Consider the following 57,671-nt stretch of genomic DNA (forward strand, 5'->3'; position numbering starts at 1 on the left):
ACCTGGGGTAATGTCAGCGGTATTGATCGTGAGCGCGGGTTGGTGGTAATTAAGCCCTCTGGTGTTGAATACGAGGCCATGAGTGTGAATGACATGGTGGTGGTGGATTTGGCAAGCGGTAAGGTGGTGGAGGGAAATAAAAAACCGTCTTCCGATACCGATACCCATCTGGTGCTATACCGGGCCTTTCCCGAAATAGGTGGTATTGTCCACACCCATTCTCGCCATGCCACCATTTGGGCGCAGGCGGGTAAGTCGCTCTCAGCATTAGGCACCACTCATGCTGATTATTTCTATGGCCCCATCCCATGCACCCGCCTTATGACTGATGCCGAAATTGCTGGCGACTATGAGTATGAAACCGGCAATGTCATTGTCGAAACCTTTGCCCATCAGGCGTTAAGTGCGGGGGAAATACCGGCGGTTTTGGTCAATGGTCATGGCCCGTTTGCCTGGGGTAGCAATGCGGCCAGTGCGGTGCATAACGCGGTAGTGCTGGAAGAAATTGCTTATATGAACCTGTTTACTCATCAACTTCGGCCTGCGGTGGCTAATATGCAGCAAACATTGTTGGATAAACACTATCTGCGCAAGCATGGCGCAAAAGCCTATTACGGTCAGTAAGGTGAATGGCAGCTTAGTGGCGTAGAGCAAGTCTGCGCCATCAGTTACTCTGCATCGACATTGGAGATGACCTGTTCTACATCATCCAGCGTCCCGATTTTTACCTCTCCCGTTCGGCACATTTTACTTTTGTCGATCAGTAAGATGGATTGGGTGGCCCGTTTTAACAGCATGGTCTTGAATTCGGCATTAAACGGGTTTGAATCCCATAAGGTGCCGTCGGCATCAATGCCTTCGCACGAGAAAATAAACAGATCAATTTCGATGGTTTTTAGCAGTGAAAAGAGTGCGGGGTTAACGTAGCAGGCATATTTACGCTGTAAGCGGCCACCGGCACTGATCAACTCAATATTTTGGTGTTTCACCAATTCCTGGCAAATCCGCACACTATTGGTAAACACCGTTATATCGATATCAGGCAGCTTTTTGGCTAAATACCAGCAGGTGGAACTGGCATCCAATGCGATCACCATGCCACTGTCAATCAGTGACAGGGCATGGTCGGCAATGCTGGCTTTGCTGGATAGGTGACTTTTTAGCCGGGTGGTGAAAGGATCGCCGCTGTCTTTGGTGGCACGCTTAATGCTTTTGGCGCGCCCGTGCTGGCGGATGATCAGCCCTTGCGCCTGTAACTCGTTCAAGTCACGGCGAATGGTCTCTTGGCTGACCTCAAGTAACTGAGCCAGATCTGCGGTTGTCAGCGTTTCATGCTGTTTGATATGTTGCAGGATTTTCTGGTGACGAGATGCTTTCATGATCCTCTCCGTCAGCAAAGCCATGTATACATTGATTGATATTAATATATTGGTTAATACCAACACATCGGTTAATACCAACAAAGAGTACATGGCTAAAGGGATGAGGTTACGTGATCACGGGTTTAAAAAACAGGCGTCACCCCCTTCTTTAATAGAATATTACCGTATTTGGCGGTCTCTCCGGTGATGACGATGGCATAGGCTTGCTGAGCGCGCTGATAAAACGCAAAACGATCAATACGTTCCACTGGCAACGCTTCCTGGCTACCAAACAGGGCATGTAAATAGCGTTTTTCAACCGCGGCATCAAGGGTGTCGCCTGCCACCGCGGCCATCATTACCAATGGTGGCGCGTAGCTGTCCAGTTCAAATAACGGAATAGTGGCCGCTAGCAATGTGCTAACAGATAAACCATCGGCATGAATCACCAACGGGCCACCGTTTTTTCCAATCGCGTGCGCTGGGAAATGGGCATCCGAAAAGATTATTTCATCACCGTGCCCCATCTCTGCCAGCGTTTTTAGCAGTTGTGGTGACAGTAATGGCGAAATGGTTTTAAGCATGAATGGCTCCTTCAGTAATGGGATATGGGCTGTCGCTCAGTGCCTGATAAAGCGGTTGTTGCTCGCCTGGCTGATAGTATTGATAGCGGTAATTGACCTGCTCCCGCGCTTGTTCAGCACTGCGGTAATAGCCAGTGGCACTCCAGACAAACAACGCCGCCCCCAGAACCGTGGTTTCAGCTTCATCAATTACTTTGATGGGCAGATTGAGCACATCGGCTTTGATCTGGTTCCACAAGGTATTACGGCTACCACCACCAACCAGCAGCAGTTCGCGGGTACGGAATTCACCAATCTCTTCGAGTAATGACAGATTGCTTTTTAACTGCCAGGTAAGGCTTTCCAACGCAGAACGGTAAAAATGCCCGCGCCGCGCCGCCAGCGAGACCCCTTGCCAGCCGCCCGATTGATGATGCTGAGCACTGCCCAGTAGGTTGCAATTCATACGTATGCCGTTTGCCCCGGGTACGATAGCCTCAGCTTCACTAATCATTTGCTGGTAGACCTCGGCACTGGCTTCGTTATGCCAATACAACTGCCGCACCCATTCCAGTACCCCTGAAGCTAGCCATTGCAAACCTGGGTTAAACAACCTTGGGCAGCTATCAAGTTCACAAGTGGAACCGGCAAATTGTGGCAATAGTGTCGTATTCACTTTTGGGGTCCGAACCATCAGGATTTCCCAGGTACCGGATGACAGTACCGGTTGATCCAAATCAGCACCCGAACCAAATAGTGCAAACTGAGTATCGTGACCGGCTGATATCACCGACAAACCCGCGGGTAACCCTAACTCAGCGGCGATATCTGGCAGTAGCTGACCAATGATTTCACCGGCGGCCACCATCGGTGGGAATAAATCAGCGTGAATACCGATCTTTTGTAAAATCGTGCTGCTGAATTGCTCACGTTTGACATCCAACAGTTGGCTGGTGCCAGCCATGGTGCGGTCGGTGGTAAATTCCCCGGTGAGGCGATGGTTGATTAAAGATGAAATAAACAGCCAGGCATGGGCTTGTTCAACTAAATCGGGTCGATTTTCCTGTAGCCAAATCAACTTGTATAAGGTGTTAAAACTGAACTGACCGATACCGGATATTTGTTGTAACTTTTCTGCAGACATATAGCGGGAGATACTCTCCATCACCGCCACGGTACGTGGGCATTTCCAACTGATAATGGGGTACAGCATTTTGCCGTTGGCATCCACCAATGCACCGTCTACGCCGAAGGTAGTAACAGTCATGCCATGGATCTTATCCTGATGAATCTGTGGCAGTAATTGGCGGCAACACTGAGCGAAACTGTGCAAGATGCCATCGAGCGGCCACAACTGCCATTGCGGATTAGCCGGATCGGGTTGGCTGTGGTTCGGCATCACAGCTTTCGCCACCACCACACCTTGAGGATCGACTGCGATCGCCCGGATATTAGTTGCGCCGCAATCTAAAACAATGACCACATCGCGCTTCATAAATGCTCCTGTTACTGCTGTTAGGCAGAAAATGTCTTGCCACGGGGGCGGATAACGCGGAACGAAGGGAATATGGGGCGTCGAGGCGGTAACGACGTGAGCCGCTAAATCCTCGGGGCACGATAAACCCTTCGTTCACCTTGCTGACAGCAAGGGTTGTTTTATGACTCAGGTAAGGAGTGCTCCACACCTGAGACCCTGCTCAAACATCACATTATCTTTTGTATAGTGGGCCGTAATTTTGGCAGGCACGGTAATCCTGCCCTTCGATATCCATACCGTGCGCGCCCCACGCAGTTGGCCGGTAAACACTCTCTTCTTCGACGTTATGCATGCATACCGGGATGCGTAACATCGAGGCGAGTGTAATCAGGTCCGCCCCGACATGGCCGATGGTCAGCACGCCATGGTTAGCTCCCCAGTTCGCCATTACCGAATAAACATCGCTGAATGGCCCTTTGCCGGTCAGGCGTGGAGCAAACCAGGTGGTTGGCCAACTTGAATCGGTTCGCTTGTCCAGGGTGTCGTGAACGGATTTCGGTAATTCGACACTCCAGCCCTCGGCAATTTGCAAGACCGGCCCGACGCCTTTAATCAGATTGATACGGCTCATGGTGAAGGGCACCCCACCACGGGTCAGGAAACGCGAAGAGAAGCCACCGCCACGGAAGTATTCATGGATAGCAGGGCACCATTCGGTTGCCGCCAGACAAGCATCGGCTTCTTGCTGGCTTACTTGCCAGTGCGGTTTGATGGTCGGTTTACCTTGCGCATCGTTTTGGCGGCAAGTGCCGTCCAACGCGGCAGAGCCGGAGTTAATCAGATGGATAATGCCGTGTTCGGCAACCCCCTCCAGTTGGTGGCCGGTAACCCGCTGTACCGCTTCCGGTGACCAGTAGGTACGGACATCCGCAAAGATCTGCGCGGTGCCGGTCAGGGTATGGCCAAATAGCATCGCCACGCCGTTCAAACTGTCGTTTTCGGTGGCGACAACCATCGGTTCGCGCACGCCGTTCCAGTCGAACGAACTATTCAGCAAGGCTTCAGCGGTATCGCCATTTGGATATTGATCGGTCCAGTGGCGCTGACCCTGGAAACCGGCAGCAATAGCGTTATAGCCTAAGGCTTCTTCACCAAAACCTTTCGTTGCCAGTGTTGGATTACCTTGCATCATGTCGCGGATACATAACGCCATTTGCAGGCTTTCACGCAGTACCGCGCGGCTGCTTTCCGGTGAACGGCGGTATTGTTCTGCGTTTTTATCCGGTCCGTATTTGAAGTTTTTATCTGCCCATGACAACGCCAGTTCTAGCTCTTGCTCGTCATAGATTTTTTGATCAATGCGGCGGCGCAACTCTGTCATATCGACCGCTTGCACTTTCATTCCTAACCAGGATTCAAAGAAGTTATGGTCAACAATGGAGCCGGCAATCCCCATGGATACCCCACCGAGAGAGAGGTAACTTTTGCCCTTTAAGCTGGCAACGGCTAAACCTGCGCGAGTAAAGCGCAGCAGTTTTTCCTGCACATCGGCAGGGATGCGGGTGTCATTAGCATCCTGCACGTCATGGCCGTAAATGGAGAAGGCTGGCAATCCTTTTTGATTGTGCGCCGCCAGTGCTGCTGCCAGATAGACCGCGCCAGGGCGTTCGGTACCATTAAAGCCCCAAATAGCTTTCGGGCGGAACGGGTCCATATCAATGGTTTCGCTGCCGTAGCACCAACAAGGTGTCACCGTGATGGTTAGGCCAATATTCTGTGCGCTGAATTTATCGTCACAGGCGGCGGATTCTGCCATTCCGGCAATGCAGGTATCAGCAATGACACATTCAACGGGCGTGCCGCAAGGATGGCGTACCACCTCTTGCAGAAACTCTGCGGTGGCACGGGCCATTTTCATGGTTTGCTCTTCCAACGATTCACGCACACCCATTCTGCGTCCATCAATGACTGGGCGAATGCCAATTTTAGGTAATTGAATTGTCTTTTTCATTATTAGTCCTTGTGTTCAGTAGCAAAAATTTAATGTTAATTTGTCCGTTACCCGTATTATTAATTAACAGGAACTGTTTTGTACTTGGCGAAAATAAATATAATGGCAAAACATAAAGCAGGAATAATTTCAGCCGTAGGTATATTCCCTGCCGCATCGCTAACTAATCCCATGATCGGGGTGACGATACCACCACCGACAATGGTCATAACAATAATAGATGCGCCATATTTAGTGTCTTGATTTAGATTCTTAATGCCTAATGAGAATATGGTTGGGTATTGGATTGACATAAACATACTGCACAGGGTAAGTGCTAATAATCCAATGTGTCCGCCGAAGGCCGCAGAGATAATACATAACAACATAGAGATAAATGCATAAGCCGCTAAAACTTTCTCTGGTGCGAAACGAGTAATTAACCAGGTTCCACTGAATCGACCGATAAAGAAACATACCATAGTGGCCGTTAAATAATTAGCCGCATATCCCGGTGTGATATTCGGTAACTCTTCAATGGCATAACGAATTAAATAGCTCCAACATGCGGTTTGTGCGCCGACATAACAGAACTGTGCTAATACCGCCCAGCGCCAATGTGTTATCTTTAATAACCGTGGTAGTGATGCAAAGAAAGAACCGTTATGCGAATCATCCGATTCACTTTTTATTGCCGGGAAACGAGTGATTAAAATTAATAGCGCAACAAAAATAACCACCGCAACAATAATCAGATAGGGTAATTGAACAGCTTTTACTAAACTATGATGATAGCTATTCAAATCCTCAGCAGACAATTTATCCAGCACTTCCTGTGTTTGGTGGGGCACATTGGAGAGTATTAAACTTTGGCCGAACACTACCGCAATAATGGCCCCGAAAGAGTTAAAGGTCTGTGCCAAGTTAATACGGAAGTGACCGGTTTTTTCTGGCCCCAATACAGTGACAAAAGGATTGGCAGCCGTTTCAAGGCAACCTAAACCGGCAGCGATAATAAATAATCCGATTAAAAACAAGGTGTAATTCATCGTTTCGGCCGCAGGCCAGAACAATGCCGCCCCGAAGGCATAGAACAGTAATCCAGTAATAATCCCCGCCTTATAGCTAAACCTTTTCATCAATATCCCGGCAGGTATTGGGATTAAGAAGTAGCCAAAATAGAAGGAGGATTGAATCAGCCCTGCTTGAAAGTTGGTCAGGGTGAAAGCCTGTTGAAATTGAGGTAATAAAATATCATTTAGGTTGTTTGCTACTGCCCAAAGGAAGAACAGTGAACACAGTAATGCGAAAGGAATCAGATACCTTTTTTTATTTTCTGCCTCGTCACTTACCGAGGCGGAAATTTTAGTGCTATCTGTTTGTATTAAAATATTTCCCATGATGCCCTCGTCAGATACTTCACTAGTCCGAAAGTTTGTAATGTTCGACGGAATTATTTTTGTTTAATGAGTGATACTTTCTCTGGCGAGCCACAACTGCCTGAGTGACAAATTTAAATATCCTCATTGCGATAAGTCCCGTTCTTTATAAGGTAAAAATCGCTAAAAAGTATGAGCTGAATCACATTGGTAACTCAATGCTGATATTTTGTGATGATAGTCACTTTAAATAAAAACATTTCATGACCGTTTGAAATGAATTGTGTTTCAAACACACATAGGTAATGACCGATTTTTCTATTTCTGTCACAAACGGTCAGTTATCGAGAAATATCCCGGCATTTAATCATTCAGCGTCACTTGACCGTTTGCCCATATTGTTTTTTCAAACGGACATTTAATGAAAATAAATAAGATCTAAATTACGATGAAGTCATGAATAGTCATGACATGGCTCACATTTTGGTGTGCTTTATTTTTCAGTTGAATTAAATGAGCGAAAGATATATCCACAGTTGTTAACGCTTATTCGCCTACATCCATTATTCAATGCATTTTTATATTTAGGTATTTGCATCTTAAGAGAGGAACAAATGAAGAGAGAAGCACTGGCGCGCGATATTATCAATACTTGCCTGGAAATGACCCGTTTAGGGTTGAATCAAGGGACTGCTGGCAATGTTAGTGTGCGTTACCAGGATGGATTTTTGATTACGCCCTCCGGTATTGCCTACGACAAACTGACGGAGTCGCATATTGTTTATATCGATGCCAGCGGCCACCATGAGCCTGGCAAAGTCCCTTCCAGTGAGTGGCGTTTTCATCAGGCGGTTTATCATACTCGGGCAGACGCCAATGCGGTGGTACACAACCACTCAGTCCATTGCACCGCAGTATCGATTCTTAACCGCCCGATCCCGGCGATTCATTACATGATTGCCGCTGCCGGTGGCGATGATATCCCCTGTGCGCCCTACGCCACTTTTGGTACCAAAGCGCTGTCTGAACATGTCGCCGTGGCGATGAAGCACCGCAAGGCCACGCTGTTGCAGCACCATGGCCTGATTGCTTGTGAGGAGAATTTGGCCAAAGCGTTGTGGCTTGCTCATGAAGTTGAGGTGTTGGCAACACTGCTGCTGGCTATCTTGCCGATTGTCGATGAGGTGCCGGTGTTATCCAAAGAAGAGATCAGCGTGGTACTGGAGAAATTCAAAACCTACGGTTTACGGGTTGAAGATTAGCGTGCGGGTTAAAATACCGAGAGGAATCAGTCATGAACAGAATGATTTTAAACGAAATGGCGTGGTTTGGGCGCGGTTCACTGGATGCGCTCACCGATGAAGTGACACGGCGGGGATATAAAAAGGCGTTAGTGGTCACCGACAAAATACTGATGGAGTGCGGTGTTGCGGCTTGCCTAATCAGCCGCTTGCAACAGGCCGGTCTGGATTTTGCTGTCTTTGATGCGGTAACGCCCAACCCGACAATCGCCATCGTACAACAAGGTGTGGCTGTTTTTCGCCAAAGCGAGGCGGATTATCTCATCGCGCTGGGCGGCGGTTCGCCACAAGATACCAGCAAGGCCATCGGCATTATTATCAATAATCCTGAGTTTGCTGATGTGCGCAGTTTGGAAGGGGTGGCTGACACCCGCAACGTTTGTGTACCTATTCTGGCCATTCCAACCACCGCCGGTACTGCGGCAGAAGTGACCATTAACTATGTAATTACTGATGAAGAGCGGCGGCGCAAATTTGTTTGCGTCGATCCTCATGCTATTCCGGCAGTGGCATTTATTGATGCTGACATGATGGACAGTATGCCAGCGGCCCTGAAAGCCGCGACCGGAGTTGATGCGTTGACCCACGCCATCGAAGGTTATCTGACTAAAGGGGCTTGGGAACTGACGGATGCTTTGCATCTTAAAGCCATTGAAGTCATCAGTCGTTCATTGCGGGCTTCCGTGCAAGGTGATGCCGCCGCCACCGAAGATATGGCTCTTGGGCAGTATATCGCTGGAATGGGGTTCTCAAACGTAGGGCTGGGGTTGGTTCATGGTATGGCACACCCTCTGGGGGCGTTTTACAACATGCCACACGGTGTCGCCAACGCCATTTTACTGCCTTATATCATGCGTTATAACGCCGCTTATACCGGTGAACGCTTGCGTCAAATCGCGATGGCGATGGGCCTCGACAATGCCCTGAGTGGGTCATTGGCACAGGTTCGTGAGCAAACCATTCAGGCAGTAATTGAATTGAACCGTGATATTGGCATTCCGTCATCCCTGAGTGCGGTGGGTTTGCTGGCTGATGATATTCCCGCGCTGGCAGCAGCAGCCTTCGCGGATGTATGTACCGGCGGGAACCCGCGTGAAGCGTCGATTGATGAAATTATGGCGCTGTATCATCAGGCTTGTTAAACCGAACGGTTATTTGTCACAGATTCATCATAAAGCAGTGAGGAGAAGGCAATCCCCACTGCTTTATTGATACCAGACAACACCCGCACTCCCCATAAGAGGTAGGCTCATAACTGCGGGGAGAACTGTTTATCATCCTAACTATAATAACTGCTGTAGCTGGGCCACTGCGCTCTCATTCATGACACAACCTCTCCCGCAGAATTACTCATTTTTTTGAATTAATCGGATTTCATCTATCACGGATGTTGTCCATTTTCTGGAATGCAACCAAGTGGGAATCTTATGAAAGAGACCAACGAATCCCGGCTATTAACGGCAGAAGTCACGCGCCGAAAACTGGTCCAAACGACGCTTATCGGCAGTCTTGCCATGGCAACCGGGGCCTTTTCGCTCCCGTTCTCCCGCGCCGCCCGTGCGGTGCAATCGGCAATAAATCCGCTCAATGATGACAAAGTGATCTGGAGTGCTTGTACTGTCAACTGCGGTAGCCGCTGCCCGCTACGTATGCATGTCGTTGATGGCGAAATCAAATATGTCGAAACCGACAACACTGGCAATGATGATTTTGATGGCTTGCATCAGGTGCGTGCCTGTTTGCGTGGCCGCTCCATGCGCCGCCGGGTATACAACCCTGACCGTCTGAAATACCCAATGAAGCGTATTGGCGCGCGTGGGGAAGGCAAATTCAAGCGCATCTCATGGGAAGAGGCATTCGACACCCTTGCGGGCAGCATGCAAAGTATCATTAAGGAATATGGTAACGAAGCTATCTATCTGAATTACGGCACCGGCACCTTAGGTGGCACCATGACCCGCTCATGGCCACCGGGATCGACGCTATTGGCGCGGCTGATGAATTGCTGTGGTGGCTACCTTAATCATTATGGTGACTACAGTACTGCGCAAATCGCTGCTGGCCTGAATTACACTTATGGTGGCTGGGCTGATGGTAACAGCCCGTCCGATATCGAAAACAGCAAGCTGGTGGTGCTGTTTGGTAACAATCCGGCTGAAACGCGCATGAGTGGTGGTGGGGTCACCTACTATCTGGAGCAAGCGCGGGAGAAATCCGATGCCAAGATGATAGTGATTGATCCACGCTATACCGATACCGCAGCAGGTCGGGAAGATGAATGGATCCCGCTGCGGCCCGGTACCGATGCGGCACTGGCATCGGCCTTGGCCTATGTGATGATTAGCGAGAATCTGGTCGATCAGCCGTTCCTCGATAAATATTGTGTCGGTTATGATGAGAAAACCTTGCCGGCAGATGCGCCAAAAAATAGCCACTACAAAGCCTATATTTTAGGGCAGGGTGCAGATGAAACCGCCAAAACACCACAATGGGCGCAAGCCATCACCGGTGTTCCAGCCGCAAGAATCATTAAACTGGGGCGTGAAATAGGGTCGGTGAAACCGGCTTATATTGCGCAAGGGTGGGGGCCGCAGCGCCATTCCAACGGCGAAAATACCAGTCGGGCCATTGCCATGTTGGCTATCCTGACGGGGAACGTTGGCATTAATGGCGGTAATTCAGGTGCCCGCGAAGGCTCTTACGGTTTGCCGTTTGTCCGCATGCCAACACTGGAAAACCCAGTTAAAACCAGTATCTCGATGTTCCTGTGGACTGACGCGATTGAGCGCGGGCCAGAAATGACCGCTACCCGTGATGGTGTGCGCGGTAAAGATAAGCTGGATGTACCGATCAAGTTTATCTGGAATTACGCCAGTAACTGTTTGATTAATCAGCATTCAGAAATCAACCGTACCCACGACATTCTGCAAGATGATAAAAAATGTGAAATGGTGGTGGTTATCGATAATCACATGACCTCGTCAGCCAAATACGCCGATATCATCCTGCCTGACTGTACCGCCTCTGAGCAGATGGACTTCTGCCTTGACGCTTCCAGCGGCAATATGGCGTATGTGATTTTTGCCGATCAAGTCATCAAACCGCGTTTTGAATGCAAAAATATCTATGAAATGACCACTGAACTGGCAAAACGCATGGGGGTGGAGCAGCAATTTACCGAAGGGCGCACGCAAGAAGAGTGGTTGCGTCATCTCTACCAACAATCGCAACAGGCCATTCCTGAACTGCCTTCTTTTGAGGCGTTCCGCGAACAGGGTATCTTTAAAAAACGCGATCCGGCGGGGCATCATGTTGCCTATAAAGCGTTCCGCGCAGACCCTATTGCCAATCCGTTAACCACACCATCGGGAAAAATTGAGATTTACTCTGCCGAACTGGCACAAATTGCCGCCACGTGGGAACTGCAACAAGACGATGTTATCGATCCGCTGCCGGTCTATGCCGCAGGTTTTGAAAGCTACGATGACCCGCTCAATCAGCAGTATCCATTACAGTTAACGGGTTTCCACTACAAAGCCAGAACCCACTCCACCTACGGCAACGTCGATGTTTTAAAAGCGTCCTGCCGTCAGGAGATGTGGATTAACCCAATGGATGCCCGCGAGCGTGAGATCAAAAATGGCGATATGGTGCGTATTTTCAATGGCCGAGGCGAAGTTCAGATTAACGCCAAAGTCACGCCGCGCATGATGCCGGGGGTTGTGGCACTGGGTGAGGGGGCATGGTATAGCCCAGATGAGAAACGCATTGATCGCGCGGGCAGTATTAACGTATTGACCACTCAGCGGCCTTCTCCGTTGGCGAAAGGGAATCCATCCCATACCAACCTCGTTCAAGTTACCAAGGCATAAGGAGCTGACTGATGACAACGCAATATGGTTTTTACATCGACTCCAGCCGTTGCACTGGGTGCAAAACTTGCGAGTTGGCTTGCAAGGATTTCAAAAACTTGTCTACCGATGTCAGCTTCCGGCGTATCTACGAATATGCCGGTGGGGATTGGCAGCAAGATAACGGCGCATGGCACCAAAATGTGTTCGCTTACTATCTCTCTATCGCCTGTAATCACTGTAGTGATCCCGCCTGTACCAAAGTATGTCCGAGTGGCGCAATGCATAAGCGTGATGATGGTTTCGTTGTGGTAAACGAAGACATTTGCATCGGTTGCCGCTATTGCCATATGGCATGCCCATACGGTGCGCCGCAATATGACGAAGCAAAAGGGCATATGACCAAGTGTGACGGCTGCTATGAAAGAGTCGCTGCCGGTAAGAAACCGATTTGTGTCGATTCTTGCCCACTGCGCGCACTGGATATGGCCCCTATTGATGAATTACGCGAGAAATACGGTGATTTGGCCGAAGTCGCACCATTGCCAGCAGCCCATTTCACGCTGCCGAATATCGTAGTGAAACCTAATGCCAACAGCCGTCCGGTCAGAGATACCACCGGTCATCTGGCAAATCCGAAGGAGGTATAATATGGGCATGGGATTGCATGAATGGCCACTAATGGTCTTTACGGTACTGGGGCAGTGCGTGGTCGGCGGCTTTATAGTGCTGGGGCTGGCGCTGATATTCGGTGGTTTGAGTCACGGGCAGCAACAGCGAATTCACCGCAGCATGTTGGTACTGTGGGTGCTGATGGCACTGGCTTTTATCGCCTCGACACTGCATTTAGGCTCGCCAATGCGAGCATTCAATTCATTAAGCCGCATTGGCGAGTCGGCGCTCAGTAATGAAATAGCCGCCGGTTCACTGTTCTTTGCGGTGGCAGGTTTTTACTGGTTGTTGGCCGTATTGGGTAAAATGCCAGCGGTACTCGGCAAAGTCTGGCTAGTGGTCGCCATGGTGCTGGGCGTGGTATTTGTCTATGCCATGTGTCGAGTCTATTCCATTGATACTGTTCCTACTTGGGACAACCTCTATACTCCGCTAGGTTTTGTTCTTACCACCTTGATTGGCGGCCCGATGTTGGGTTATTTGTTGTTACAACTGGCCGGGATTAATGGGCGAATGATGCTGCAACTACCGATGATCAGTGTATTGGCACTGATTATCAGTATTGCCAGTGTCATTATGCAGGCGGCCAGTTTGTCGACGATTTACAGCTCGGTACAGCAAGCTTCAGAGCTTATTCCCCACTATGGCACACTGATGGTATGGCGTTTGGTGCTACTGGTTCTGGGGCTGGGTTGCTGGATTTGTCCGTTAATCAGAGGCCGCACACCGACGACGCTCGGCATGGTCTTCGCTATGCTGCTTATCTTTGCGGGTGAGCTAATTGGCCGTGGCGTGTTTTACGGGTTGCATATGACAGTCGGAATGGCAATCGGCGGTTAAATATAGCCTGATGGCGACTGAGCAAAGCCCATGCTGGGTTTACGCCCAACGTGGCTTTGTTCGCAATGCTTCACCCGTTTGATGGCGAATTGATCGCGCTCCTGAGGTAACAAAATGGTTGAAAACAATATGACTTATCAACAAATTGCGCTGACTGGCCACGTATTGGGTGCGCTGTTTTATTGTGAACCGGACAGTCCGGCGTGCGGTGATATTGTGGCGCAACTCAGCAGCGATGAGTGGGTAGCCCAGTGGCCTTATGGCCTGGAAACTCAACTAATGCCCATTGCCGCTTTATTGGCGCAAGACAAGTCAGATGAAACCCTGGAAGAGGCTTGGCAGCGGCTGTTTATTGGCCCATATGCACTGCCCGCTCCCCCGTGGGGATCGGTTTATCTGGATAAAGAAAATGTCCTGTTTGGCGACTCGACGCTCAAACTGCGTGATTGGATGGCGCAGCAGCAAGTGGAGGTGACACTGGAGCAGCAAGAGCCAGAGGATCATTTCGGCTTATTGCTGATGATGGCCGCCTGGCTGGCAGAACATCAACCAGCGGATTTACCGGTTTTACTGGCAGAGCACCTGTTGCCGTGGGGGTATCGTTACCTCGCCTTGCTGCAATCTGATGCCGGACACCCGTTTTATCAGGGGCTAGCTGAGTTAACGACCCTGACATTGACCCACTGGCAACACGAATTACAGGTGACGCCTGCGGTGATTGAGTTATATCGCTGAGTATTAAGAAAATATAGCCTTGTTATTAATATAGATATTATTTTCAGTATATTAACACTGGCTTTCTTTGGTCCAGTCTTCTATTAGGAGGGCTGTAGCCATTGAAAAAGCTTTGTCGTTTGTCACCAAAATGGCTCCAAGGCTGAGTGCATGGGCTGCAATTAATTGATCTAGAGCTCCCATGATATGTCCCTTTTTTTCCATTTTTGCACGTAGTTTGCCATAGCATTCTGCAGCTTCGCTATCCCACGCTTGCAGGGTTACCGAGTCCAGAAAGGCTGCTACCATCGTTTTTAGCGCTTTGTTTTGACGTTTTGCTACTCCGTAGAGCAATTCAGCTTCTGTAATACTGGAAATACAGACATCAGAAGGTTTCACGTGCTGTATGCTGAGCAAAACATTAGGATGACGTCGAAATAAATGGCTCACTGTATTGGTATCAAGCATATACATGGCGCTACTTTATCCCGTCGAATGGGTCACGGTTTGCTGTACCTTGCTGACGTTCATTGATACTCAAGAAATCAGCAGGTACGCGTGTTTTATTGATTAACTGAAGCAGTTGGCTCCAGTCATCCGGTTTAGCTGGTTGCTTCGATAAGATTATATTTCCATTTTCGTCACGGCGAATATAGACTTGATCAGTATCAAACTCGAACTCAACGGGTAACCTAACTGCCTGATTTCTACCATTTTTAAATAACTTCGCAACTCTATCCATCATTTACTCCTTGTTTCTTGGCCTATGCCTTAGCATATGCTCGTTTTTGTTCTGTGCCAAGGGCTAAATTGCTTTTCCCTAATATGTAATTTCTCACTTATCTTTTAACTCTCTTTTTGACTAATTTGTGACCGGCTTCTACTTTCCTTGCACTCACATTGGACAAGCTGCGGGGCGTTTGTATTATTACATTGAATATAAATTTAATGGTGAATATATATTCAATGCGGAGAAAAATAATGAAAAATACCCTACTGAAATCCTGTCTTACCGCAGCATTGATCTCAATGGCGGGTGTTGCTGGTGCCGCCAGTAACGGCCTGATCGCCATTATCACCCCATCCCACGATAACCCGTTCTTTAAAGCGGAGGCAGAAGGTGCTAAAGCCAAAGCGACGGAACTGGGATACACCGTACTGGTGGCTTCCCATGATGATGATGTGAACAAACAAAACCAACTGCTGGAAACTGCCATCGCTCGTAAGGCTAAAGCGATCATTCTGGATAACGCCGGATCAGATGCCACTATCGGGCCATTGAAAAAAGCCAAAGCGGCCGGTATTCCGACTTTCCTGATTGACCGTGAAATCAATGAAACCGGAATCGCAGTATCGCAAATTGTGTCGAACAATTATCAGGGTGCGCAACTCGGCGCTGAGAAATTCGTTACGTTGATGGGTGGCAAAGGCAAATATGTTGAATTGCTCGGCCGTGAGTCCGATACCAACGCTCATGTTCGTTCACAGGGTTATCACGACGTGATTGACGAACATAGCGACATGAAGATGGTTGCCCAACAGACTGCAAACTGGAGCCAGACTGAAGCGTTCAACCGTATGGAGTCCATTTTGCAGGCTAACCCAGATATCACTGGGGTAATTTCCGGTAACGACACCATGGCACTTGGTGCAGAAGCTGCATTAAAAGCAGCAGGCCGCAATGATGTCATCGTCGTCGGCTTTGACGGCAGTGACTATGTTCGCGACTCCATCATCAACAAAGGCAATATCAAAGCCACTGTATTACAGCCGGGTTGGGCACAAGCTCAGATGGCGGTGGTGCAGGCTGATAAATATCTGAAAACCGGCAAAACCGGGTTGGAAGAAAAGCAACTGATGGATTGCGTATTGATTGATGAAAACAATGCCAAGAATCTGAATGTCTTTGCACTGAAACAATAATCGCGACTGAAACACCCATCTTATAATCACCGGTTATTAAAACCATGGTTTAAGAATGAGGGGCGTAATCGCCCCTCCTGACAGGAGGCAGTATGTGGTTCAGTGCCTTATCGAAAGCAGGCGGTTTGTTGGTTATCAGTACGGTGCTGGTGGCTTGTACCGTGGTTGATTTGGATGAAAACGGTAAACCGATTCTGCCAGTCGATCCTAACGCGGTGGTCAGTGACTATAACCAGCCACCGGACAAAGTCGCCTCCACCATTTGGGTGAGTAAAGTTATGCCGTTTGCCAATAGCAATGCGCTCAGTTGGCAGCAGGTAAAGCAGCAACAAAGTCAGCCAGCAGCAGGGAAAAATAGCCAAAGTCGTTTTGTTCGTTTTAACGGCAAAGTGATGGCGGTAGACACAGAAGGGCGGGAAGGGTTGATTCGTTTGGCCATTGACGGTGATGAACAAGTGCTGCAAGTGGGGCCAATCGTCAAAGGTAATGCCATTCGTGATGCATCAACGTTTATCCGCTTCGAAGATTTTAAAAATCAGGTGCAATACGCCCAGCTCTCTAAAGCATTAAGCAAGCGTGCTTTGCAGGATGTGGCAAAACCCGATGCCAGTTGGGTCGGGCAGCAAGTCGAGGTATTGGCAGCGGTGACACTCACCCCTACCGGTCTGAGCAATGGTGTGCCGCTCAGTTTGAATAAGGAGAGCCACTAATGGATCACAGACCTGACATCGTCATGCGTGCTGAGGACATTTCAATGCGTTTTCCTGGCACATTGGCGCTAGATGCCGTCAGTTATAACGTTTATCGCGGCAAAGTGAATGTGATTATCGGCGAAAATGGCGCCGGAAAATCTACCTTAATGAAGATCTTGGCTGGGGTACAGCAACAAACATCCGGCCAAATCTACCTGAATGGTAATGCGGTGAGTATTGCCAATACTCGTGAGGCTGCGGCGCTGGGTATTGGCATGGTTCATCAGGAGCTGAACCTGTCGGAAAACCTCAATGTTGCGGAAAACATCTTTCTGGGGCGTGAGATTCAGCAAGGCTTGAAACCCATTAATCAGGCAGCGCAGGAGCTGATTGCTGAACAGTTAATGGTGCGTCTTGATCAGGTTATTTCGCCGAAAGAAATGGTATCAAACCTGAAAGTAGGCCAACAGCAATTGATTGAAATCGCCAAAGCACTGGCAGAACAGGCGGATATTCTGATTCTGGATGAGCCGACGTCGGCGTTGAGTAAAACCGAAGTTGATATCCTGTTTCGGGTTATTCGCGAACTGACGCGACAGGGTGTTTCCATCGTCTACATCTCACATCGTTTGGAAGAGTTGATGGCGATTGGTGACTACATCACTATTTTGCGTGATGGCCGTTTTCAGGCTGAAGCTGCGGTAAAAGATATTGATGTACCGTGGATTGTCCGTGAAATGCTGGGCAGTGACCCGGTTTCCAGTTTTCTTCACCCGGACCGTACATTTGGTGCGCCGATGATGGAGGTTGATAACGTCACGTTAATCAATGAATCCGGCAACACGGTAGTGAATCAGGTCTCATTGCAAGTGCGGGCGGGTGAAATTGTCGGCATCTATGGGTTGATGGGGGCAGGTCGTACCGAATTGTTTGAATGTCTGCTGGGCACGCAGCAGAGCTACCTTGGCACTATCCGGCTCAATGGCACGTCGATTAATGCCAAGACCTCAACCGCAGAGCGCATTCGTCTGGGAATGAGTCTGGTACCGGAAGACCGTAAAAAAACCGGTATTTTCCCTGTGTCATCGGTGGCCAATAACCTGACCATTTCCAGCTTATGGCGTCGGTTAAAACACAGCTTCACTATCTGGCAAGAGAGTGAGTCACAAGTGGTGGCATCGGTTATCGGGGATTTGTCGATCAAAGTCTCTTCACCGGAAGTAGAGATTCAGGCTCTCAGTGGCGGTAATCAGCAAAAGGTGGTGATAGGGCGCTCATTACTGACCAGTCCAAACATTTTGCTGTTGGATGAGCCAACGCGAGGCATTGATGTCGGTGCGAAAGCTGATGTGTTTGAAATGATGGTGAAACTCTCTGAGCAGGGGATTGGTATTTTGTTCTCAACCTCTGATCTGAAAGAGATCATGGCGGTATCTGACCGCATACTGGTGATGTCGAATGGCAAGCTGACCGCGAACTTATCCCGTCAGTCGGCCAGTGAATCGGCATTGGTTACGGCAAGTGCACAAGGGTTCGAATGATGAAAGCAACAACTGGCACTGCGTTGGCGAGTCACCGGCCCGGTGGCGCGTCGTGGTCACGGGAAAATATGCTGCTGCTTCTGCTCAAGATGCGCACCTTTATTGCCCTGTTTTTGATTCTTGGTTTCTTCTCCGTGATGGTACCGGGCTTTCTGGCGACAGGCAGCTTGATAATTATGGTGAAGCATATCGCGATCAATGCCTTCCTCGCACTGGGCATCACGTTTGTCATTATCACCGCAGGGATTGACCTCTCTATCGGGGCCACCTTGGGGTTGTGCGGCATGATTGCGGGCTGGATGATCACCCAAGGTATTGTATTACCGATGTTTGGTATTGCCATTTTCCCCAGTGTTTGGGTGGTGGTCCCGGTGGTATTGGTCATCGGTGCACTGATTGGCGCGGTCAATGGTTGGATTATAACCCGCTATAACGTCGCGCCGTTTATCTGCACCCTCGGTACCATGTATGTGGTTCGTGGTGCGGCGATGCTGATTTCTGGCGGTGAAACCTTCCCAGGCTTACAGGGCAATCCACAACTTGGAAACACCGGTTTTGATCTGCTCGGGTCCGGCACGTTACTGGGTTTGCCGATCGCTATCTGGATCATGTTCATTTTGGCTCTGGTGATTGCCTATGTAGCGCGTCGCCTACCTTTTGGTCGCCATGTCTACGCTATCGGTGATAACGAGAGAGCAGCCGAACTGTCTGGTGTCAAAGTCCGGCAGGTCAAAGTTTGGGTTTACACCATTTCCGGTTTCTGTGCGGCAATTGCCGGGATCATTGTTTCCGCTCAATTGGTGGCCAGCCACCCTGCGAACGGCAGCGGCTTTGAGATGAATGCGATAGCGGCCGTGGTATTGGGGGGAACTTCTCTGGCCGGTGGCCGTGGCACCATCCTCGGCACACTGATCGGCGCATTTGTTATCGGTATTTTGGCTGACGGGCTGGTGATGATGGGGGTCAGTGAATTCTGGCAAATGGTTATTAAAGGTATCGTAATTATTGTGGCTGTGATTATCGACCAGATGCAAAACCGTATGCAGCATAAAGCAGCAATTGTGTCGCAAAAAGCCAACGTAGTTGCGCAAGTGGGCAAAAGCGAGCAGGCATAAAGAACCCATAACGGCTAATGGGCTGATGGGGTAACACCTTGCCCTAAGCCGCAGAACACTGAAGAGGTAACGCCGGAGGAGGCTTTCCGGTCAGGCTTGATGAAAGCTATTTTTTAGCACCATCAAGAATAAATATTCGCCAATGAGTAAAAATTCAATGGCGAAGGAAAATATAAGAGAGGTAATGTCATGAATCCGTATTCACTGTCAATCGATGAGCTGGTGAGAAAGGCGCGGGCTATCCGCCGCCGGATCGTCCTGCTTAATGCGAACAGCCCCGCAGGGGGGCATACCGGTGCTGATCTTTCGCAGGTAGAGATTCTGACCGCACTCTATTTCCGCATCCTTAATTGCGCACCTGACCGGTTAACTGATCCTGAGCGCGATATCTATGTGCAATCTAAGGGCCATGCCGTTGGCGGCTATTACTGTTGTCTGGCGGAAGCGGGTTATTTCCCAGAGGAATGGTTGGCAACTTATCAACACGCTAACTCTCATCTGCCGGGCCATCCGGTAAAACACAAAACGCCGGGGATCGAATTAAATACCGGCGCGCTAGGACATGGTTTGCCGGTCGCAGTCGGGATCGCATTAGCGGCAAAACGCGCCAACAGCAAACGCCGAGTGTTTGTTCTGACCGGCGACGGTGAATTAGCCGAAGGCAGTAACTGGGAAGCGGCATTAGTGGCTGCTCACTATCAGTTAGACAATCTGATAATCATTAACGATAAAAACAAACTCCAACTGGCGGGCACCACCAAGTCAATTATGAATACCGACCCGTTGGCGGATAAATGGCGTGCATTTGGTTTAGAAGTAACGGAATGCCAGGGTAATAACATGCAATCGGTGGTGGAAACACTGGAGGCATTACAACCCAAGGGTAAACCCAATGTGGTGATTGCCAACACCGAAAAAGGTGCCGGTATCTCCTTTATTCAAGGGCGCGTGGAGTGGCACCACCGGGTGCCGAAAGGTGCTGAAATTGATCTGGCACTGGAGGAATTGAGCGATGAGTAATGCAGAACATTTGGCCTCAGTGATGGTTGAGCAGTTTATCAAAGCCGTGGATAACGGTGTTGATCTGGTTCCGGTGGTGGCTGATTCCACTTCGACGGCGAAAATCGGGCCGTTTACTGCTCGCTTCCCTGATCGCGTGGTTAACGTAGGTATTGCCGAACAAGCGATGGTCGGCACCGCCGTGGGCTTATCCATGGGCGGGAAAGTTGCAGTAACCTGTAATGCCGCGCCATTCCTGATTTCACGCTCCAATGAGCAGCTAAAAATCGATGTTTGCTACAACAATAGCAATGTTAAGTTGTTCGGTCTCAATTCTGGCGCCAGTTACGGGCCGCTGGCCAGTACTCATCACTGTATCGATGATATTTCTATCTTACGTGGTTTTGGCAATATCGAAATTTATGCTCCCTCTGACCCACAAGAGTGCCGTCAAATAATTGATTATGCTATCGCCCATCAGGGACCGGTCTATATTCGTCTGGATGGCAAATCCTTGCCACAACTCCATGATGAGCACTACCACTTTGTACCGGGGCAGATTGATGTCTTGCAGGATGGTCAGGATATTGCTCTGGTAGCGATGGGTTCTACAGTGCATGAGGCTGTAAGCGCTGCCGCGATACTGGCGGATAACAACGTTTCTGCTGCGGTGGTCAACGTTTCTTCTATTCGTCCGTGTGATACTCAGCAACTGTTAGCCATTCTCCAGAAGAGTCAGCGGGTGATTACCATCGAAGAGCACAACATTAATGGTGGTGTGGGCAGTTTGGTGGCTGAAGTGTTGGCCGAAGCGGGCAGTGGGATCCCATTGGTGAGATTAGGTATTCCTGATGGCGGCTATGCGATTGCTGCCGACAGGGCAGATATGCGTGCCTATCATGGTTTTGATGCGGCAGGCATTGTAGCGCATGCTCTGCGGTTTTGCCGAGGAGAGTAATCATGTCAACGCCGATTATTCTGGCTATTGATGAAGGCACCACCAATGCCAAAGCCATTGCAGTGGACACTGCCGGGCAGATTCTGGCGAAGGCTTCAGTGCCTCTTCTGTTGAATCACCCAAGGCCTGGTTGGGCAGAGCAGGACCCGCTGGCTATCTGGCAGGCGGTCTCTTTGGCAATCGAAGGCTGTCTGAACCAGTTGGCAGGTGCGCGGGTGGCCGGTGTTGCCATCAGTAACCAGCGTGAGTCGGTGCTGATTTGGGAGCGGGAGACCGGCACACCACTGACGCCAGTGGTGAGTTGGCAATGTCGGCGCTCAGAGCTTTTCTGTCAAACGCTGAGCCAGTTACCGGAGGCGGCAATGATTGCCGAACGCACTGGATTGCCGATTGATCCGCTGTTTCCGGCCGCCAAGGTTCACGGCATGCTGGCAGAAATCCCACGTGGTGTGGAGCGTGCGGCTCACGGTGAACTGTGCGTCGGAACCATCGACTGTTGGTTAACCTGGCAGCTCAGTGGCGGCCAAAGTTTCTCGACCGATTTCTCCAATGCAGCCCGTACCCAACTGTTTAATATTCATTCCGGCCAATGGGATCCTGACCTGCTGGCGCTATTTGGTATTCCCAGTCTTTGTCTGCCTGCGGTATTACCCTCGGCGGCTATCCACGGACATACCGGTAATACCGGTATTATTGGCTTGCCACAGGGGATACCGATTGTGGCACAAATCGGCGACTCCCACGCTGCACTCTATGGGCAGGGCGGTGACCGTGCGGGCGAAATCAAAGCGACCTATGGTACCGGCTCTTCCCTGATGACTACCGTGAAGCAGGCGGTAACACAGAGCAATGGCCTGAGTACCACCATTGCCTGGCATGACGGTGAACTACGTTACGCCCTCGAAGGCAATATCACGCATACCGGTTCGGGGGTGGCGTGGGTTTCACGCATGCTAGGTATCACGGATTTAGCGCACTTGACCGAGATGGCGCAAAGTCAGTCAGGTAATCAGGGCGTCTATTTTGTTCCAGCCCTCTCGGGATTAGGGGCGCCTTATTGGGATAGCCAGGCTCGTGGTCTGTTCTGCGGCTTGACCGATGCTACCACCCCTGCGGTATTAGCCCGCGCCGGGTTAGAGTCGGTCGCCTACCAAATAGCCGACGTCTTTTTTGCTATGGAGCGGGCTGGCAACCATCGTCTTGAACGGCTGCGGGTAGATGGTGGAGCGACCAGCAACCGCTGGTTGATGCAATTTCAAGCCGACCTGTTGCAGCGCACGTTGATACGCAACCATACCGCCGAAGTATCGGCACTGGGGGCGGCATATTTAGGCGGGAAAACCCTTGGCTGGTGGCAGGATAACCAGCAATTAGCCACACTTCCCCGTGAAGTGGAATACATCGAACCGCGCGCTCAAAGTGCGGAGATGCAAGATAACTATAGCCTCTGGCAAACGGCCATCGCGCGTGCGCGTTTTCAGCCGAAATAACCCACACTAGGAGTAAGCATATGTCAGCAATACCTCGTAAGTTAACTTTCGCGGTGATTATCGGCAACCGGGGGTTTTTCCCAAGCTATCTGGTGGCTGACGCGCGCCGTGATGCTCAGGCGCTGTTTGATAGACTGGGCATCAACATCATTATGCTCAATGAAGAGCAAACCCCCTTGGGGGGGGTTGAAAACTGGCGTGATGCCAACGTGTGTGCCGAGTTATTCCGTAAGCACAGCGAAGAGATCCATGGTGTAGTGGTGATTCTGCCCAACTTTGGTGATGAAAAAAGTGTCTCAGATACTATTCGCCTTTCGGGCCTTAAAGTACCGGTATTAGTACAGGCTGAAGAAGATGCGCTGGATAAAATGGGGCTAGCGACGCGTCGCGACAGCTTCTGCGGCAAAATCTCGTTATGTAACAATCTGCGCCAATATGGCATTCCATTCACATTGACCAAGCAGCATGTTTGTAGTCTAAACAGCGAAATATTTAGCCACGACGTCGAACAATTTGTACAACTGTGCCGTGTGGTGCATGCCATGAAACGGGTGCGTGTCGGGGCTATTGGTGCTCGTCCAACTAACTTTAATACTGTGCGCTACAGCGAGAAGTTATTGGAGAATTTGGGCATTACTGTTGAAACGCTCGATTTATCCGAAGTGTTCTTCCGCGTCGCTAATCTCAGTGATAACGATATTCGTGTTGGTGAAAAACTGGCGCTGTTAAAAGCCAACGGTGACACCAGTGCCATCCCACAAGATAAGTTACACAAAATGGCGAAACTGTTTGTGGTTATCAGTGAATGGATTATCGCCAACGATATCGATACCACCGCCATGCAGTGCTGGACCTCGCTGCAACAGAATTTGGGTATCAACGTCTGTTCCATTATGAGCGTGATGTCCGGGCAACTGATGCCAAGTGCCTGTGAAGTGGATGTAATGGGGGCACTATCGATGTATGCACTGGCGAGTTGCTCACTGGCGCCGGCCTCAATTGCTGACTGGAATAATAACTTTGGCGCAGAACGTGATAAATGTGTGTTATTCCACTGTGGCAACTTTGCCAGTGAAAGTCTGGAAAGCTCAACCATGGGCACCGCTGATATTATCGGAACAACTGTAGGTTGCGAGAATACCTGTGGTGCTGTCCATGGCCGCATGAAATCCGGGCCATTGACCTATTTCCGCCTCTCTTCTGATGATTTTACCGGTCGGGTTCGGGCTTATGTCGGTGAAGGCCGTTCTGTCAGTGACGAGTTAGATACCGTGGGTTGCCGTGCGGTAGTGGAAGTGCCACAGCTGGAAAGCTTACTTACGCATATCTGTAATAATGGTTTCGAACACCATGTGGCAATGAACCATTCAGCTACGGCTCAGGTATTGCAAGAAGCATTCAGTAAGTATCTGGGAGTTGATTGTTACTGGCATGGGAAGTCGCCGCTTTAGTTTCAATGACATTATCAAATGCCGCACCAGGGAGGGCGCGGTGAATCATTATGGTGATTATTAACCGAGCACAGTCGCTTTAAAGTAAGGTTTCGGCGGTTAACCTGTCGGTAATCAATACATCAACATAGTTACCCGTCAGTGCACCACGAATGGCAGCACTTTTCCCTACCCCTCCTGCCAGCGCTACCACTCGGGGGCAGGCACGCAGTTGTGGTAGCGACATACCAATCACTGGATCTTCTTCATCGCTAAGTACCGCATCGCCAGCAGCATCAAAATAATGCAGACATAAATCACCCACGGCCCCACGCTCTGCCAGTAACTTGAGCATCTCTTCGTGATAATAGTTACCGGAGTTTCTCAATAGCTGTGATGGCTCCAGATCACCAATTCCCACCAATGCCAGATCAACTTCGGCAAATTTATTCACTACATCGGCAACTTCACCACTGGATATCAAGCGTGCGCGGTCTTCTGTCGAACGTTCAATACTTTGAGCGGGCAGCAAGTAAGCCGGACAATTTAAAATATTGGCTAATGCTTGAGTTAACAAGGTGGCTTGCACATTACCATTGGGGCCAACCCCTCCCAGTAATTGGATAACCCCGCTGGTTTTGATGTTAAGCGGATGAAGATTATCAACCATCGCCCGGATAGTGCTACTCCACGAAGAGATCCCCACCATATCGTTTGGGCGAATACTGGTTTGCATGTAATGGGCAGCAGCAGAACCAATAGCTTGCTTTATTTGGACTGGGTTGGCGTCATCAGCAATATCCACCACAATGGCCTGATCGATTCCATAGTGTTTTTGAATCCGTGATTCGATACCAATAAACATATTGGCAGGCTGAATCACGCTGATTTTCACCACTCCTTCTTTAACGCAGCGGGTGATCGCTCGGGAGACAAAAGATTGAGATAAATGCAGGCTGTCAGCAATTTCAGATTGCTTCATACCTTCGCTGTAATACAGCGTGGCTATTTTCACCAGCAACCGTTGCTCATCTTGTCTCGACATGGTTCCGTCCCGCTAATTATCTGATGCTGGTATTTTTATTCAAAGCTGAATAAATAACAAGCTGTACCGAATTTTAACGTCAGAGAGGCTGTACAAACAAACTGATACCCCGAGTTACGGGGCGTTAGGTGTGTCTGTTGCAGACGATTCCTCTGTTTTTTCTACTTCTTCTTGTTGGTCAGGAGGCGGCATAACATCGTGGATCATTTGCTCGTCAAAGCTAGGGTTCAGCGCTGGTGACAGTGGGGAACTGACCAGGCTGTCCGGTATTGCCATGTGTGGAACCGGGGCATCGTTAACGAATTCGTCCTGATCTTGTTTCACCGTTCTGCTCAGTGTTATCAGGCTCACACCACACAGTACGAAGAATGCATATAGAATATTGCCACCCAATGGCTGAATCAGGGCACCTACAGCGAGCGGCCCAATACTGGCGCCAACGCCAAATGACATCAGTAAGCATGCCGCCAGTGACACTCGCCGCTCTGGTGCAATCAGGTCATTAGCCAGAGCGACCACCAGTGGGTAGAGGGTGAACTGCAACATGCTGACGACAAACCCCAGACCCAGTAAAAAATGGAACGAGATATGGGGCACCAGGGCCAGCGGCAGTGCAGTTAATGCCAGTAATAATGCGTTAATACGGATCAGTAGCGTGCGGTTATAGCGATCGGACAACCAACTGAGAGGAAGTTGGGCCACTAAACCGGCAAAGATAGATAATGCCATAAACAGGCCGGTCTCCTGCGTTGATAGCGATTGCAGGCTGGCATAGACCGGTGCCAGACCATAGAAGGAGCCGACAATCATGCCAATTACCAAAGTTGATGCCAGTATTTTGGGAATTGAACTGATAAAGAATTTCAGCTCCATAGGGGCTGGGGACATTTGTTGGGCATTACTGCGCGTTGTTAGGGCTACAGGCACCAGGCAAAGGGCAAAAAATAGCGCAATAATCATCAGGGTGCTCAGACCCAACTCAGGTTGGAGCATTAATACCACCTGACCTAACGCCATACCGGCATAGGTTGCAGCCATATAAACACCAAACACGATACCGCGTTGATTAGAGGCTGCCTGATCATTGAGCCAACTTTCCAGCACCATAAACTGACACATCATACAGAGGCCAATAATCAAGCGCAGAACTACCCATGCGGGGATGTATTCAGTAAGTCCATGGCTTAACACGGCTGCCGTGATAATACCGGCACAGGCGACATAAGCGCGAATATGGCCTACGCGGGCAATCAGGAAATGGCCAACCTTGCCACCGATCACCAGACCAATATAATTTGCGGCAATAATTGCCCCAATTAATGCACCTGAGACATGGATGGCGGTCAACCTTAGCGAAATATAGGTCGTCAATAAGCCTGAACCCAGCAACATCAAAACGGTTGCACTATAAAGTGGGAAAAAGGCGTTAAGCGTTTTTTTCACTATCTCGTCCTTAGTTCATCATCCCGGATAACTATCCAGTACCCCTGATGCAACTTGCCGCATCCTACGTTGCCGATAAATTCAAACAGCCCTTTTGATACTAACAGCTAAGCCTGTGAGGTAAAGCTTTGTACGGGAAAGCGCTTTTTTTCATTCCTCCTTGCGAGAGGTTTCGCATAACTGACAGTGGTTGTCGTTACGGGCTAAAGAAGTGCTACTATCGGCGGCGGGAGATTTTATTAGAGTAGGGGGCAACAATGAGCGAGAAACAATTACGCCAGCTCAGTATTGCAATCGGGAATAAGCTAAAGGCCCGTGGTGCCTGGGTGACCTGTGCTGAGTCCTGTACAGGGGGTTGGGTGGCCAAAGCATTAACTGATATTGCGGGGAGTTCAGCGTACTTTGACCGTGGTTTCGTGACATACAGTAATGCAGCCAAACACGATTTGCTCGGTGTGGACGAAATCACGTTAGCAAATTATGGTGCTGTGAGTGAAGCCGTAGTACGAGAGATGGCGCTCGGAGCATTGAGAGAAGCGAATGCTGACTTCGCGGTATCTATTAGTGGCATTGCCGGGCCTGATGGTGGCAGTGCGGATAAACCGGTTGGTACGGTATGGTTTGCTTTCGCGGCACGTGAAGGGCAGATTTTGGCATGCAAACAGATTTTCCCCGGTGATCGCGATGCAGTAAGGCTGCAAGCGGCTGTTTTCGCGCTACAAACACTATTCGATGATTTTCTGTAAAAATAGGCTTGATACTGTATGATTGTACAGTATAATTAGCGGTAATTTCCTGCATAAAACAACATTCAGTGGTAATGGTAGGGGTAACCCCTGCATACCAGAGAGGGAGTAAAAATGGCTATTGATGAGAATAAACAAAAGGCGTTAGCAGCAGCACTGGGCCAAATTGAAAAACAATTCGGTAAAGGCTCTATTATGCGCCTTGGCGAAGACCGCTCAATGGATGTTGAAACCATCTCTACCGGTTCCCTTTCTCTTGATATCGCATTGGGAGCCGGTGGCTTGCCAATGGGGCGTATTGTTGAGATTTATGGTCCTGAGTCATCAGGTAAAACAACGCTAACGTTACAGGTTATTGCTTCCGCACAGCGTGAAGGCAAGACTTGTGCATTTATCGATGCTGAGCATGCTCTTGACCCAATTTATGCCAAAAAATTAGGTGTAGATATTGATAACCTGCTTTGTTCTCAGCCAGATACTGGTGAGCAAGCATTGGAAATCTGTGATGCATTGACTCGTTCTGGTGCTGTTGACGTTATCATCGTTGACTCGGTTGCTGCATTGACGCCTAAAGCCGAGATTGAAGGCGAAATCGGTGACTCTCACATGGGCCTTGCGGCACGTATGATGAGCCAGGCTATGCGTAAGCTGGCGGGTAACTTGAAGAATGCGAATACCTTACTGATCTTCATTAACCAGATTCGTATGAAGATCGGCGTTATGTTTGGTAACCCTGAAACTACCACCGGTGGTAACGCACTTAAATTTTACGCGTCTGTGCGTTTGGATATTCGCCGTATTGGCGCAGTAAAAGAAGGCGATGTAGTTGTTGGTAGCGAAACTCGCGTTAAAGTTGTGAAAAACAAAATTGCAGCGCCATTTAAACAAGCTGAATTCCAGATTCTGTACGGTGAAGGCATCAATATTAACGGCGAACTCGTTGATTTGGGTGTTAAACACAAACTGATTGAGAAAGCAGGTGCATGGTATAGCTACAACGGCGACAAAATTGGTCAAGGTAAAGCGAATGCCAGCAACTATTTAAAAGAAAACCCAGCGGTTGCGGCAGAGTTGGATAAAAAACTGCGTGAAATGCTACTTAACGGTGGGAACGGCGAACAACCTGTAGCAACAGCAGCATTTGCCGATGAGACTGATGAAACTAGCGAAGAGTTTTAATTAATAAGGTTAAAACAGCGCGTTAGTATCAGCAGATTAAGTAGTTAACAAGCGGCCCATTAATTGGGCCGCTTGAGTAAGTAAATAGCAATTCGTATTCAGCTCTCCACTCCTGCTCATATCCAAAATAATCAGAGCCCGTACCTACCTGCAACGCCGAGAGAGAAGGCTGTTACCCAAAATAATTTGATTACAGCAAGGTAGCCAACGAATGAGTTCCGATGAACTGACCCTTGTCAGTAATTCGGGCGAGTGAGAGCCGCTAACACAGCAGTAACCTCAAGTAAGAAGGGTATATGAATGACCTGTTAAGCCGTGCCATGAGATTACTCTCTCAGCGTGATCATAGTGAATCGGAGTTGCGCCGTAAGCTTGCAGCCCAGCCTTTTTCGGCAAAAGGGAATTGGGGTAGGCGCACCAGCGGTGAAAATAGCAAACCTGTCGAAGATATTGATCCTCAAGCTATCGAACAAGTTATTGCTTATTGCTACCAACACGATTGGTTAGACGATTCCCGCTTTGCCACCAGTTATATTAATAGCCGTAGTCGGAAAGGATATGGGGCACAGCGCATCCGTTCGGAATTGATGCAAAAAGGGGTCGATAAAGAACTAATTCAAGCTGCTTTTGAAATCAGTGAAATCGACTGGTGTCTGCTCGCAAAAGAAGTCGCACAGCGTAAATTTAGTGAAACTTTACCTCTTGAGTGGAAAGAAAAGGCGAAAGTTCAGCGTTATCTCCTCTATCGTGGCTTCTTCCAAGAAGAAATTCAGTCGATTTACAATGATTTTGTCGAATGAATGCACGCGGGATTTTACTTCCCCTCGAAGAAAATTTATCTTATTCCCACTTTTTGTTCGTGAGCTTACCCACTGCGTTATCAATAATTGATGCGCAATATGCTTGCGGGCCATTCTTTTAGCTTGTTTCTGGGGCAATTATGAGCAAGAGCACCGCTGAGATTCGTCAAGCGTTTCTCGATTTCTTCCATAGCAAGGGACACCAGGTTGTATCAAGCAGCTCTTTGGTTCCCAATAATGACCCGACGCTGTTGTTTACCAATGCGGGGATGAACCAGTTCAAGGACGTTTTCTTAGGTTTGGATAAACGGGCCTATTCTCGTGCAACGACCTCTCAACGTTGTGTGCGTGCAGGTGGTAAGCATAACGATCTGGAAAACGTAGGTTATACCGCGCGTCATCACACATTTTTCGAAATGTTGGGTAACTTCAGCTTTGGTGATTATTTCAAACATGATGCTATCAGTTTCGCTTGGGAATTATTGACCAGCGAACAGTGGTTTAACTTACCAAAAGAAAAACTTTGGGTAACCGTCTACGAAACCGATGATGAAGCCTATGAAATCTGGGCTAACGACGTTGGTGTTCCTCGTGAACGTATCATTCGTATCGGTGATAACAAAGGTGGTGCTTTTGCGTCAGATAACTTCTGGCAAATGGGTGATACCGGTCCATGTGGTCCATGCACAGAGATTTTCTTTGATCATGGTGACCATATCTGGGGCGGACCTCCTGGGTCGGCAGAAGAAGATGGCGATCGCTATATTGAGATCTGGAATCTCGTCTTCATGCAGTTTAACCGCCAGTCAGATGGCACTATGCTGCCATTGCCTAAGCCCTCGGTTGATACCGGTATGGGGCTTGAGCGTATTGCTGCGGTATTACAACACGTTAATTCTAACTATGAGATTGACCTGTTCCGCGATTTGATTAAAGCGGTGGCGCAAGCCACTGGTGCAACCGATCTTTCCAGCAAGTCGCTGCGTGTCATCGCTGACCATATTCGATCTTGTGCCTTCCTGATTTCTGATGGGGTTATCCCGTCAAATGAAAACCGTGGTTATGTTTTGCGTCGTATTATTCGCCGCGCTATTCGCCATGGCAACATGTTGGGGGCTAAAGAGACTTTCTTCTACAAATTAGTTGCTCCGTTGATTGCCGTGATGGGATCTGCTGCTGCTGAATTGAAACAACAGCAGGCGATGGTTGAACAAGTTCTGAAAACTGAAGAAGAGCAGTTTGCGCGCACCTTAGAGCGTGGCTTAGCCCTGCTGGATGAAGAGCTCAGTAAATTGACCGGTGACACCCTCGACGGTGAGACGGCTTTCCGCTTATATGATACTTACGGCTTCCCGGTTGATTTAACTGCTGATGTTTGTCGTGAGCGTAATCTGAAAGTGGATGAAGCTGGTTTTGAACAAGCGATGGAAGCTCAGCGTCGTCGTGCCCGCGAATCCAGTGGTTTTGGTGCAGATTATAATAGTATGATCCGTGTTGATAGCGCGAGCCAGTTCTCGGGTTATGACCATGTTCATCAACAAGCTACCGTTACCGCATTGTTCCGCAACGGGGTAGCCGTTGATGAAATTAATGCCGGTGAAGAGGCAGTTGTTGTCTTGAATCAAACACCATTTTATGGTGAGTCTGGTGGTCAGGTTGGTGACAAAGGCGAACTTAAAAATGCTACCGCCACCTTCGTGGTAGCGGACACTCAGAAATACGGTCAGGCTATCGGTCACTTGGGGCAATTGACTCAAGGCACTCTGCGAGTTAACCACAGTATTGATGCTCAGGTTGACGTCGCACGTCGTAATCGCATTCGGTTGAACCACTCCGCAACCCATTTACTGCATGCGGCATTGCGTAAAACGCTGGGTGAGCACGTTGCTCAGAAAGGCTCGTTAGTTAACGACAAGTATTTGCGTTTTGACTTCTCTCATTTTGAAGCGATGAAGCCAGAACAAATTCGTCAGGTAGAAGATCTGGTCAACGAGCAGATTCGCCGTAACTTGCCAGTCCAGACAGAAGTGATGGAACTGGATGCGGCCAAAGAAAAAGGGGCGATGGCCCTGTTTGGTGAGAAGTATGACGACCAGGTACGAGTATTAACCATGGGCGATTTCTCAACTGAGCTGTGTGGCGGTATTCACGCCAGCCGCACTGGTGATATTGGCTTGTTCCGCATCCTGTCTGAATCAGGTACGGCGGCAGGTATCCGCCGTATCGAGGCAGTCACTGGAGAGGGGGCTATTGCACTGCTACACCAGCAAACTGACCTGCTGGCGGATGTTGCTCATCTGGTGAAGGGTGATACCCATAATTTGGCAGATAAAGTCCGTGCCGTGTTAGATCGCAGTAAACTGCTGGAACGTGAACTCCAGCAACTGAAAGATCAACAAGCCGCTCAAGAAAGTGCGTCATTGTCATCAAGTGCGAAATTGGTTAACGGTGTGAAGTTACTCGTTAGTCAGTTAGACAATGTTGAACCAAAAATGCTGCGTACCATGGTTGATGATCTTAAAAATCAACTGGGGTCGGCCATTATTGTGCTGGCAACAACAGCGGATGATAAGGTCAGCCTGATTGTTGGTGTAACCAAAGATCTTACCGGAAAAGTAAAAGCAGGTGAGTTAATCGCAGATATTGCCCTGCAAGTGGGCGGTAAAGGCGGTGGACGGCCTGATATGGCACAAGCGGGTGGTACTGATGTTCTGGCATTGCCAGCGGCATTGGCAAGCGTAGACGCTTGGGTAGCTTCCCGGTTATAAGCAAGTAATGACCTATTAAATCAATACGCCATATCTCTATGCTGGGTATGGCGTTTTTCAATTTTCATGTCATAGTTCGAAAACAAAGTTAAACGCAAAGTTGTTTGCTTCAGCTAAACTTGTATTAGTTAGAGACTCGACCAAGCTACTTACATTTTATGTGAATGTGATGGCTTACGTTTTCACGGTGTATGATGGATAATGGCGGGGAAACTGAGAGACCCGACTCTTTTAATTTTTCAAGGAGCAAAGAATGCTTATTCTGACTCGTCGAGTTGGTGAAACACTCATGATTGGCGATGAGGTTACGGTTACTGTATTAGGGGTTAAAGGCAACCAAGTTCGAATTGGTGTAAATGCTCCGAAAGAGGTTTCTGTTCACCGTGAAGAGATCTACCAGCGCATCCAAGCAGAAAAGTCTCAACCGACGACTTACTGATTTTGAAGCAGCGTCTCGTGTTATACGAGACGCTACTGCTGTCTATTCTCCTCAGTTCTGCTGTTTTATCTCCTTTTAACCTTCTTCTCCCTGTAATAATTTTCTATTTTCAATCTCTTTAATTGGCCGCTGGTGAGAGTTTTATTTTTTCCTCTATCGAATTACGCCGCAATAAACACTATCTTGCCTGTTGATAAAACACTCTTTTTGACGTCAAACTGGTCATGTTGTGTGTGAATTGTGCAAATGAACGTGAGTTGGGAAAAATTGTTTGACTTATAAGTGCGGGAAAGTAATATGTGCGCCACGCAGTGCCGATGAGCTTCTTCAAAAGCAAGTCAGGCACAATTCGAAAGAAGCGTATGGTGAGGTGGCCGAGAGGCTGAAGGCGCTCCCCTGCTAAGGGAGTATACGGTCAAAAGCTGTATCGAGGGTTCGAATCCCTCCCTCACCGCCATTTACTATGCACCCATAGCTCAGCTGGATAGAGTACTCGGCTACGAACCGAGCGGTCGGAAGTTCGAATCTTCCTGGGTGCACCATATTTTGCAGTATGGTGAAATAGTCAAATGAACATCAGGTAGTGTCAAAGAATTAATTGCACCCATAGCTCAGCTGGATAGAGTACTCGGCTACGAACCGAGCGGTCGGAAGTTCGAATCTTCCTGGGTGCACCATCTTCTAGGTCATACATCTTGTTGTTAAGTTTCACTTGCTGAAACGCCTCCGTAAAATTAGAAATAAAAATCGCACCCATAGCTCAGCTGGATAGAGTACTCGGCTACGAACCGAGCGGTCGGAAGTTCGAATCTTCCTGGGTGCACCATATTAAGAAACCTCGCTACGGCGGGGTTTTCTGCTTTTTAGTTTTTGCTTCATGTTCCCTATAGCCCAGCAAAACGAAATACCTGAATTCTTTTATCTCGTAATCAACGCTTCAACTCATTGGTTTCTTCTATATCAAATAGCAACTTTATTAAGCTGAATTTATTATTTATCAAGTAAATTCATGCAATTATACAGTAAGCGACAATTTAGTTAGTTTGCGATAAAGTAGCTTTTCATTTATTCCTAGGCGCGGGGCCACGATGTACGATCGCTACGAAGGCCTGATTTTTGATATGGATGGCACCATTCTGGACACTGAGTCCACACATCGTCAGGCCTGGCGTCAGGTGCTAACGCCTTATGGTATGCATTTCGATGATCAAGCGATGGTGGCTTTGAATGGCGCACCGACTTGGCGAATTGCCCAGGCAATCATCGCTAATCATCAATCTGATTTGGATCCTCATTTATTGGCCACTGAGAAAACAGCATTAGTGAAGACGATGCTGTTGGATAATGTGAAGCCTCTACCGCTCATAGACGTGGTTAAAGCCTATCATGGGCGTATACCTATGGCTGTAGGGACAGGAAGCGAGCATGCTATGGCAGAGATGCTCTTGTGTCATCTGGGTCTGCGCGGTTATTTCGCGGCCGTTGTCGGTGCTGATGATGTCACCAAACATAAACCAGAGCCTGAGACATTTTTACGCTGTGCGCAGTTACTCGGCGTGCAGCCAGATAAATGTGTCGTCTTCGAAGATGCTGACTTTGGTGTTGAAGCGGCTAAAAGGGCCAATATGGCAATAGTTGATGTGCGCCTGTTGTGAGTAGTACGCTAGCTATTGCTTCTTTATTCGGGAGTAGCTTCCTCAGTGCGACGCTCTTACCCGGAAATTCTGAAATTCTGTTAGTCACTCTATTAACGGCAGGTAGTGCGCCGGCAATGATGCTGGTGTTATCTGCCACTGTCGGAAATACCCTTGGGGGGCTAACAAATGTTGTTATAGGACGTTTATTACCGGAGCTAAAGCCACAGCGGGGGATGAGTACAGCATTAGGCTGGCTCCAACGTTTTGGCCCAGCGGCTTTGTTATTGAGCTGGCTACCGATAGTGGGCGATTTGATGTGTGTGTTGGCAGGCTGGTTGCGAATGCCCTGGGGTCTTGTGGCTTTTTTTCTGTGTTTGGGAAAAGCATTACGTTATATCGTATTAACGGTAATTACGTTGCAAGGAATCGCCTGGTGGCAGTAAAGAATGTGACAAACTTACATAGTCACCTCGATGCAGTTTCAGTATGCTGGCGAGTTATGGTTTTCAAGAGCGGGAGGTCGATTTGATCCCGGATGTATCACACGCGCTAACTTGGCTGGAAGCGCACCCTAAAGCCCTGAAAGGGATCCGTCGCGGTATCGAGCGGGAAACATTGAGAGTGACTGCCGATGGCCAATTAGCCTCGACGGGTCATCCAGAGTCATTGGGTGCAGCCCTGACACATCAATGGATTACCACTGATTTTGCTGAGGCATTGTTGGAATTCATTACTCCAGTCGATGGTGATATTGACCATTTGCTGACTTTTTTACGTGATATCCACCGTTATACGGCACGTAAACTGGGTGATGAACGTATGTGGCCGCTCAGTATGCCTTGCTTTATTGAGGCTGAGCAGGATATTGAATTGGCTAAGTATGGTTCTTCTAATATTGGCCGTTTCAAAACACTTTACCGTGAAGGTTTAAAAAACCGTTACGGTGCGTTGATGCAAACTATCTCTGGAGTGCACTATAACTTCTCTTTGCCGCTGGAGTTTTGGCAGGCATGGGCAGGTGTCACCGATGAAAAAAGCGGTAAGGAAGAGATCTCAGCGGGCTATTTCCGACTGATTCGCAACTACTACCGTTTTGGTTGGGTTATTCCATATCTGTTTGGTGCTTCACCGGCGATTTGCTCATCGTTCCTGCAAGGGCGCGAGACGGCATTACCCTTCGAGCGTAATGATAAGGGGATGTGTTATTTGCCCTATGCCACCTCTTTACGTCTGAGTGATTTGGGTTATACCAATAAATCACAAAGCAATTTGGGTATCACGTTTAATGACCTGCACACCTATGTTGCTGGGCTGAAACGTGCGATCCAAACGCCATCAGAAGAGTACGCAGCACTGGGGCTAAAAGACGGTGACCGTCATCTGCAATTGAATACCAATGTATTGCAGATTGAAAATGAATTGTATGCCCCTATTCGGCCAAAACGGGTTACCCGGGCTGGCGAATCACCGTCAGATGCTTTGCTACGTGGCGGCATTGAATATATCGAAGTGCGCTCTCTGGACATTAACCCATTCTCACCGATTGGCGTTGATGCAGTACAGGCACGGTTCCTCGATCTATTCCTGATTTGGTGTGTATTGGCCGATGCGCCTGAAATGAGCAGTGATGAACTACTGTGTACCCGTAAGAACTGGAATCGGGTTATTTTAGAAGGGCGTAAGCCGGGGCAGACGATTGGCAGGGGATGCAACGATACCCGTGAACCGCTGGAAAAGGTCGGAAAAGATCTGTTTGCAGACCTGCGCCGTGTTGCAGAAGTGCTGGATGGCAAAGACAGTACTGAATATCAACAAGTTTGTGATGAGCTTGTGGCGTATTTTGATGATCCAAGCCTGACATTCTCCGCGCGTATTTTGCAAGCGATGAAAGAAGGTGGTATTGGTGGTATTGGTGGTATTGGCCTTGAACTCGCGGAGCGATACAAGGAGATGCTGCAAAATGAACCATTGGAATTACTGACAGAAGAGCAATTAAGCGCAGAGCGAGATGCTTCATGGCAGCGCCAGCGTGATCTGGAACTCAAAGATCAACTAAGCTTTGAAGAATATTTGCTGCTTCATGGCGGCCAATAAAAAGAAAAGGCCACATTGCTGTGGCCAAATTAACATCTCTGATAACAGGGATGATGATAACAAATGCGCGTCTTTCACATATTAAGACGCACAGGATTCGAAAAAGTTTCACGGATTGCGAAAAAAGATCAGATAAAAAATTATTTTTTTATGAGGAGGTGACTAAATGCCATTATTGGATAGCTTTACCGTAGACCATACCATTATGAAAGCACCGGCTGTGCGTGTTGCTAAGACGATGAAAACCCCTCATGGCGACGAGATAACTGTATTTGATTTGCGCTTCTGTGTGCCAAATAAAGAAGTGATGCCGGAACGCGGGATTCATACACTGGAGCATCTATTTGCCGGTTTTATGCGTAACCACCTCAATGGCAACGGTGTTGAGATTATCGATATCTCGCCAATGGGATGCCGTACCGGTTTCTATATGAGCCTGATTGGTACGCCGGATGAGCAACGCGTTGCTAATGCCTGGAAAGCGGCAATGGCGGATGTGTTGAAGGTAACCGACCAACGGAAAATTCCTGAACTGAATGAGTATCAGTGCGGTACTTATCATATGCACTCACTGGAGGAGGCTCAGGCGATTGCCAAAGGTATCCTTGATCGTGATGTACGTATCAATCACAACGAAGAACTGGCGCTGCCGAAAGAAAAACTATCTGAATTACATATTTAGTTTTCGATAGGCTAATGCAAAAAAGACGCTGATAAGGCGTCTTTTTTATGTTCGCTAGCCGCATTGGTTACGCAGTTATGCGGAGCTGCCTTGAGACACTATGGGGGCGACTCGCACCTGTTTAATCATGTTCTCTTGTACATCCAGAACATCAATTAGGTAATTGCCGATACGGACCTGAGCACCTACCTGTGGGATCTCTTGTAGCTCTTCCAGCAGCATGCCATTGATGGTACGGGCATCGATCGGAAGTGACCAGTTGAATGCTTTGTTCAGTTCACGAACGCTGGCGCTACCATCAATGAGTACTGAACCATCGCTTTGCGGATTGACCTCTTCTGCCAGTGTTGGGGACATTGACGTGGTAAAGTCGCCAACGATCTCTTCCAAAATATCTTCAACTGTCACCAACCCTTGAATATCACCATATTCATCGACAATCATGCCGACTTTCTCTTTATTTCTCTGGAATTTCACCAGTTGCACATTCAGTGGTGTGCCTTCTGGAATAAAGTAAATTTCATCAGCTGCGCGCAGCAAATTCTCTTTATTGAACTCTTTTTTCTCCGTCATCAATCGATAGGCTTCCCGCACACGTAACATGCCGATGGCATCGTCCAATGACTGGCGATACAACACGATGCGCCCATGTGGTGAGTGGGTTAACTGGCGCATGATTGACTTCCAGTCATCATTGATGTCAATACCGACCACTTCATTGCGTGGCACCATGATGTCGCTAACGGTAACTTTTTCCAAGTCCAGTACCGATATCAACATATCTTGATTACGGCGGGATATTTGTGAGTGGGATTCATTCACAATACTGCGCAATTCATCTTTGCTGACGGCATCGCTTCTGTGAACATTCCCTCTAATGCCACACAGACGCATCAGCGCGCGCGTAATGGTATTTAACAACCATACCAGTGGCAGCATAATTTTCTGTAGGGGAACCAGTAAGAAACTGCTGGGGAAGGCGACACGTTCAGGATAAAGTGCCGCGATAGTTTTCGGCATCACCTCAGCAAAAATCAGCACCACAAAAGTCAGCACTCCGGTTGCTATTGCGACTCCGGCATTCCCGTATAAGCGGATACCAACAATAGTTGCCAAGGCGGATGCCAAAATATTAACCAGGTTGTTGCCGATTAACACCAGACTTATCAGGCGGTCGGGACGTCTTAGTAGTTTCTCAACTCGCCGTGCGGCGCGATTACCCTGTTTGGATAAATGGCGCAAACGATAGCGGTTAAGGGTCATCATACCGGTTTCGGAGGCAGAAAAATAAGCCGAGACCACGACCATAATGACCAGAATAATGATCAGCGTGCTAGTTGATACGTGATCCAACACTGTATTCCTTAATGGCGATGGTGGCTCTGTCAGTTCAACTGATCCATACGCTGATGATGGAGAGGATGATTAAGGAACTATAATTTCCTGCACCAAGCGGCTGCCAAAATAGGCCAGCGTAAGTAGAAATGCACCAGCGAAGCTGAACCAAATCACTCTACGCCCACGCCAGCCTTCATGGTAATGGCCCCATAATAGAACAATATAGACAAACCAGGCCATGATCGATAACACCGCTTTATGGACGTTTTCTTTACTAAATATGTTGTCCATATAAAGTAAACCAGTACACAGCGTCAGTGTCAGTAATACCACCCCAATTTGGGTGATATGGAACATTTTACGCTCAATACTCATTAATGGTGGCATGTCTGCATTAAATGTCAGTTTTTTATTCTTTAACTGATAATCGAGCCAAGCCAGTTGTAATGCATATAACGCTGCGATAATAAGTGTCGCGTAAGCAAAAAGCGCCAACCCAATGTGAACGAATATGGTGGGGCTGGTTTCCAGATGAGTAATAAACTCGCCCGGTAGCAAACTGGCAAGGGCCAGGTTGATCATGGCGAAGCTATAGACAATCGGCAGCAAGAACCAACCGCGCCCCCGTGAGGCGACGATAGTCATGATAGTGCAGATCATCAACCCCACGATGGAGCCAATATTCAATAAAGTAAGGTTTTGGCCCCCACCGACATCAAAAATCTGATGCTTCAGAGCAATAGCATGGCACACTAGAGCCACGACGGCAGAAACCAGCGCTAACCGCCGGTAAGCACTATTTTTCTGCACCAAGCTTGGGACAATCAGGCCCAGGCTGAGCAAATAAGCGATCAAAGCCAAAATGGAGAACACGGGCATAGCGGTATATGAGCATCGGCTAAGTGAATTAGATAGCCAGTATAGCGTTGAGCGCGTTCCTCTCCAACCGTTCTCCGACGTGAGAGCAGAGATCGTTTAAGCTTCGTGTTATAATCCCCCCATTGTGTCGCCAGAGCGGCCTGTTTCCACGTTGAGTATGAGACAATGTTTGAGAACTTAACTGATCGATTGTCGCGCACACTGCGCAATATCAGCGGCCGTGGCCGGCTGACAGAAGAAAATATTAAAGAAACGCTGCGTGAAGTGCGCATGGCGTTACTGGAAGCTGACGTAGCCCTGCCGGTGGTTCGTGACTTTATCAACCGAGTAAAAGAGCGTGCTGTCGGGCATGAGGTGAATAAAAGCCTCACACCAGGCCAAGAATTCGTCAAAATAGTTAAAAATGAACTTATCACCGCCATGGGTGAGGTCAATAACGAACTGAATCTGGCCGCTCAACCGCCAGCAGTGGTGTTAATGGCCGGTCTGCAAGGGGCGGGTAAAACCACCAGTGTGGCCAAACTGGGTAAGTTCCTTAAAGAGAAACAGAAGAAAAAAGTGCTGGTTGTGTCTGCCGACGTGTATCGCCCTGCGGCGATCAAACAGTTGGAGACGCTGGCACAGGGTGTTGATATTGATTTCTTCCCGTCTGATGTACAAGAAAAGCCGATTGATATTGTTAATCGTGCCCTGCAACAGGCAAAACTTAAGTTTTATGATGTTCTGATTGTCGATACCGCCGGTCGCTTGCACGTCGATGAAGCGATGATGGACGAGATCAAACAGATTCATGCCGCGATTAATCCGGTTGAAACCTTGTTTGTCGTCGATGCAATGACCGGTCAGGATGCTGCAAACACGGCGAAAGCATTCAACGAAGCGTTGCCGCTCACGGGTGTGGTGCTGACCAAAGTTGATGGTGATGCTCGTGGTGGTGCGGCTCTGTCTATCCGCCATATTACCGGCAAGCCGATTAAATTCTTGGGCGTGGGTGAAAAGTCCGACGCACTGGAACCATTCCACCCAGATCGCGTGGCTTCACGCATTCTGGGGATGGGCGACGTGCTGTCGCTGATTGAAGATATCGAAAGCAAAGTTGACCGTGCACAGGCGGAGAAACTAGCCACCAAGCTGAAAAAAGGTGATGGTTTCGATCTCAACGACTTCCTTGATCAGTTGAAGCAAATGCGCAATATGGGCGGTATGGCCAGCATGTTGAGTAAAATGCCGGGTGCCGGTCAGTTGCCAGAAAACGTGAAATCGCAGATGGACGATAAGGTGACGGTACGTATGGAGGCCATCATCAATTCGATGACGCTGAAAGAACGTGCTAAACCAGAGATCATCAAAGGCTCGCGTAAGCGCCGTATTGCTACTGGTTCTGGCGTGCAGGTACAGGATGTTAACCGCTTACTTAAGCAGTTTGATGAAATGCAGCGCATGATGAAGAAAATGAAGAATGGTGGCTTGGCTAAAATGATGCGTGGCATGAAGGGTATGATGCCACCGGGTTTCCCAGGCCGCTAAACGTCATACCCAAAGTGATTGGGGTTTCAGGTAGGCGGCCAGTAAACTAATCACGATGAACTTACTCAAGTAAATGATTCGGGTTAGTGCGCGCAGCCAACAACCCTGTGGTTTCAAGTACGAAGGGTATATTTCACGCAGTGGTGTTAACCGTGTGAGATGAGTAATGATTTCCCGCTGAAAACGGCGGTAAACGAAGAAAACTGTACTCATTCCAAAACTAGCGCACAGGAATCTACGCTTTAGATTGCTTTTTGCGCCAAAATGAGTAAAATTTTCGGGCTTTTTATATTGCAACTGGACCCCGTTCCCCGATGGGGTCCAGTTGTTTTATTAACTAAAGAGGATGTTATGGTAACAATTCGTTTGGCTCGTGGCGGCGCTAAAAAGCGTCCGTTCTATCAAGTAGTAGTGACCGACAGCCGTAATGCTCGTGACGGTCGTTTTATCGAACGTGTAGGCTTCTTTAACCCGATCGCAGCTGGTCAGGCTGAAGCTCTGCGTTTGGACCTGGACCGTATCGAACATTGGGTTGGCCTGGGTGCAACAGTTTCTGATCGCGTATCTGCGCTGATCAAAGACGCTAAGAAAGCAGCTTAATCTGTCGCGGTGGTGGTTATTATGAGCAAGCAACTCAATCCAGTGGTTCCCGATCAGCCGATTGTACTCGGTAAAATGGGTTCAACTTACGGCATTCGCGGTTGGCTCAGAGTATTTTCATCCACCGAAAACGCCGAAAGCATTTTTGATTACCAGCCGTGGTTTATCCAGCAGGCCGGTAAGTGGCAGCATGTCGAGTTGGAAGACTGGAAGCGCCACAGTCAAGATCTGATCATCAAAGTTAAAGGTGTTGACGATCGGGATGCCGCGAATTTACTGACTAATTGCGAAATTATCGTAGATTCCAAGCAACTACCCGCACTAGAAGAGGATGATTACTACTGGAAAGACCTTATGGGCTGTCAGGTAGTAACAACCACGGGTTACGAACTGGGTAAAATCATCGATATGATGGAAACCGGTTCTAACGATGTGATGGTAGTGAAGGCAAACCTGAAAGATGCATTCGGTATGAAGGAGCGGTTGGTCCCGTTTCTTCATGGGCAGGTTATCAAGAAAGTCGATCTCACTGCTCAACGTGTTGAGGTAGATTGGGATCCTGGTTTTTGACCTCCGAATTAAACGGCAAAAGTGAGTGGAACAAAACGATGTGGATCGGTGTTATTAGCCTGTTTCCCGAGATGTTCCGCGCAATAACCGATTACGGGGTAACTGGCCGGGCAGTAAAAAATGGCCTGCTGAGCGTGCAGTGTTGGAGTCCTCGTGACTTTACCTACGATCGGCATCGTACCGTGGATGACCGCCCATACGGCGGTGGCCCGGGAATGCTGATGATGGTGCAACCGCTAAGGGAAGCCATTCATGCAGCAAAAGCAGCGGCAGGCGAGGGAGCAAAGGTGATTTATCTGTCACCTCAAGGGCGCAAACTGGACCAACAGGGTGTTTGCGAACTGGCTACCAATCAGAAGATGATTCTGGTATGTGGTCGGTACGAAGGTGTTGATGAGCGCGTACTGAAAACCGAAATTGATGAAGAATGGTCAATTGGTGATTACGTTCTCAGCGGTGGAGAGCTGCCGGCAATGGCTCTGATAGATTCAGTATCCCGCTTTATCCCGGGAGTGCTAGGTCATCAGGCTTCAGCAGAGGAAGATTCCTTTGTTGATGGATTGCTGGATTGCCCACACTACACTCGTCCTGAGGTGTTAGAAGGGATGGAAGTTCCGCCAGTATTACTGTCGGGCAACCATGCCGAGATTCGTCGCTGGCGCTTAAAGCAGTCGCTGGGCCGTACCTGGCTTAGAAGACCTGAACTTCTAGAAAGCCTAGCTCTGACTGACGAGCAAATGGTGTTGCTGGCTGAGTTCCAACGGGAACACAAGCCCTGAAGCAACAGAACTATGAAAGGAGTGTTGTGCCGCGTGCCAACTTCCTGATATATCAGTTTACCTAGGGTAAGAGACTTATTATGAGCAATATTATCAAGCAAATCGAACAAGAGCAGATGAAGCAGGACGTACCTGCATTCCGTCCGGGTGATTCCGTGGAAGTGAAGGTATGGGTTGTTGAAGGTTCTAAAAAGCGTCTGCAGGCATTCGAGGGCGTGGTTATCGCTATTCGTAACCGCGGTCTGCATTCTGCGTTCACCGTTCGTAAAATTTCCAACGGCGAAGGTGTTGAGCGTGTATTCCAAACTCACTCCCCAGTAATCGACAGCATTACTGTGAAACGTCGTGGTGCCGTTCGTCAAGCGAAACTGTACTATCTGCGTGAGCGTACTGGTAAGTCTGCTCGTATTAAAGAGCGTCTTAACTAAGATACAGCTAGCGCTGCATCCAAAAGTTAATAGTTATGAAGGGGTTAGCCATCGGCTGACCCCTTTTTTTGTTTCAATGATGACAAAAAAACGACAGAGATTTCAGCGCGATAAGTGGGGGAAGGCGAACTGAGATAATTAGCGTGGCATCACACCACGCTAAAGAGACTAATAGATGATTACAGGCCGTAAACCAGAGTTATTGATGTTGTGGTATCAGTATTTTTAGGCGCGCTGGCAGGTGGCTTAGTGTTATAAGTCACAACATAAGCCAGGCGCAGTGCGAAACTTTTATTGATGGCAACATTTAACGCAGTTTCAGAGTTCAGTGTAGTTTCTTCGTTCGCTAATGCGGAAACCCCTTCGCTAAACACCGTATTATCAGTTAGTTGATAGGTATAGTTCGCACCGCCATAAGCCAATGCTTTAGTGGCTCGACCACCACCATAAAATTCATCGTGGCGAACACCGGGACCAAATTCCACCCGTAGGTTGTGCAACGGTGTGGTCATAATCTGGCGGCCATAACCGGTAGTTAATACCGACCGGGAATCAAAACCGTTGTAGCGATCATTCAGCCAACTGGCTTGCCCGAACAGGTAGTTACTGTCAGTCAGATTATAGCGGGTACGCCCGCCTAGCTGGTAACGTTCGGAAGAGCGTTGATTGTTAGCGCTGGTATTACGTGCGGCTCCCCACAAACTATAGGCGGTGTTAGGTTGGAACCAGGTTAACGTTGAGTTAGCGGTCAACGTTGAGTTAGTGGTATTACCTGATTGTGCGGTATAGCCAGCCTCGACAGTACCATCAAAGCTCTTCTTGGCTGTAGCTGGATCATCTAAGGCAGTAAAAACAGTCCCATCAGCAAGAACTGAAGTGCTGATGAGGGATAAAGCGATTGCGCTGAGATAAAACGGCAACGCCCTGGTATGACGCAAAGAAAACATAATAGGCCCATGGTGAAAAAAATGATTTTTGTGCTGCGGCCCGCATTGTAGCAGTTGTGATCCAACTAAATCAGAAGATATTTCGGATTGAATAATTAATTATAATAAGAAGGTTTTTCCGATGAGTTAATTCTTAAAATGTAATAAAAAGAGTGTATCAACTTTTTACTGTGAGTAATAAAATAATAAAAACAGATATTTTGTTCACAGCATGAAATTCTTATGCCACAAAATTAAAGAGGCCAGTTCACAATGGACTGGCCTCTTTGCATATCATCTGTATACCGAGTAATTACATAAAGGTCGTTACCAGTAGGTAACCGGTGATACACGAGCTAATAACACCGATAAGACCTGGGATGATAAAACTATGGTTAATGATAAATTTACCAATCTTGGTGGTACCTGAACGGTCAAAACCGATGCAAGCAAGGTCGCTTGGATAAGTTGGCAGAACAAAGTAGCCATAAGCTGCAGGGAAGAAGGCAATCAACATTTTAGGATCAACACCAAGTTGCAGGCCCATTGGTGCGATGGCGGCTAATGCTGCCGCTTGGCTGTTTACCAGTTTGGAAACCAAGAACAGAACAATGGCATAAGTCCAAGGCTTACTTTTCACGACATCTTCCAATACCAGTTTCAAATCACCCATATGGGCTTGGAAGAAGGTATCACTCATCCAGGCAACACCGAATACCGAGAAGATAGCAACCATGCCAGCTTTAAATACGGCACCGTTAGAGATATCACTGGGTTTAACTTTACAGCCCATCAATATAACCGCACCAGCTATCAGCATCATCATCTGAATAACCAGGTTCATTGACAGTGACTGCAATTTGCCCTTAACTTCAAAGGCTGGTCGCAGATCAGCAAAAGCGCCCAGTAATACCACTATTGCGATAGCTGCGAAGAATATCCAGGTAGACCAGTAGGCTTGTTTCGGGAAAACCTGATTCAATAATGTATCTGTTGAACCATAGATAAAGGAGCGTTGCTCTGGATCTTTAATTCTCTCTTGAAAATCAGGGTCTTTATCCAGGTCTTTACCACGACGCAGACTCCACAAGGCTGCCATTAGTACCCCAACTAAAGAGGCTGGGACTGATACGGCCAGAATCTCCAGAATGCTGTAAGCATGGCCGATACCGTGGTTGGCACCAATAATTGATACTAATGATACGACAGCTACCGATACGGGTGAGGCGGTAATAGCCATTTGTGAAGCAACGGATGCAACAGCCATTGGTCGTTCCGGGCGAATACCTTTCTTAATGGCAATATCAGAAATAATCGGGAACATGGTATAAACAACGTGCCCGGTGCCACATAAAAAGGTTAATGACCAGGTTGTAAATGGAGCTAGTAGCGTAATATGCTGAGGGTGCCGACGTAATAAGCGCTCGGCAAATTGCATCATTACATTTAATCCACCGGCAGTTTGTAATACAGATGCACAACCAATAACAGCTAATATGGTGAGCATGACATCTACTGGTGGTTTCCCTGGTTCAAGCCCAAAGATAAAGGTTAGAATAAATAAGCCGATACCACTTATTAACCCCAGCCCCATACCTCCGTAGCGTGTCCCCAGTAGTAGACATATAATTATAATTATAAATTGTAGTGTTATCATAACGTTCCCTTGCTTCCAACATGAATGAAATTCGGTTAGGTATTTGCTGGTTTTAAGCAATGAGCATGGCTCTTACTCGACTTTCTCTATCAGAGCACAGATTGTATTGATTAAAACTTGGCTAATATCAAGGGAGTATTGTTTAGTTATGTAATTAATTAAATCTGAGATCTGCCTCTATTTTTATATCAGCCCAGACTTTTCTAATTAATTAAAGTGGCGTGAGGAGGGAATTATGGGATATATGGTCTGATTGTGAAAATAATGTATAAATATTGTATTCAATTAATGTGTTAATTTTCTAATAACACTTATTACTTCCCGTTTTAACACATTAATATTATCAATTGGATCATAACTTGAGGGCGGTTTTCCTTTTGCGTTGGCACCGCCATGCTGTTAATGATTGGCATGCATTGATAAAACGTACAATCGGTCGGGGAATTTTCTGTGATTTTTAACTGCCACATCTCTCAACTAATACCTAATTTCTCCTTCAGTGATTTTAAGTAGCGGCGACTCACCGGGATATGCCTACCGCTACGGGTAATCACTTCGGCTGAGCCGTTATCCATCAGTTGAATTTCTCCCAGTTGTTCAGTATTCACCATATATTGACGGTGGCAGCGGATAAATGGTGTTTTTTCTTCGAGTGTTTTGAGTGACAACTGGGTATAGCCTGATTGCACTGTCCCGACGACATGCACCCCGCTAAGCTCAGAGCTTAGATATTCTACTTCTTCAATTTTCAGCAAAAAAATACGGTTATGACCGGAACAGGGGATATGCCGCAGCATGGGTTCAGTGATTTTATGTAAATTATTATTTACGGTAAGGCCGCGTCTTAAGCGTATTAGCGTTTTTGCCAGCCGTTGATAATCGAGTGGTTTTAACAGATAGTCAAAGGCGTGCTCTTCAAATGCACGGATAGCATATTCATCGTAAGCGGTAACAAACACGATGTGTGGCATGTTTTCTGGATTCAACATTGATGCCAATTCCAGGCCATTAATTCTTGGCATTTGGATGTCGAGAAACACCACGTCGGGCTGTAAGCGCTGGATTGCAGGGATTGCTTCCAGTGCATTACTGCATTCGGCGACGATCTCAATATCGTGTTCTTCACTTAGTCTTTCGCGTAAATCTTCACGCGCAGGTTGCTCATCGTCGACGATGATGACTCTTAACATACAGCCTCCACAAATTTTCCGCATTCTATCATGGCCTCCGAGGGAGGTTGGGACCATCTGCGGAAACTGCGACTTACCGCAAAAGTCGGACAGAAATAGGGTGGTAAAAGTGTGGTAATTATTTATTTACACATATGGATTGAAAACTTTACACGTCATGGTATTGTGTACCCCATCAAACGATAAATACGCTAAACGACATCCGCTAAACAGAGATAGGGTAAAGAATATGATCATGCAAAAAGATGCGCTCAATAATGTCCATATCAGTGCTGAACAAATACTGATAACCCCGGAAGAACTGAAAAACCAGTTTCCTTTGAGCGACAATGATCAGTATGCGATTGAATCCGCTCGCAAAACCATTGCTGACATTGTTCAAGGACGAGATCCACGTTTATTAGTCGTTTGTGGCCCATGTTCGATCCACGATGTGGATGCTGCTCTGGATTATGCGCGTCGTTTGAAAACACTCTCTGCGGAGTTGAGTGATAGCTTATATATCGTTATGCGTGTCTATTTTGAAAAACCAAGAACTACTGTCGGTTGGAAAGGCCTTATCAATGACCCGGCAATGGATGGCTCTTTCGATGTGGAAGCTGGCTTACATATTGCCCGTCGATTACTGCTGGATTTAGTGGGTATGGGGTTGCCGTTGGCAACTGAGGCACTGGATCCGAATAGCCCGCAATACCTGGGTGATTTGTTCAGTTGGTCAGCAATTGGTGCGCGTACCACTGAATCACAAACTCACCGTGAAATGGCATCTGGTTTATCCATGCCAGTTGGATTCAAGAATGGTACTGATGGCAGTTTGGGCACCGCAATCAATGCAATGCGTGCTGCGGCTATGCCACATCGCTTTATGGGAATTAACCAATCCGGTCAGGTTTGTTTGTTGCAAACCCAGGGCAATCCACACGGTCATGTGATTTTACGTGGTGGCAAAACCCCTAACTACAGTGCACAAGATGTCGCTCAGTGTGAAAAACAGATGCAGGATGCGGGACTCACTCCATCCTTAATGATAGATTGCAGTCATGGTAATTCGAATAAAGACTACCGTCGCCAGACTGCCGTCGCTGAATCTGTGGTTGAACAGATCAAGGCGGGTAATCGTTCTATCACCGGTGTGATGTTGGAAAGCCACATCCACGAAGGGAATCAGTCATCTGAACAACCCCGTACTGCTATGCACTACGGGGTTTCAGTGACCGATGCCTGTATTAACTGGGAAAGCACCGAAACCTTGTTACGTGGCATGCATCAAGAATTGCGTTCAGTGCTGGCGGCACGGACTGTAGAGGAAGAGTAAGTATGGTGGCTGAACTGACCGCTTTACGCGATCAAATTGATGAAGTCGATAAAGCCCTGTTGGACTTGCTGGCTAAACGCCTGCATTTAGTGGCAGAAGTAGGTGAAGTTAAAAGCCGTTATGGTTTACCTATTTATGTTCCAGATCGTGAGGCTTTGATGTTGGCCTCACGCCGACAGGAAGCTGAGGCTTTAGGTGTACCGCCGGATTTGATTGAAGACGTATTGCGTCGGATAATGCGAGAGTCTTATACCAGCGAGAATGACAAAGGTTTTAAAACCTTGTGCCCACAATTGCGGCCCGTAGTCATTATCGGTGGGCAAGGGCAGATGGGGCGTTTATTTAGCCGCATGCTGGGCTTGTCTGGTTACCAGGTGAAAACACTGGAGCAAGAGGACTGGCCACAGGCTGAGTCCATTCTGGCGGATGCTGGTATGGTGATTGTTAGTGTACCCATCCATATCACTGAAGAAGTGATTGGGCGATTGCCAAAATTACCGCCAGATTGCATTTTATTGGATCTCGCTTCGGTGAAAAACAAGCCGCTGCAAGCCATGCTGGCTGCTCATGAAGGGCCGGTTGTGGGTCTGCATCCGATGTTTGGCCCTGATGTGGGGAGTCTGGCGAAGCAAGTGGTGGTGTATTGTGATGGTCGCGACCCGCAAGCATACCAGTGGCTGTTGGAACAGTTACAGGTATGGGGGGCAAGATTACACCGCATCAGCGCTGTCGAACATGATCAGAATATGGCATTTATTCAGGCATTACGGCATTTTGCGACCTTTGCCTATGGGCTACATCTGGCTGAGGAAAACGTGCAGCTAGAGCAATTGTTGGCACTGTCTTCACCGATTTATCGTCTGGAACTGGCGATGGTTGGGCGGTTGTTTGCGCAAGACCCACAACTTTATGCCGATATTATTATGTCTTCGGAAGATAATCTGGCGCTAATTAAACGTTATTACAAACGCTTTGGTGAAGCGATTACTTTGCTCGAGCAGAGTGATAAACAAGCCTTTGTCCAAAGTTTTCAGAAAGTTGAGCACTGGTTTGGCGATTATGCAGAGCGTTTTCTGGTGGAGAGCCGTTCATTGCTGCGTCAGGCGAACGATAGCCGGCTATAATCATACCCGTCATTGGTTGCACTTGTTACTCGGCCCATCCTTGGGCCTTGTAAATCCTAAGCGTTGTGAATCTCTAAAGCTGCGTTAACTTGGATTGACCGGAATCACGTTCTCGCTTGGGTAGCAACCCAATATTTTCAATGAACGGGTAATAGGTGCTAAGTCTGCCAGCGCTTTTTGCATCGAATCGGACCGTAAATTAGCCTGCACATCAATATAAAACATCTCTTCCCATGGATTGCCATTAATCGGGCGGGATTCCAGTTTCGTCATGATGATACCGTGGTCTCGCAGCACTAATAGTGCTTCAACCAGTGCCCCTGATTGCTGACCCGTCGCCATAATTAAGGTAGTTTTGGCCGGTATCTGCTCTGAAACTTCAATGGACTTACGGGCAAGAACAATGAAGCGAGTGATATTTTGTTGCTGATTCGCCAGATTATGTTCCAGCACCTGCAAATTATACAGTGCACCACCGGCTTCACTACCCAGAGCGGCGGCTGTTGGCGAGTTCATTTGTGCCACTTTTTCCATCGCCGCAGCAGTGCTTTCGCAATACTCAATTTTCCAATGAGGGAAACGATTAATGAACTGGCTGCACTGCTGGAAAGGTTGTGGGTGACTGTATACGGTTTCGATTTTGCTCAGGTCAGTTTCAGTTGCAACCAGAACACAGTGGTCAATAGGGTTGGTTATTTCCCCTACGATGAACAAACTGGTGTGTTGCAGCAAATCATAAACGTCGTTAATAGAGCCGGAACTGGTGTTCTCTATCGGTAAGACGGCGTAATCCGCTTGCCCGGTTTCTACCTGAGTGAAAATATCTTGGAATTTCTGACAACCACATTCAATCAGTTGCTCAAAATGACGAGCGGCATATTGACGTGCAGCCAGATGTGAATAAGAGCCTTTTGGGCCAAGGAAAGCGATACGGGCAGAATGCAGGGCGGTTTGATTAAGCTGATGTTGTAACAGTGCCTGCTGAGTTAAGACCGAGTCTTCGATAATAAGTTGGAACAGACGAGTGACATAGAATCCGTCGAGGTCATAGGGCTTAGCGGCAGTTATCAAGGCATCCAGTAAGTCACGTTCACGCTCTTTATCGCGAATAGGACGATGATGGAGCTGCTTAGCTTTAGCGACATCCACTGCTAATTCACGCCGCTCTGCCAGCAAGGCGAGCAGTTTTAAGTCTAGTGCGCTGATGCGTTCACGTAGCACCAGTAATGGATTATCGGTCATAGGGATTTGCCTTATTTTTCTGAATGATTATACCCTAAATAATTCGAGCAGCAGGAAGGTAGCCAATGCACATGCAGCTTGAAGTATGACGAGGATATACACATAAAAAAAGCCTCCCGCTTGGGAGGCTTTGTTGTTCGTCTTCGCATTCTTTATCACACGACGAAACGCCTCCCAATCAGGGGAAGGTAAAAAAGAATGCGAAGAAAAACACTTTATTGATCATCGTTACTGGTTACCTGTTTTACTCGTAAGTGTGTTGCCACGAAAATAAATAGTAAAGAAAGTCAGTTCTTAAAACTGATCAGACTCTAAATTAACCGCCAGCCTGAATTGCTGTCAATAAAAAACGCGCCCAAAGGCGCGTTAGATCCGAAATGAGATGGATGGCTCCGGCTATTGTTCTTGCTCGGACTCTTCTTCCTCTACATCTACTGATTCCAGATTAGCTTCTTTAACACTACTTGCTGCGCGGCGAGCTTCACCTTTGTGCTGCACTTTATTTAATTGGCGTTCTAGTTTGGTGATAAGCTCATTAATTGCAGCATACATGTCATCATGTTTGGCACTGGCAACCAATGGCCCCATTGGTGTACTGATAGTTGCATCGGCAACAAATCCTTGTGGACCTTTAGACAGTACGATGTGCGGGTTTATTAACTGGGCCTGCCATTTATCCAGTTTGGTGAGACGGTCTTCAACATGCTTGCGAATTGCTGGGGTAATATCCATTTGCTTACTGGTAATGTTGACTGTCATATGACTTACCTCTCTGTCTGCTCCGTCTTGGATAACTTCAGCATACCTCTCTTTCTCACAAAATGTATGATCAAGGTCACTTTTTTTTGTCACTTTTTGCAAAGGTCATGGGAACTGTGATTCAACGTCAGGAATAGCGGCTGGGGGCTTGAATCATTGATTATAATGCCGCATTATTGATAAGTTATATTGCCTGCATTCAGTTAAAAACGGCGTTATTTTTCTGTTTTAGATAGGATATTAGCGCGATAGTCTGATGCAGTGAGTTTTCTCGGCCTACACCAGTAAAGTGAACATCTGCCGTAAGGCAAGAATTGAAAACGGCAGCCTAGGCTGCCGTTTGTTATTTTATCGAGCCAGACAATATCAGGCTGGGTTCGCTGCAATTATCTTGGCAACTTTGTCTGCCTCGGCATTGAGTTGCAGTTGTTTATAAGCATTTTCCATCAATGGCAACGCATCACGGGTTGCTTGAGTATCAGGATAATCTCTCAACATTTGTTCTACACGGTTAACTACCGCGACGTAAGCGCCTCGTTTAGTGTAATATTGCGCCACGGCCAGTTCATGCTTGGCCAGACGATTTTTCAAGAACGTCAGGCGTTTTTGCGCATCAGTTGCGTACTGGCTGTTCGGATAGTTTTGAATCAACTGGTTAAAATCGCGGAATGCGGCCTTGGCATGTTGCGGGTCGCGGTCTGAACGATCAATCCCGAAGAAACCTTGCAATGCGCTGTCATCCAGAGCCATGTCAGTCAAACCACGCATATATAATACGTAATCGATGTTAGGATGTGTTGGATTGAGGCGCATAAAGCGATCGATTGAGGCTTGCGCCAACGGCAGATCAGCAGATTTATAATACGCATAAATCAAATCAAGCTGAACTTGTTGGGAGTAAGGCCCGAAAGGATAGCGGTTATCTAACGCTTCTAGTTGCGTAATAGCTCCCTTAAAGTTACCGTCCTGCAGTTTTTGCTGAGCGGTAGCATAGAGCTCAGAAGGCGGGTTATCGGGAACCACGTCCTTGTTACTGGAGCAACCGGTCAGCACCAGGCTCAACGTGGCGGCAGCCACCAGATATTTCATACGCGTCATGACGTTTTGATTATCCTCGAAGTGTTATTCCGGGAGACTGTCCGTTAAGCTCCCGACAAAGATCTAGATACAATAGCACATTATATTAAACGGCATCGCCGTCAAAACCCAACGTTAACGAACAAGAAGCTGCATATGGCACAACAAGTACAACTCAGCGCAACGGTGGCCGAATCTCAACTCGGTCAACGGTTAGATCAGGCTTTGGCCGAATTGTTCCCTGATTATTCAAGATCTCGCATAAAAGAGTGGATTTTGGAAGACAGGGTTACAGTCGACGGTAAAACAATTAATAAGCCTAAAGAAAAAGTGTTGGGTGGTGAGCTCGTCGCCATTGACGCGCAAATTGAGGAAGATGCCCGCTGGGCGCCTCAAGACATCCCACTGGATATCGTCTATGAAGATAACGATATTTTGGTCATTAATAAACCCCGTGGTTTAGTTGTGCATCCCGGAGCCGGCAACCCAGATGGTACGGTTCTGAATGCGCTGCTCTATTATTATCCTGAAATCATGGATGTCCCGCGCGCGGGTATCGTTCATCGCCTGGATAAAGATACTACTGGTTTGATGGTAGTAGCAAAAACGGTTCCGGCACAAACGCGTTTGGTTGAAGCACTGCAAGCGCGTGAAATTACCCGTGAATATGAAGCCGTAGCCATTGGCAATATGACTGCGGGCGGTCGGGTCGATGAGCCAATTTCTCGTCATTCCACCAAGCGTACTCACATGGCTGTGCACCCAATGGGTAAACCAGCAACTACCCATTACCGGATTATGGAGCATTTCCGCGCCCATACCCGCCTGCGTTTGCGTTTAGAAACGGGCCGTACCCATCAGATCCGCGTGCATATGTCTCATATTAACCATCCACTGGTGGGTGATCAGTTTTATGGTGGCCGTCCGCGCCCACCTAGAGGCGCCTCTGATTCCTTTATTTCCATTCTGCGTGGTTTTGATCGTCAGGCATTGCATGCAACCATGCTGCGTTTGTATCACCCTATCAGTGGTATCCAAATGGAATGGCATGCAGCATTACCAGAAGATATGGTTGAGCTGATAAATGCGCTGAAGGCTGATACTGAAGAATTCAAAGACCAGATGGATTGGTAATGAGTCCCCAACTGATACTTCCAGACTGGCCGATGCCTGCCGGTGTTAAGGCATGTAGCACCACCCGTCACGGTGGTATCAGCGAATCGCCTTATGATTCATTAAACCTTGGTACCCATGTTGGTGATGTTGCAGCCAGTGTGACAGCTAATCGCCAGCGATTAGTTGAACTGGCTGGCTTGCCGCAAATGCCTGTTTGGTTGGAGCAGGTGCATGGTACTCGTGTCCTGCATCTGGATGGTAAGGCGGTAGCTGATGTACAGGCTGACGCGGCTTATAGCCGGGTTGCCGGGCAAGTTTGTGCCGTAATGACCGCAGATTGCCTACCGGTCCTGTTTTGTTCATTAGCAGGCGATGAAGTTGCGGCCGCACATGCTGGTTGGCGTGGTTTATGTGCTGGCGTCCTTGAACAGACGCTGGCGCAGTTCAACGCGGCCCCTGCTTCTATTATTGCCTGGTTAGGCCCAGCCATTGGCCCACAGCAGTTCGAAGTGGGTGAAGAGGTGAAACAGGCCTTTATCAATATCGACCCAGCATCCGCCTCTGCTTTTGTTCCCTCAGGCACTAAATATCTCGCTGACATCTATCTATTGGCTCATTTGCGGCTACAGGCTGCAGGTATTCACGCTATTTATGGCGGTAATTGCTGTACTGTGAGTGAAAAACAGCAATTTTTCTCTTATCGGCGCGATGGAATCACTGGACGTATGGCAAGTTTAGTCTGGCTGATATAACCTACTGAATTAGGACGATCCGCTGACGCATAACGAATTACTTTAAATATAGTGTCGAAATAACCTTGAAAATTTGAGGGATGACCTCATCTAATCTCCAGTAGCAATTTTGACCAATATCGGAGGTGTTATGCGTCTGGATCGTCTTACTAGCAAATTCCAGCTTGCCCTCGCCGATGCCCAGTCTTTAGCGCTTGGGCGCGACAACCAGTTTATTGAACCGTTACATTTGATGAGCGCACTGCTCAATCAGGATGGGGGGACGGTTCGCCCATTGTTGACCTCGGCGGGTATTAATGTTGCCAGTTTGCGCAGCGACATTGAGCAGGCTTTAGGTCGTCTTCCACAAGTTGAAGGTACCGGCGGTGATGTTCAACCATCAAACGAGCTGGTACGTGTATTGAATCTTTGTGACAAGTTAGCGCAAAAGCGTGCAGATAAGTTTATCTCTTCAGAACTGTTCGTGTTGGCAGTGCTTGAAGACCGCGGCACCTTAACTGACATGTTAAAGGCTGCCGGTGCAACAACTGATAAAATAGATAAGGCAATTGAAAATATGCGTGGTGGTGACAAAGTCGATGATCCAGGCGCCGAAGATCAGCGTCAGGCGTTGAAAAAATTCACTATCGACCTGACTGAGCGTGCAGAGCAGGGGAAACTTGATCCGGTGATTGGCCGTGATGAAGAGATTCGCCGTACTATTCAGGTGTTACAACGTCGTACCAAAAACAACCCGGTATTAATTGGTGAACCCGGTGTCGGTAAAACCGCCATCGTGGAAGGGTTGGCACAACGTATCGTCAATGGCGAAGTGCCTGAAGGCCTGAAACATAAACGTGTGCTGTCATTAGATATGGGTTCACTGATTGCCGGTGCTAAGTATCGTGGTGAATTTGAAGAGCGTCTAAAAGGCGTGTTGAACGATTTATCAAAACAAGAAGGTAGTGTGATCTTGTTTATTGATGAATTGCATACCATGGTTGGCGCTGGGAAAGGCGATGGGGCGATGGATGCTGGTAACATGCTGAAACCTGCGTTAGCGCGCGGTGAACTGCATTGCGTCGGTGCGACCACCCTGGACGAATATCGCCAGTATATAGAGAAGGATGCGGCGCTGGAGCGGCGTTTCCAGAAAGTCTATGTTGCGGAACCGACAGTCGAAGACACCATTGCCATTTTGCGCGGGCTGAAAGAGCGATATGAACTGCATCACCATGTGCAGATCACCGACCCAGCAATTGTTGCCGCGGCAACACTGTCGCACCGTTATATTTCGGATCGCCAGTTACCGGATAAAGCCATTGACCTGATCGATGAAGCCGGTTCCAGTATCCGTATGCAAATGGATTCAAAACCAGAATCATTGGATCGGCTGGAGCGCCGAATTATCCAATTGAAACTGGAACAGCAAGCGCTGAACAAAGAATCCGATGACGCCAGTAAAAAACGGCTGGAAATGCTCAATACCGAATTAGAGCAGAAAGAGCGTGAGTACTCTGAGCTGGAGGAAGAGTGGAAAGCTGAAAAAGCCTCACTGACTGGGACTCAGAATATTAAGACTGAGTTGGAACAGGCCAAAATTACCTTAGAACAGGCTCGACGTGTGGGTGACTTGGCTCGGATGTCAGAACTTCAGTACGGTAAAATCCCTGAGTTGGAAAAACAGCTAGCGGCAGCCAATGCGCTGGAAGGGAAAACCATGAAGTTGCTGCGCAATCGTGTCACTGAGGTTGAGATTGCTGATGTCCTGGCGCGCTGGACGGGTATTCCGGTATCACGCATGCTGGAAAGTGAACGCGATAAACTGCTGCGCATGGAACAAGACCTGCATAAACGTGTCATTGGTCAGGATGAAGCAGTCGAAGCAGTATCCAATGCTATCCGCCGTAGTCGTGCTGGGTTATCAGATCCGAACCGGCCAATTGGTTCCTTCTTATTCTTAGGCCCGACGGGGGTAGGTAAAACTGAATTATGTAAAGCATTGGCCACGTTCTTGTTCGACAGCGACGATGCCATGGTGCGTATTGATATGTCAGAGTTTATGGAGAAACACTCCGTATCTCGGCTGGTTGGTGCACCTCCGGGCTACGTTGGCTATGAGGAAGGTGGTTATCTGACGGAAGCGGTGCGCCGTCGTCCTTATTCTGTAATCTTGTTAGATGAAGTGGAAAAAGCACATCCTGATGTGTTCAACATCTTGTTGCAGGTATTGGATGATGGTCGCTTGACTGACGGGCAGGGGAGAACGGTTGATTTCCGTAACACTGTTGTCATCATGACCTCTAACCTCGGTTCAGATTTGATTCAGGAACGTTTCGGTGAAAGAAGTTATACCGAAATGAAGAATATGGTGATGGAGGTTGTTAGCCATCACTTCCGTCCTGAATTTATTAACCGTATAGATGAGGTGGTTGTCTTCCATCCGCTTGGTCGAGCACATCTGGCCTCAATTGCCAGTATTCAACTGGAGCGGCTGTATAAACGTCTGGAAGAGCGTGGCTATCAGGTTACCATTACTCAACCTGCGTTGGAGTTCCTGGGGGAAACCGGCTTTGACCCTGTTTATGGTGCACGGCCATTGAAACGCGCGATTCAGCAGGAAATCGAGAACCCGCTGGCGCAGCAGATACTTTCCGGCAAATTAATCCCGGGAGTACCTGTTACTTTAGATGTGGAAAACGGGCATATCATTGCCAGACAGTAATCGTTAATCCTCAAGGGGGCGAGAAATCGCCCCCTTTTTGTTTTCTTTTTCGCCATATCTACGGTTTTTGCCGTATTAATGAGCGGTTGAAAAGTTTTTTCAAATTAGGGGTTGCAGGCTGGCAGGAACTCCCTATAATGCGCCTCCACTGACCGGGAACAACGAAACATACTTCGCCGGGTCAGGAAGCGAAAAGAATGATTTTGACTTCGAAAGAAACCAAAGAAACTCTTGACTCTTCAGCGGGAAAGCGTATTATCTGCCTCCCGCGTTACCGTAAGATTCGCCGAAAGGCAAACGGGTAACGAACGCTCTTTAACAATTTATCAGACAATCTGTGTGGGCACTCGCAAGACGATATCGAAGCCTGTTTCGGCAGGCAGAAGAAATATCAAAGTCTTGAAGAGTGACCAAAGCAGTACACATTTGAACTTCGGTTCGAATGCTTATTTGCAGAAAGTAATCTTTGAGCATCGCTGCTTTTATTAGCAGCAAATCAAACAAATCTTAAATTGAAGAGTTTGATCATGGCTCAGATTGAACGCTGGCGGCAGGCCTA

Annotated in this window: 51 protein-coding genes, 4 tRNA genes, 1 rRNA gene and 1 other annotated feature (2 of these 57 cut by a window edge); of the genes, 39 read left to right on the plus strand and 17 right to left on the minus strand. The window is 48.1% G+C overall.

The features are described 5' to 3' along the window. A protein-coding gene (locus tag Q2T72_RS04615; RefSeq protein ID WP_372568724.1) for an L-ribulose-5-phosphate 4-epimerase crosses the window boundary here: on the plus strand, nucleotides 1-624 show its 3' portion. The gene continues 72 nt to the left of window position 1, outside the view; the window shows 624 of its 696 coding nt (coding positions 73-696); its start codon lies off the left edge, out of view; the stop codon is at nucleotides 622-624. A 44-nt stretch (nucleotides 625-668) separates the two neighbouring features. Here the strand turns inward: Q2T72_RS04615 and fucR are convergent, their stop codons facing one another. From fucR to fucP, 5 genes are all read right to left on the minus strand, one after another. Then, nucleotides 669-1,403, minus strand: coding sequence for an L-fucose operon activator (gene fucR / locus Q2T72_RS04620; RefSeq protein WP_372558101.1), 735 nt, complete (start codon nucleotides 1,401-1,403; stop codon nucleotides 669-671). A gap of 101 nt (nucleotides 1,404-1,504) precedes the next feature. After that, a complete protein-coding gene (fucU, locus tag Q2T72_RS04625) occupies nucleotides 1,505-1,945 on the minus strand; it encodes an L-fucose mutarotase (RefSeq protein WP_372568725.1) in 441 nt (146 codons plus the stop codon). After that, nucleotides 1,938-3,419 carry an L-fuculokinase gene (fucK, locus tag Q2T72_RS04630; RefSeq protein ID WP_372568726.1) on the minus strand — a complete coding sequence of 494 codons (1,482 nt, stop codon included), beginning with the start codon at nucleotides 3,417-3,419 and terminating at the stop codon, nucleotides 1,938-1,940. Before fucK ends, fucU begins: the two co-directional genes overlap by 8 nt. 214 nt (nucleotides 3,420-3,633) lie before the next feature. Continuing rightward, on the minus strand, nucleotides 3,634-5,412 hold the full coding sequence (fucI, locus tag Q2T72_RS04635) for an L-fucose isomerase (RefSeq protein ID WP_372568727.1): 1,779 nt from the start codon (nucleotides 5,410-5,412) through the stop codon (nucleotides 3,634-3,636). Between the two features lie 59 nt (nucleotides 5,413-5,471). Then, a complete protein-coding gene (gene fucP / locus Q2T72_RS04640) occupies nucleotides 5,472-6,791 on the minus strand; it encodes an L-fucose:H+ symporter permease (RefSeq protein WP_083160284.1) in 1,320 nt (439 codons plus the stop codon). 593 nt (nucleotides 6,792-7,384) lie between these two features. Here fucP and Q2T72_RS04645 point away from each other — a divergent pair. The 6 genes from Q2T72_RS04645 to dmsD all read left to right on the plus strand — a co-directional run bounded on the left by Q2T72_RS04645 (nucleotide 7,385) and on the right by dmsD (nucleotide 14,169). Then, a complete protein-coding gene (locus Q2T72_RS04645; protein ID WP_005181951.1) occupies nucleotides 7,385-8,032 on the plus strand; it encodes an L-fuculose-phosphate aldolase in 648 nt (215 codons plus the stop codon). Between the two features lie 32 nt (nucleotides 8,033-8,064). After that, nucleotides 8,065-9,213, plus strand: a complete 1,149-nt coding sequence (gene fucO, locus Q2T72_RS04650) for a lactaldehyde reductase (protein WP_372568728.1) — start codon at nucleotides 8,065-8,067, stop codon at nucleotides 9,211-9,213. Between the two features lie 285 nt (nucleotides 9,214-9,498). Continuing rightward, nucleotides 9,499-11,943: a dimethylsulfoxide reductase subunit A gene (gene dmsA / locus Q2T72_RS04655; RefSeq protein WP_083160278.1), complete on the plus strand. Its 2,445-nt coding sequence runs from the start codon at nucleotides 9,499-9,501 to the stop codon at nucleotides 11,941-11,943. An 11-nt stretch (nucleotides 11,944-11,954) separates the two neighbouring features. Continuing rightward, entirely contained in the window at nucleotides 11,955-12,572 is a 618-nt protein-coding gene (locus Q2T72_RS04660; protein ID WP_005181957.1) for a DMSO/selenate family reductase complex B subunit, read from the plus strand. Between the two features lies 1 nt (nucleotide 12,573). Continuing rightward, nucleotides 12,574-13,434: a dimethyl sulfoxide reductase anchor subunit family protein gene (locus Q2T72_RS04665; protein ID WP_083160276.1), complete on the plus strand. Its 861-nt coding sequence runs from the start codon at nucleotides 12,574-12,576 to the stop codon at nucleotides 13,432-13,434. 129 nt (nucleotides 13,435-13,563) lie between these two features. Beyond that, complete coding sequence (gene dmsD / locus Q2T72_RS04670; RefSeq protein WP_372569856.1) at nucleotides 13,564-14,169, plus strand: Tat proofreading chaperone DmsD; 606 nt, start codon at nucleotides 13,564-13,566, stop codon at nucleotides 14,167-14,169. A 51-nt stretch (nucleotides 14,170-14,220) separates the two neighbouring features. Here dmsD and Q2T72_RS04675 read toward each other — a convergent pair whose 3' ends face one another. Further along, nucleotides 14,221-14,622: a type II toxin-antitoxin system VapC family toxin gene (locus tag Q2T72_RS04675; RefSeq protein ID WP_083160274.1), complete on the minus strand. Its 402-nt coding sequence runs from the start codon at nucleotides 14,620-14,622 to the stop codon at nucleotides 14,221-14,223. 4 nt (nucleotides 14,623-14,626) lie between these two features. After that, nucleotides 14,627-14,890: an antitoxin gene (locus Q2T72_RS04680; RefSeq protein WP_083160272.1), complete on the minus strand. Its 264-nt coding sequence runs from the start codon at nucleotides 14,888-14,890 to the stop codon at nucleotides 14,627-14,629. 239 nt (nucleotides 14,891-15,129) lie between these two features. Between Q2T72_RS04680 and Q2T72_RS04685 the strand changes: the two genes are divergently transcribed. The 8 genes from Q2T72_RS04685 (at nucleotide 15,130) to Q2T72_RS04720 (ending at nucleotide 24,317) form a co-directional block, all read left to right on the plus strand. Then, entirely contained in the window at nucleotides 15,130-16,071 is a 942-nt protein-coding gene (locus Q2T72_RS04685; protein WP_050086418.1) for a D-ribose ABC transporter substrate-binding protein, read from the plus strand. 92 nt (nucleotides 16,072-16,163) lie between these two features. Beyond that, nucleotides 16,164-16,781, plus strand: a complete 618-nt coding sequence (locus Q2T72_RS04690; RefSeq protein WP_372568729.1) for a DUF2291 family protein — start codon at nucleotides 16,164-16,166, stop codon at nucleotides 16,779-16,781. Continuing rightward, complete coding sequence (locus Q2T72_RS04695) at nucleotides 16,781-18,304, plus strand: sugar ABC transporter ATP-binding protein (protein ID WP_083160267.1); 1,524 nt, start codon at nucleotides 16,781-16,783, stop codon at nucleotides 18,302-18,304. Before Q2T72_RS04690 ends, Q2T72_RS04695 begins: the two co-directional genes overlap by 1 nt. Further along, nucleotides 18,304-19,419, plus strand: a complete 1,116-nt coding sequence (locus tag Q2T72_RS04700; RefSeq protein WP_372559834.1) for an ABC transporter permease — start codon at nucleotides 18,304-18,306, stop codon at nucleotides 19,417-19,419. Before Q2T72_RS04695 ends, Q2T72_RS04700 begins: the two co-directional genes overlap by 1 nt. 189 nt (nucleotides 19,420-19,608) lie before the next feature. Next, nucleotides 19,609-20,439 (plus strand): transketolase, encoded by an 831-nt coding sequence (locus tag Q2T72_RS04705; RefSeq protein WP_005181977.1) that lies wholly within the window; start codon nucleotides 19,609-19,611, stop codon nucleotides 20,437-20,439. Continuing rightward, a complete protein-coding gene (locus tag Q2T72_RS04710; RefSeq protein ID WP_083160263.1) occupies nucleotides 20,432-21,376 on the plus strand; it encodes a transketolase family protein in 945 nt (314 codons plus the stop codon). Before Q2T72_RS04705 ends, Q2T72_RS04710 begins: the two co-directional genes overlap by 8 nt. Nucleotides 21,377-21,378: 2 nt before the next feature. Continuing rightward, the gene (locus Q2T72_RS04715) at nucleotides 21,379-22,866 is read left to right on the plus strand and encodes an FGGY family carbohydrate kinase (protein ID WP_372568730.1); all 1,488 of its coding nucleotides are present in this window, start codon (nucleotides 21,379-21,381) and stop codon (nucleotides 22,864-22,866) included. Nucleotides 22,867-22,886: 20 nt separating this feature from the next. Further along, complete coding sequence (locus tag Q2T72_RS04720) at nucleotides 22,887-24,317, plus strand: L-fucose/L-arabinose isomerase family protein (protein ID WP_372568731.1); 1,431 nt, start codon at nucleotides 22,887-22,889, stop codon at nucleotides 24,315-24,317. Nucleotides 24,318-24,396: 79 nt separating this feature from the next. Here Q2T72_RS04720 and Q2T72_RS04725 read toward each other — a convergent pair whose 3' ends face one another. Both Q2T72_RS04725 and Q2T72_RS04730 read right to left on the minus strand, forming a co-directional pair. Then, complete coding sequence (locus tag Q2T72_RS04725) at nucleotides 24,397-25,341, minus strand: sugar-binding transcriptional regulator (protein ID WP_083160256.1); 945 nt, start codon at nucleotides 25,339-25,341, stop codon at nucleotides 24,397-24,399. A 114-nt stretch (nucleotides 25,342-25,455) separates the two neighbouring features. Then, nucleotides 25,456-26,784: an MFS transporter gene (locus Q2T72_RS04730; RefSeq protein ID WP_083160254.1), complete on the minus strand. Its 1,329-nt coding sequence runs from the start codon at nucleotides 26,782-26,784 to the stop codon at nucleotides 25,456-25,458. 257 nt (nucleotides 26,785-27,041) lie between these two features. Between Q2T72_RS04730 and pncC the strand changes: the two genes are divergently transcribed. The 13 genes from pncC (at nucleotide 27,042) to luxS (ending at nucleotide 37,129) form a co-directional block, all read left to right on the plus strand. Then, complete coding sequence (pncC, locus tag Q2T72_RS04735) at nucleotides 27,042-27,530, plus strand: nicotinamide-nucleotide amidase (RefSeq protein WP_083160252.1); 489 nt, start codon at nucleotides 27,042-27,044, stop codon at nucleotides 27,528-27,530. A 114-nt stretch (nucleotides 27,531-27,644) separates the two neighbouring features. Beyond that, nucleotides 27,645-28,709, plus strand: a complete 1,065-nt coding sequence (recA, locus tag Q2T72_RS04740) for a recombinase RecA (protein WP_083160250.1) — start codon at nucleotides 27,645-27,647, stop codon at nucleotides 28,707-28,709. A 296-nt stretch (nucleotides 28,710-29,005) separates the two neighbouring features. Continuing rightward, on the plus strand, nucleotides 29,006-29,509 hold the full coding sequence (gene recX / locus Q2T72_RS04745; protein ID WP_083160248.1) for a recombination regulator RecX: 504 nt from the start codon (nucleotides 29,006-29,008) through the stop codon (nucleotides 29,507-29,509). Nucleotides 29,510-29,649: 140 nt separating this feature from the next. Further along, nucleotides 29,650-32,277: an alanine--tRNA ligase gene (alaS, locus tag Q2T72_RS04750; RefSeq protein ID WP_372568732.1), complete on the plus strand. Its 2,628-nt coding sequence runs from the start codon at nucleotides 29,650-29,652 to the stop codon at nucleotides 32,275-32,277. Between the two features lie 253 nt (nucleotides 32,278-32,530). Continuing rightward, on the plus strand, nucleotides 32,531-32,716 hold the full coding sequence (gene csrA / locus Q2T72_RS04755; RefSeq protein WP_002209449.1) for a carbon storage regulator CsrA: 186 nt from the start codon (nucleotides 32,531-32,533) through the stop codon (nucleotides 32,714-32,716). Nucleotides 32,717-33,080: 364 nt separating this feature from the next. Then, nucleotides 33,081-33,173 (plus strand) — tRNA-Ser (locus tag Q2T72_RS04760). Nucleotides 33,174-33,181: 8 nt separating this feature from the next. After that, a tRNA-Arg gene (locus Q2T72_RS04765) sits at nucleotides 33,182-33,258 on the plus strand. A 58-nt stretch (nucleotides 33,259-33,316) separates the two neighbouring features. After that, nucleotides 33,317-33,393 (plus strand) — tRNA-Arg (locus Q2T72_RS04770). A 72-nt stretch (nucleotides 33,394-33,465) separates the two neighbouring features. Continuing rightward, nucleotides 33,466-33,542, plus strand: a tRNA-Arg gene (locus tag Q2T72_RS04775). Between the two features lie 262 nt (nucleotides 33,543-33,804). Beyond that, the gene (gene yqaB, locus Q2T72_RS04780; RefSeq protein WP_083160244.1) at nucleotides 33,805-34,371 is read left to right on the plus strand and encodes a fructose-1-phosphate/6-phosphogluconate phosphatase; all 567 of its coding nucleotides are present in this window, start codon (nucleotides 33,805-33,807) and stop codon (nucleotides 34,369-34,371) included. Continuing rightward, the gene (locus Q2T72_RS04785; RefSeq protein WP_083160242.1) at nucleotides 34,368-34,796 is read left to right on the plus strand and encodes a YqaA family protein; all 429 of its coding nucleotides are present in this window, start codon (nucleotides 34,368-34,370) and stop codon (nucleotides 34,794-34,796) included. Before yqaB ends, Q2T72_RS04785 begins: the two co-directional genes overlap by 4 nt. 43 nt (nucleotides 34,797-34,839) lie before the next feature. Continuing rightward, nucleotides 34,840-36,447, plus strand: coding sequence for a glutamate--cysteine ligase (gshA, locus tag Q2T72_RS04790; protein WP_372568733.1), 1,608 nt, complete (start codon nucleotides 34,840-34,842; stop codon nucleotides 36,445-36,447). A 166-nt stretch (nucleotides 36,448-36,613) separates the two neighbouring features. Then, nucleotides 36,614-37,129, plus strand: a complete 516-nt coding sequence (gene luxS, locus Q2T72_RS04795) for an S-ribosylhomocysteine lyase (protein ID WP_083160240.1) — start codon at nucleotides 36,614-36,616, stop codon at nucleotides 37,127-37,129. A 75-nt stretch (nucleotides 37,130-37,204) separates the two neighbouring features. Here the strand turns inward: luxS and Q2T72_RS04800 are convergent, their stop codons facing one another. Next, nucleotides 37,205-38,482 carry an HlyC/CorC family transporter gene (locus tag Q2T72_RS04800; protein WP_193784716.1) on the minus strand — a complete coding sequence of 426 codons (1,278 nt, stop codon included), beginning with the start codon at nucleotides 38,480-38,482 and terminating at the stop codon, nucleotides 37,205-37,207. A 72-nt stretch (nucleotides 38,483-38,554) separates the two neighbouring features. Continuing rightward, the gene (locus tag Q2T72_RS04805; RefSeq protein ID WP_083160235.1) at nucleotides 38,555-39,346 is read right to left on the minus strand and encodes an inner membrane protein YpjD; all 792 of its coding nucleotides are present in this window, start codon (nucleotides 39,344-39,346) and stop codon (nucleotides 38,555-38,557) included. A 165-nt stretch (nucleotides 39,347-39,511) separates the two neighbouring features. Here Q2T72_RS04805 and ffh point away from each other — a divergent pair, with 165 nt between their 5' ends. The 5 genes from ffh (at nucleotide 39,512) to rplS (ending at nucleotide 43,250) form a co-directional block, all read left to right on the plus strand. Further along, nucleotides 39,512-40,873, plus strand: a complete 1,362-nt coding sequence (gene ffh, locus Q2T72_RS04810; protein WP_083160233.1) for a signal recognition particle protein — start codon at nucleotides 39,512-39,514, stop codon at nucleotides 40,871-40,873. Nucleotides 40,874-41,224: 351 nt separating this feature from the next. Then, nucleotides 41,225-41,473, plus strand: coding sequence for a 30S ribosomal protein S16 (gene rpsP, locus Q2T72_RS04815; RefSeq protein WP_005182026.1), 249 nt, complete (start codon nucleotides 41,225-41,227; stop codon nucleotides 41,471-41,473). 21 nt (nucleotides 41,474-41,494) lie between these two features. Next, on the plus strand, nucleotides 41,495-42,043 hold the full coding sequence (gene rimM, locus Q2T72_RS04820) for a ribosome maturation factor RimM (protein WP_032905542.1): 549 nt from the start codon (nucleotides 41,495-41,497) through the stop codon (nucleotides 42,041-42,043). 38 nt (nucleotides 42,044-42,081) lie between these two features. Continuing rightward, the gene (gene trmD / locus Q2T72_RS04825) at nucleotides 42,082-42,822 is read left to right on the plus strand and encodes a tRNA (guanosine(37)-N1)-methyltransferase TrmD (protein WP_005182033.1); all 741 of its coding nucleotides are present in this window, start codon (nucleotides 42,082-42,084) and stop codon (nucleotides 42,820-42,822) included. An 80-nt stretch (nucleotides 42,823-42,902) separates the two neighbouring features. Beyond that, nucleotides 42,903-43,250, plus strand: coding sequence for a 50S ribosomal protein L19 (gene rplS, locus Q2T72_RS04830; protein WP_005182038.1), 348 nt, complete (start codon nucleotides 42,903-42,905; stop codon nucleotides 43,248-43,250). Between the two features lie 179 nt (nucleotides 43,251-43,429). Here rplS and Q2T72_RS04835 read toward each other — a convergent pair whose 3' ends face one another. The 3 genes from Q2T72_RS04835 to btsR form a co-directional block, all read right to left on the minus strand. Next, on the minus strand, nucleotides 43,430-44,197 hold the full coding sequence (locus Q2T72_RS04835) for a YdiY family protein (protein WP_083160229.1): 768 nt from the start codon (nucleotides 44,195-44,197) through the stop codon (nucleotides 43,430-43,432). 292 nt (nucleotides 44,198-44,489) lie between these two features. Further along, nucleotides 44,490-45,833, minus strand: coding sequence for an anaerobic C4-dicarboxylate transporter (locus tag Q2T72_RS04840; RefSeq protein ID WP_372558120.1), 1,344 nt, complete (start codon nucleotides 45,831-45,833; stop codon nucleotides 44,490-44,492). 473 nt (nucleotides 45,834-46,306) lie between these two features. Continuing rightward, on the minus strand, nucleotides 46,307-47,023 hold the full coding sequence (gene btsR / locus Q2T72_RS04845) for a two-component system response regulator BtsR (protein ID WP_083160225.1): 717 nt from the start codon (nucleotides 47,021-47,023) through the stop codon (nucleotides 46,307-46,309). Between the two features lie 235 nt (nucleotides 47,024-47,258). Here btsR and Q2T72_RS04850 point away from each other — a divergent pair, with 235 nt between their 5' ends. Together Q2T72_RS04850 and tyrA are read left to right on the plus strand one after the other, a co-directional pair. Continuing rightward, nucleotides 47,259-48,338 carry a 3-deoxy-7-phosphoheptulonate synthase gene (locus Q2T72_RS04850; protein ID WP_083160223.1) on the plus strand — a complete coding sequence of 360 codons (1,080 nt, stop codon included), beginning with the start codon at nucleotides 47,259-47,261 and terminating at the stop codon, nucleotides 48,336-48,338. 2 nt (nucleotides 48,339-48,340) lie between these two features. Beyond that, a complete protein-coding gene (gene tyrA, locus Q2T72_RS04855) occupies nucleotides 48,341-49,462 on the plus strand; it encodes a bifunctional chorismate mutase/prephenate dehydrogenase (protein ID WP_083160221.1) in 1,122 nt (373 codons plus the stop codon). A gap of 84 nt (nucleotides 49,463-49,546) precedes the next feature. Here tyrA and pheA read toward each other — a convergent pair whose 3' ends face one another. The 3 genes from pheA to bamD form a co-directional block, all read right to left on the minus strand. Continuing rightward, the gene (gene pheA / locus Q2T72_RS04860; RefSeq protein ID WP_083160219.1) at nucleotides 49,547-50,704 is read right to left on the minus strand and encodes a bifunctional chorismate mutase/prephenate dehydratase; all 1,158 of its coding nucleotides are present in this window, start codon (nucleotides 50,702-50,704) and stop codon (nucleotides 49,547-49,549) included. Between the two features lie 102 nt (nucleotides 50,705-50,806). Then, nucleotides 50,807-50,931 (minus strand) — a sequence feature (Phe leader region). Between the two features lie 169 nt (nucleotides 50,932-51,100). Further along, nucleotides 51,101-51,463 (minus strand): ribosome-associated translation inhibitor RaiA, encoded by a 363-nt coding sequence (gene raiA, locus Q2T72_RS04865; protein WP_083160217.1) that lies wholly within the window; start codon nucleotides 51,461-51,463, stop codon nucleotides 51,101-51,103. Between the two features lie 366 nt (nucleotides 51,464-51,829). Further along, entirely contained in the window at nucleotides 51,830-52,561 is a 732-nt protein-coding gene (gene bamD, locus Q2T72_RS04870) for an outer membrane protein assembly factor BamD (protein WP_032905545.1), read from the minus strand. Between the two features lie 135 nt (nucleotides 52,562-52,696). On the opposite strand from bamD, the gene rluD reads away from it, so the two are divergent. The 4 genes from rluD to Q2T72_RS04890 all read left to right on the plus strand — a co-directional run. Next, nucleotides 52,697-53,674: a 23S rRNA pseudouridine(1911/1915/1917) synthase RluD gene (gene rluD, locus Q2T72_RS04875; protein WP_083160215.1), complete on the plus strand. Its 978-nt coding sequence runs from the start codon at nucleotides 52,697-52,699 to the stop codon at nucleotides 53,672-53,674. After that, on the plus strand, nucleotides 53,674-54,408 hold the full coding sequence (gene yfiH / locus Q2T72_RS04880) for a purine nucleoside phosphorylase YfiH (protein WP_372568734.1): 735 nt from the start codon (nucleotides 53,674-53,676) through the stop codon (nucleotides 54,406-54,408). Before rluD ends, yfiH begins: the two co-directional genes overlap by 1 nt. 130 nt (nucleotides 54,409-54,538) lie before the next feature. Further along, nucleotides 54,539-57,112, plus strand: a complete 2,574-nt coding sequence (gene clpB, locus Q2T72_RS04885; protein WP_372558124.1) for an ATP-dependent chaperone ClpB — start codon at nucleotides 54,539-54,541, stop codon at nucleotides 57,110-57,112. Nucleotides 57,113-57,621: 509 nt separating this feature from the next. After that, nucleotides 57,622-57,671, plus strand: a 16S ribosomal RNA gene (locus Q2T72_RS04890) (it continues 1,493 nt past the right edge of the window).

Origin of the sequence: Yersinia sp. 2466 StPb PI (genome assembly GCF_041538325.1) — a bacterium.
GTDB lineage: Bacteria > Pseudomonadota > Gammaproteobacteria > Enterobacterales > Enterobacteriaceae > Yersinia > Yersinia enterocolitica_E.

Excerpts from the sequence above, each read along its gene's own strand:
- yfiH (WP_372568734.1), top strand. The coding sequence starts at position 53,674 with ATGAGTCCCCAACTGATACTTCCAGACTGGCCGATGCCTGCCGGTGTT.
- ffh (WP_083160233.1), top strand. The coding sequence starts at position 39,512 with ATGTTTGAGAACTTAACTGATCGATTGTCGCGCACACTGCGCAATATC.
- Q2T72_RS04685 (WP_050086418.1), top strand. The coding sequence starts at position 15,130 with ATGAAAAATACCCTACTGAAATCCTGTCTTACCGCAGCATTGATCTCA.
- yqaB (WP_083160244.1), top strand. The coding sequence starts at position 33,805 with ATGTACGATCGCTACGAAGGCCTGATTTTTGATATGGATGGCACCATT.
- Q2T72_RS04720 (WP_372568731.1), top strand. The coding sequence starts at position 22,887 with ATGTCAGCAATACCTCGTAAGTTAACTTTCGCGGTGATTATCGGCAAC.
- Q2T72_RS04690 (WP_372568729.1), top strand. The coding sequence starts at position 16,164 with ATGTGGTTCAGTGCCTTATCGAAAGCAGGCGGTTTGTTGGTTATCAGT.
- Q2T72_RS04665 (WP_083160276.1), top strand. The coding sequence starts at position 12,574 with ATGGGCATGGGATTGCATGAATGGCCACTAATGGTCTTTACGGTACTG.
- fucO (WP_372568728.1), top strand. The coding sequence starts at position 8,065 with ATGAACAGAATGATTTTAAACGAAATGGCGTGGTTTGGGCGCGGTTCA.
- recX (WP_083160248.1), top strand. The coding sequence starts at position 29,006 with ATGAATGACCTGTTAAGCCGTGCCATGAGATTACTCTCTCAGCGTGAT.
- Q2T72_RS04660 (WP_005181957.1), top strand. The coding sequence starts at position 11,955 with ATGACAACGCAATATGGTTTTTACATCGACTCCAGCCGTTGCACTGGG.
- dmsA (WP_083160278.1), top strand. The coding sequence starts at position 9,499 with ATGAAAGAGACCAACGAATCCCGGCTATTAACGGCAGAAGTCACGCGC.
- Q2T72_RS04710 (WP_083160263.1), top strand. The coding sequence starts at position 20,432 with ATGAGTAATGCAGAACATTTGGCCTCAGTGATGGTTGAGCAGTTTATC.
- dmsD (WP_372569856.1), top strand. The coding sequence starts at position 13,564 with ATGACTTATCAACAAATTGCGCTGACTGGCCACGTATTGGGTGCGCTG.
- fucR (WP_372558101.1), bottom strand. The coding sequence starts at position 1,403 with ATGGCTTTGCTGACGGAGAGGATCATGAAAGCATCTCGTCACCAGAAA.
- csrA (WP_002209449.1), top strand. The coding sequence starts at position 32,531 with ATGCTTATTCTGACTCGTCGAGTTGGTGAAACACTCATGATTGGCGAT.
- Q2T72_RS04680 (WP_083160272.1), bottom strand. The coding sequence starts at position 14,890 with ATGGATAGAGTTGCGAAGTTATTTAAAAATGGTAGAAATCAGGCAGTT.
- gshA (WP_372568733.1), top strand. The coding sequence starts at position 34,840 with ATGCTGGCGAGTTATGGTTTTCAAGAGCGGGAGGTCGATTTGATCCCG.
- tyrA (WP_083160221.1), top strand. The coding sequence starts at position 48,341 with ATGGTGGCTGAACTGACCGCTTTACGCGATCAAATTGATGAAGTCGAT.
- Q2T72_RS04705 (WP_005181977.1), top strand. The coding sequence starts at position 19,609 with ATGAATCCGTATTCACTGTCAATCGATGAGCTGGTGAGAAAGGCGCGG.
- Q2T72_RS04695 (WP_083160267.1), top strand. The coding sequence starts at position 16,781 with ATGGATCACAGACCTGACATCGTCATGCGTGCTGAGGACATTTCAATG.
- alaS (WP_372568732.1), top strand. The coding sequence starts at position 29,650 with ATGAGCAAGAGCACCGCTGAGATTCGTCAAGCGTTTCTCGATTTCTTC.
- Q2T72_RS04645 (WP_005181951.1), top strand. The coding sequence starts at position 7,385 with ATGAAGAGAGAAGCACTGGCGCGCGATATTATCAATACTTGCCTGGAA.
- rpsP (WP_005182026.1), top strand. The coding sequence starts at position 41,225 with ATGGTAACAATTCGTTTGGCTCGTGGCGGCGCTAAAAAGCGTCCGTTC.
- rimM (WP_032905542.1), top strand. The coding sequence starts at position 41,495 with ATGAGCAAGCAACTCAATCCAGTGGTTCCCGATCAGCCGATTGTACTC.
- Q2T72_RS04805 (WP_083160235.1), bottom strand. The coding sequence starts at position 39,346 with ATGCCCGTGTTCTCCATTTTGGCTTTGATCGCTTATTTGCTCAGCCTG.
- Q2T72_RS04850 (WP_083160223.1), top strand. The coding sequence starts at position 47,259 with ATGCAAAAAGATGCGCTCAATAATGTCCATATCAGTGCTGAACAAATA.
- Q2T72_RS04725 (WP_083160256.1), bottom strand. The coding sequence starts at position 25,341 with ATGTCGAGACAAGATGAGCAACGGTTGCTGGTGAAAATAGCCACGCTG.
- rplS (WP_005182038.1), top strand. The coding sequence starts at position 42,903 with ATGAGCAATATTATCAAGCAAATCGAACAAGAGCAGATGAAGCAGGAC.
- trmD (WP_005182033.1), top strand. The coding sequence starts at position 42,082 with ATGTGGATCGGTGTTATTAGCCTGTTTCCCGAGATGTTCCGCGCAATA.
- bamD (WP_032905545.1), bottom strand. The coding sequence starts at position 52,561 with ATGACGCGTATGAAATATCTGGTGGCTGCCGCCACGTTGAGCCTGGTG.
- luxS (WP_083160240.1), top strand. The coding sequence starts at position 36,614 with ATGCCATTATTGGATAGCTTTACCGTAGACCATACCATTATGAAAGCA.
- fucK (WP_372568726.1), bottom strand. The coding sequence starts at position 3,419 with ATGAAGCGCGATGTGGTCATTGTTTTAGATTGCGGCGCAACTAATATC.
- fucP (WP_083160284.1), bottom strand. The coding sequence starts at position 6,791 with ATGGGAAATATTTTAATACAAACAGATAGCACTAAAATTTCCGCCTCG.
- Q2T72_RS04835 (WP_083160229.1), bottom strand. The coding sequence starts at position 44,197 with ATGTTTTCTTTGCGTCATACCAGGGCGTTGCCGTTTTATCTCAGCGCA.
- Q2T72_RS04715 (WP_372568730.1), top strand. The coding sequence starts at position 21,379 with ATGTCAACGCCGATTATTCTGGCTATTGATGAAGGCACCACCAATGCC.
- pheA (WP_083160219.1), bottom strand. The coding sequence starts at position 50,704 with ATGACCGATAATCCATTACTGGTGCTACGTGAACGCATCAGCGCACTA.
- Q2T72_RS04700 (WP_372559834.1), top strand. The coding sequence starts at position 18,304 with ATGAAAGCAACAACTGGCACTGCGTTGGCGAGTCACCGGCCCGGTGGC.
- fucU (WP_372568725.1), bottom strand. The coding sequence starts at position 1,945 with ATGCTTAAAACCATTTCGCCATTACTGTCACCACAACTGCTAAAAACG.
- btsR (WP_083160225.1), bottom strand. The coding sequence starts at position 47,023 with ATGTTAAGAGTCATCATCGTCGACGATGAGCAACCTGCGCGTGAAGAT.
- Q2T72_RS04840 (WP_372558120.1), bottom strand. The coding sequence starts at position 45,833 with ATGATAACACTACAATTTATAATTATAATTATATGTCTACTACTGGGG.
- recA (WP_083160250.1), top strand. The coding sequence starts at position 27,645 with ATGGCTATTGATGAGAATAAACAAAAGGCGTTAGCAGCAGCACTGGGC.
- clpB (WP_372558124.1), top strand. The coding sequence starts at position 54,539 with ATGCGTCTGGATCGTCTTACTAGCAAATTCCAGCTTGCCCTCGCCGAT.
- fucI (WP_372568727.1), bottom strand. The coding sequence starts at position 5,412 with ATGAAAAAGACAATTCAATTACCTAAAATTGGCATTCGCCCAGTCATT.
- raiA (WP_083160217.1), bottom strand. The coding sequence starts at position 51,463 with ATGACAGTCAACATTACCAGTAAGCAAATGGATATTACCCCAGCAATT.
- Q2T72_RS04675 (WP_083160274.1), bottom strand. The coding sequence starts at position 14,622 with ATGTATATGCTTGATACCAATACAGTGAGCCATTTATTTCGACGTCAT.
- rluD (WP_083160215.1), top strand. The coding sequence starts at position 52,697 with ATGGCACAACAAGTACAACTCAGCGCAACGGTGGCCGAATCTCAACTC.
- pncC (WP_083160252.1), top strand. The coding sequence starts at position 27,042 with ATGAGCGAGAAACAATTACGCCAGCTCAGTATTGCAATCGGGAATAAG.